The organism is Micromonospora sp. CPCC 205554 (assembly GCF_036902745.1).
GTDB classification, from domain to species: domain Bacteria; phylum Actinomycetota; class Actinomycetes; order Mycobacteriales; family Micromonosporaceae; genus Micromonospora; species Micromonospora tulbaghiae.
The window spans coordinates 226,854-271,987 of sequence record NZ_JBAKHP010000008.1 but is presented as its reverse complement, the minus strand read 5'-3'; the positions used below and the strand labels follow the sequence as shown (position 1 = coordinate 271,987).

Annotated in this window: 42 protein-coding genes and 1 riboswitch (1 of these 43 only partly in view); of the genes, 19 read left to right on the top strand and 23 right to left on the bottom strand. The window is 74.3% G+C overall.

Annotated elements, in window-relative coordinates; translation table 11 throughout:
- Positions 1-42 precede the first annotated feature (42 nt).
- Positions 43-1,296: an FUSC family protein gene (locus V6U82_RS14455; protein ID WP_334461380.1), complete on the bottom strand. Its 1,254-nt coding sequence runs from the start codon at positions 1,294-1,296 to the stop codon at positions 43-45.
- Between the two features lie 69 nt (positions 1,297-1,365).
- On the opposite strand from V6U82_RS14455, the gene V6U82_RS14450 reads away from it, so the two are divergent.
- Complete coding sequence (locus V6U82_RS14450; RefSeq protein ID WP_128138175.1) at positions 1,366-2,001, top strand: HD domain-containing protein; 636 nt, start codon at positions 1,366-1,368, stop codon at positions 1,999-2,001.
- Here the strand turns inward: V6U82_RS14450 and V6U82_RS14445 are convergent.
- Positions 1,927-2,259: a DUF4031 domain-containing protein gene (locus V6U82_RS14445; RefSeq protein WP_145753703.1), complete on the bottom strand. Its 333-nt coding sequence runs from the start codon at positions 2,257-2,259 to the stop codon at positions 1,927-1,929. The two genes, V6U82_RS14450 and V6U82_RS14445, sit on opposite strands and share 75 nt — an antisense overlap.
- A 33-nt stretch (positions 2,260-2,292) precedes the next feature.
- On the opposite strand from V6U82_RS14445, the gene V6U82_RS14440 reads away from it, so the two are divergent.
- On the top strand, positions 2,293-3,693 hold the full coding sequence (locus V6U82_RS14440) for an FAD-binding oxidoreductase (protein WP_334461379.1): 1,401 nt from the start codon (positions 2,293-2,295) through the stop codon (positions 3,691-3,693).
- On the opposite strand, the gene V6U82_RS14435 is transcribed toward V6U82_RS14440, so the two are convergent.
- Together V6U82_RS14435 and V6U82_RS14430 are read right to left on the bottom strand one after the other, a co-directional pair.
- Positions 3,690-4,187 carry a hypothetical protein gene (locus V6U82_RS14435; RefSeq protein WP_128138178.1) on the bottom strand — a complete coding sequence of 166 codons (498 nt, stop codon included), beginning with the start codon at positions 4,185-4,187 and terminating at the stop codon, positions 3,690-3,692. The genes V6U82_RS14440 and V6U82_RS14435 overlap by 4 nt on opposite strands.
- Before the next feature lie 66 nt (positions 4,188-4,253).
- Positions 4,254-6,071 (bottom strand): glycerol-3-phosphate dehydrogenase/oxidase, encoded by a 1,818-nt coding sequence (locus V6U82_RS14430; protein ID WP_334461407.1) that lies wholly within the window; start codon positions 6,069-6,071, stop codon positions 4,254-4,256.
- A 68-nt stretch (positions 6,072-6,139) separates the two neighbouring features.
- Here V6U82_RS14430 and V6U82_RS14425 point away from each other — a divergent pair, with 68 nt between their 5' ends.
- From V6U82_RS14425 to V6U82_RS14415, 3 genes are all read left to right on the top strand, one after another.
- The gene (locus tag V6U82_RS14425) at positions 6,140-8,554 is read left to right on the top strand and encodes a S8 family serine peptidase (RefSeq protein WP_334461377.1); all 2,415 of its coding nucleotides are present in this window, start codon (positions 6,140-6,142) and stop codon (positions 8,552-8,554) included.
- Between the two features lie 43 nt (positions 8,555-8,597).
- Entirely contained in the window at positions 8,598-9,524 is a 927-nt protein-coding gene (locus V6U82_RS14420) for a GNAT family N-acetyltransferase (protein ID WP_334461375.1), read from the top strand.
- A 70-nt stretch (positions 9,525-9,594) separates the two neighbouring features.
- Positions 9,595-9,837: a hypothetical protein gene (locus V6U82_RS14415; RefSeq protein ID WP_128138499.1), complete on the top strand. Its 243-nt coding sequence runs from the start codon at positions 9,595-9,597 to the stop codon at positions 9,835-9,837.
- Between the two features lie 71 nt (positions 9,838-9,908).
- Here the strand turns inward: V6U82_RS14415 and groL are convergent, their stop codons facing one another.
- The 3 genes from groL to V6U82_RS14400 form a co-directional block, all read right to left on the bottom strand.
- Positions 9,909-11,531 (bottom strand): chaperonin GroEL, encoded by a 1,623-nt coding sequence (gene groL / locus V6U82_RS14410; protein WP_018787968.1) that lies wholly within the window; start codon positions 11,529-11,531, stop codon positions 9,909-9,911.
- Between the two features lie 274 nt (positions 11,532-11,805).
- On the bottom strand, positions 11,806-12,990 hold the full coding sequence (locus V6U82_RS14405) for a hypothetical protein (protein WP_334461372.1): 1,185 nt from the start codon (positions 12,988-12,990) through the stop codon (positions 11,806-11,808).
- Between the two features lie 289 nt (positions 12,991-13,279).
- Positions 13,280-13,483: a cold-shock protein gene (locus V6U82_RS14400; protein ID WP_013288855.1), complete on the bottom strand. Its 204-nt coding sequence runs from the start codon at positions 13,481-13,483 to the stop codon at positions 13,280-13,282.
- A gap of 218 nt (positions 13,484-13,701) precedes the next feature.
- Here V6U82_RS14400 and V6U82_RS14395 point away from each other — a divergent pair, with 218 nt between their 5' ends.
- On the top strand, positions 13,702-14,217 hold the full coding sequence (locus V6U82_RS14395) for a GNAT family N-acetyltransferase (protein WP_334461367.1): 516 nt from the start codon (positions 13,702-13,704) through the stop codon (positions 14,215-14,217).
- Between the two features lie 59 nt (positions 14,218-14,276).
- Here V6U82_RS14395 and paaN read toward each other — a convergent pair whose 3' ends face one another.
- The 4 genes from paaN to V6U82_RS14375 form a co-directional block, all read right to left on the bottom strand.
- Positions 14,277-15,950, bottom strand: a complete 1,674-nt coding sequence (gene paaN, locus V6U82_RS14390; protein WP_181726750.1) for a phenylacetic acid degradation protein PaaN — start codon at positions 15,948-15,950, stop codon at positions 14,277-14,279.
- Between the two features lie 52 nt (positions 15,951-16,002).
- Complete coding sequence (locus tag V6U82_RS14385; protein WP_334461365.1) at positions 16,003-17,022, bottom strand: GNAT family N-acetyltransferase; 1,020 nt, start codon at positions 17,020-17,022, stop codon at positions 16,003-16,005.
- A 423-nt stretch (positions 17,023-17,445) separates the two neighbouring features.
- Positions 17,446-18,735: a threonine synthase gene (gene thrC / locus V6U82_RS14380; RefSeq protein WP_128137911.1), complete on the bottom strand. Its 1,290-nt coding sequence runs from the start codon at positions 18,733-18,735 to the stop codon at positions 17,446-17,448.
- 12 nt (positions 18,736-18,747) lie between these two features.
- Positions 18,748-18,880: riboswitch (SAM riboswitch) on the bottom strand.
- A 72-nt stretch (positions 18,881-18,952) separates the two neighbouring features.
- Entirely contained in the window at positions 18,953-19,927 is a 975-nt protein-coding gene (locus V6U82_RS14375) for a DMT family transporter (protein ID WP_334461362.1), read from the bottom strand.
- An 89-nt stretch (positions 19,928-20,016) separates the two neighbouring features.
- On the opposite strand from V6U82_RS14375, the gene V6U82_RS14370 reads away from it, so the two are divergent.
- Together V6U82_RS14370 and V6U82_RS14365 are read left to right on the top strand one after the other, a co-directional pair.
- Positions 20,017-20,325 (top strand): ArsR/SmtB family transcription factor, encoded by a 309-nt coding sequence (locus tag V6U82_RS14370; RefSeq protein WP_091425503.1) that lies wholly within the window; start codon positions 20,017-20,019, stop codon positions 20,323-20,325.
- Positions 20,326-20,332: 7 nt separating this feature from the next.
- Positions 20,333-21,013: a DUF4232 domain-containing protein gene (locus V6U82_RS14365; protein WP_334461358.1), complete on the top strand. Its 681-nt coding sequence runs from the start codon at positions 20,333-20,335 to the stop codon at positions 21,011-21,013.
- Positions 21,014-21,068: 55 nt separating this feature from the next.
- On the opposite strand, the gene V6U82_RS14360 is transcribed toward V6U82_RS14365, so the two are convergent.
- The 3 genes from V6U82_RS14360 to V6U82_RS14350 all read right to left on the bottom strand — a co-directional run bounded on the left by V6U82_RS14360 (position 21,069) and on the right by V6U82_RS14350 (position 25,447).
- Positions 21,069-21,515, bottom strand: coding sequence for a DoxX family protein (locus V6U82_RS14360; protein WP_128137913.1), 447 nt, complete (start codon positions 21,513-21,515; stop codon positions 21,069-21,071).
- A gap of 150 nt (positions 21,516-21,665) precedes the next feature.
- Entirely contained in the window at positions 21,666-22,583 is a 918-nt protein-coding gene (locus V6U82_RS14355) for an ABC transporter permease subunit (protein ID WP_334461355.1), read from the bottom strand.
- Entirely contained in the window at positions 22,583-25,447 is a 2,865-nt protein-coding gene (locus V6U82_RS14350) for an alpha/beta fold hydrolase (RefSeq protein ID WP_334461353.1), read from the bottom strand. The genes V6U82_RS14355 and V6U82_RS14350 overlap by 1 nt, the downstream gene beginning before the upstream one ends.
- 374 nt (positions 25,448-25,821) lie before the next feature.
- Between V6U82_RS14350 and V6U82_RS14345 the strand changes: the two genes are divergently transcribed.
- From V6U82_RS14345 to V6U82_RS14315, 7 genes are read left to right on the top strand one after another with little or no spacing between them, the layout of a single operon-like run.
- Positions 25,822-27,000, top strand: coding sequence for a hypothetical protein (locus tag V6U82_RS14345; RefSeq protein ID WP_128138691.1), 1,179 nt, complete (start codon positions 25,822-25,824; stop codon positions 26,998-27,000).
- Positions 26,987-29,869, top strand: a complete 2,883-nt coding sequence (locus V6U82_RS14340) for a sensor histidine kinase (RefSeq protein WP_334461352.1) — start codon at positions 26,987-26,989, stop codon at positions 29,867-29,869. Before V6U82_RS14345 ends, V6U82_RS14340 begins: the two co-directional genes overlap by 14 nt.
- Positions 29,866-30,330, top strand: coding sequence for a roadblock/LC7 domain-containing protein (locus V6U82_RS14335; protein WP_013288866.1), 465 nt, complete (start codon positions 29,866-29,868; stop codon positions 30,328-30,330). Before V6U82_RS14340 ends, V6U82_RS14335 begins: the two co-directional genes overlap by 4 nt.
- Positions 30,327-30,776, top strand: coding sequence for a DUF742 domain-containing protein (locus V6U82_RS14330; RefSeq protein WP_120572877.1), 450 nt, complete (start codon positions 30,327-30,329; stop codon positions 30,774-30,776). The genes V6U82_RS14335 and V6U82_RS14330 overlap by 4 nt, the downstream gene beginning before the upstream one ends.
- Positions 30,754-31,515: a GTP-binding protein gene (locus V6U82_RS14325; protein ID WP_199733027.1), complete on the top strand. Its 762-nt coding sequence runs from the start codon at positions 30,754-30,756 to the stop codon at positions 31,513-31,515. Before V6U82_RS14330 ends, V6U82_RS14325 begins: the two co-directional genes overlap by 23 nt.
- A gap of 45 nt (positions 31,516-31,560) precedes the next feature.
- A complete protein-coding gene (locus V6U82_RS14320; RefSeq protein WP_334461346.1) occupies positions 31,561-32,055 on the top strand; it encodes a hypothetical protein in 495 nt (164 codons plus the stop codon).
- A gap of 37 nt (positions 32,056-32,092) precedes the next feature.
- Positions 32,093-34,333: an AAA family ATPase gene (locus V6U82_RS14315; RefSeq protein WP_334461344.1), complete on the top strand. Its 2,241-nt coding sequence runs from the start codon at positions 32,093-32,095 to the stop codon at positions 34,331-34,333.
- A gap of 76 nt (positions 34,334-34,409) precedes the next feature.
- Here the strand turns inward: V6U82_RS14315 and V6U82_RS14310 are convergent, their stop codons facing one another.
- The 4 genes from V6U82_RS14310 to V6U82_RS14295 all read right to left on the bottom strand — a co-directional run bounded on the left by V6U82_RS14310 (position 34,410) and on the right by V6U82_RS14295 (position 37,781).
- The gene (locus V6U82_RS14310) at positions 34,410-35,453 is read right to left on the bottom strand and encodes an SRPBCC family protein (RefSeq protein ID WP_334461342.1); all 1,044 of its coding nucleotides are present in this window, start codon (positions 35,451-35,453) and stop codon (positions 34,410-34,412) included.
- Positions 35,454-35,455: 2 nt separating this feature from the next.
- Entirely contained in the window at positions 35,456-35,959 is a 504-nt protein-coding gene (locus V6U82_RS14305) for a hypothetical protein (RefSeq protein WP_334461340.1), read from the bottom strand.
- A 258-nt stretch (positions 35,960-36,217) separates the two neighbouring features.
- Positions 36,218-36,727 carry a GNAT family N-acetyltransferase gene (locus V6U82_RS14300; protein WP_334461338.1) on the bottom strand — a complete coding sequence of 170 codons (510 nt, stop codon included), beginning with the start codon at positions 36,725-36,727 and terminating at the stop codon, positions 36,218-36,220.
- Between the two features lie 151 nt (positions 36,728-36,878).
- Positions 36,879-37,781: a hypothetical protein gene (locus tag V6U82_RS14295; RefSeq protein ID WP_334461336.1), complete on the bottom strand. Its 903-nt coding sequence runs from the start codon at positions 37,779-37,781 to the stop codon at positions 36,879-36,881.
- A gap of 152 nt (positions 37,782-37,933) precedes the next feature.
- Here V6U82_RS14295 and V6U82_RS14290 point away from each other — a divergent pair, with 152 nt between their 5' ends.
- Positions 37,934-38,146, top strand: a complete 213-nt coding sequence (locus tag V6U82_RS14290) for a hypothetical protein (protein ID WP_026268495.1) — start codon at positions 37,934-37,936, stop codon at positions 38,144-38,146.
- Positions 38,147-38,152: 6 nt separating this feature from the next.
- Here the strand turns inward: V6U82_RS14290 and V6U82_RS14285 are convergent, their stop codons facing one another.
- The 4 genes from V6U82_RS14285 to V6U82_RS14270 all read right to left on the bottom strand — a co-directional run bounded on the left by V6U82_RS14285 (position 38,153) and on the right by V6U82_RS14270 (position 41,636).
- Complete coding sequence (locus V6U82_RS14285; RefSeq protein ID WP_128138992.1) at positions 38,153-38,608, bottom strand: DUF3263 domain-containing protein; 456 nt, start codon at positions 38,606-38,608, stop codon at positions 38,153-38,155.
- A gap of 137 nt (positions 38,609-38,745) precedes the next feature.
- Complete coding sequence (locus V6U82_RS14280) at positions 38,746-39,759, bottom strand: ABC transporter permease subunit (protein WP_334461331.1); 1,014 nt, start codon at positions 39,757-39,759, stop codon at positions 38,746-38,748.
- Complete coding sequence (locus tag V6U82_RS14275; RefSeq protein ID WP_334461328.1) at positions 39,756-40,754, bottom strand: ATP-binding cassette domain-containing protein; 999 nt, start codon at positions 40,752-40,754, stop codon at positions 39,756-39,758. The genes V6U82_RS14280 and V6U82_RS14275 overlap by 4 nt, the downstream gene beginning before the upstream one ends.
- A gap of 96 nt (positions 40,755-40,850) precedes the next feature.
- Positions 40,851-41,636 carry a DeoR/GlpR family DNA-binding transcription regulator gene (locus V6U82_RS14270; protein WP_120572866.1) on the bottom strand — a complete coding sequence of 262 codons (786 nt, stop codon included), beginning with the start codon at positions 41,634-41,636 and terminating at the stop codon, positions 40,851-40,853.
- A gap of 200 nt (positions 41,637-41,836) precedes the next feature.
- On the opposite strand from V6U82_RS14270, the gene V6U82_RS14265 reads away from it, so the two are divergent.
- The 3 genes from V6U82_RS14265 to nagA are packed head-to-tail and all read left to right on the top strand — an operon-like array spanning position 41,837 to position 44,860.
- Complete coding sequence (locus V6U82_RS14265) at positions 41,837-42,766, top strand: SIS domain-containing protein (protein ID WP_334461324.1); 930 nt, start codon at positions 41,837-41,839, stop codon at positions 42,764-42,766.
- A gap of 55 nt (positions 42,767-42,821) precedes the next feature.
- Entirely contained in the window at positions 42,822-43,754 is a 933-nt protein-coding gene (locus V6U82_RS14260; RefSeq protein WP_334461322.1) for an ROK family protein, read from the top strand.
- Positions 43,751-44,860, top strand: coding sequence for an N-acetylglucosamine-6-phosphate deacetylase (gene nagA / locus V6U82_RS14255; protein ID WP_145753667.1), 1,110 nt, complete (start codon positions 43,751-43,753; stop codon positions 44,858-44,860). The genes V6U82_RS14260 and nagA overlap by 4 nt, the downstream gene beginning before the upstream one ends.
- 12 nt (positions 44,861-44,872) lie before the next feature.
- Here the strand turns inward: nagA and V6U82_RS14250 are convergent, their stop codons facing one another.
- Positions 44,873-45,134: the 3' portion of a DUF4032 domain-containing protein gene (locus V6U82_RS14250; protein ID WP_334461316.1), read on the bottom strand. It continues 947 nt past the right edge of the window; only the last 262 of its 1,209 coding nucleotides appear in the window; its start codon lies off the right edge, out of view; it ends in the stop codon at positions 44,873-44,875.

The window sequence follows — 45,134 nt, the reverse complement described above, 5'->3', positions numbered from 1 at the left end:
GGGGTGGGGGGGCGGGGGGGCGGGGGGGGCGGGTGGGGTGGGTCAGCCGACGGGTGGGGCTGTGGGTGGGTGGGCGGCGGGGTTCCGGGCTGCGGGTTCGCCCTGGCGGTTCTCGCCGAACGCCTCCCGCACCAGCCGGTTCGCCTCCTCCTGCTCGATCCCGGAGGCCACCATCAGGTCACTCGCCGTGGTACGCACCTGGGCGATCACCACGCTGCCGGAGAAGCCGACCCCCTCGGCGTACGCCCGGCCGGCCTCGCTCACCGCGCGCAGCGACCGTTCGCGGGCCTCCTCGGGTTCCTGCCCGGAGGCGAACTCCTGCCGGAGCAGGCGTACCGACTCGGCCAGGTGACCGATCGCGTCCGGCATCGGCTCGGGGACCGGTTCGGCGTCCTCGATCATGGTGACCGCGCGGCGGATCAACGTGCCGCTGTTGCGCATGGCCCGGTCGATCGGTTCGGCCGCCTCGGCGTAGTGGGTCAGCTCGCTGCGCCGGTGCCAGCGGGCCGGCGAGAGCGTGCTCGTCTCCTTGGCGCCCTCGATCGCCTCGGAGAGCGCGGCCAGTTCCTCCTTGTTCTCCCGCAGCCGGAACAGCGCCTGCTGGGCGGCGTCCCGGTCCTGGCTGCGCACCGCGTCGGCGCAGGCGTCGAGCTGGTCGGCGAGCAGGTCCAGCGCCGGCCGGGCCGCCCGGTTGATCACCCGTAGCGGATTGAGCGGCAGCAGGATGGCGGTGACCAGCAACGCGATGCCGCCACCGAGGAACGCGTCGATGAAGCGGGGGAACTCCAGATTCTCCGTGGACGGGCTGAGCGTCACGATCAGTACGGCGGTGGCCGCGGCCTGGATGACGATGGCGACGCTCGCCCCGGCGAAGATGCTCAGCAGGATCGCCGAGGTCACCACGAGCGCGAGCTGCCACGCGCCGGTGCCGACGAAGTAGATGAGCGCGTCGCCGACGAGCACGCCGACCGCCACGCCGACGATCAGTTCGACGGTACGCCGGAACCGCTGCCCCACCGAGGCGGCGAGCGTGCCGACAGCCGAGATCGGGGCGAAGACCGGCTGGGGGTTCTTCAGCAGCCGGTGCGAGATCAGGTACGCCAGGCCGGCGGCGAGCCCGGCCTGCACCGCCAGGCCGAACGCGGTGCGGACCCGGTGCAGCCGGTCGTGCAGGGTGGCCTTGCCCCGGTGCCGCAGCTCGTCCATCGCGGAGGCGATCCGCTGGCCGTCACGGTCGCCCGGGCCTGCACGCTGATCGCGGCGACGAAGGAACGGCAGTCGTCGGTCCCGGGCCATGGCGGGTACTACCCGCGACGATCCCGCTGAATCCCCGGTCCGGTCGCGGAGTGGGGCAGACTGCACCCGGTGGACGATCTGACGGCACGGTGGCGGGAGACGGCACGGGCGGCGGGCGCGACCGATCCGGCGGGAGTCGACCGGGCCGGCGCCCGGCTGCTGGCGGGCTGGCGGGAGCCGCACCGGCGCTACCACGACGAGGCGCACCTGCGGGCGGTGCTCGACGTGGTCGACGCGTACGCCGGTCTGGCCCGCGACCCCGGCCTGGTCCGGCTGGCGGCGTGGTGCCACGACGCGGTCTACGACCCGCGCGCGGCGGGCGACGCCAACGAGCGGGCCAGCGCCGACCTGGCCGGTGAGCTGCTGGCCGCCGCCGGGCTCCCGGCCGCGACGGTGACCGGGGTACGCCGTCTGGTGCTGCTCACCGCCGGTCACGTGATCGGGCCGGACGACCCGGACGGCGCGCTGCTCTGCGACGCGGACCTGGCCGTGCTGGCGGCCCCGCCGGAACGCTACGACAGGTACGCCGCCGCGATCCGTGCCGAGTACGCGCACGTGCCCGAACCGGAGTTCCGTGCCGGCCGGGCCGCGGTGCTGCGGCACCTGCTCGCCCTGCCGGCGCTGTACCGCCTACCCGAGCCGTACGCCCGCTGGGAGGCCCGGGCGCGGGCCAACCTGTCCCGGGAGCTGGCCGCGCTCGCCTGAGACGCGGTGCTTCGGGCGGCGCAGACCGGCGTCGCGCAGCAGCCGGACGATCTCCCGCGAGGGCACGACCGTGGCGCCGAGCCACACCGCCGCCCGGAACCGCTCGGCGGGCACGTCGTAGTGGTCCCGGTCGAAGCCGCGCCGGGGCGCGCCGAGCATCTCGGCGAACGCGTGCAGCTCGGCGTACGAGACGTCGCTGATCAGGTGCGACCAGAGCCGGCCGCGCCAGGGCACGGCGGGCGGGTCCAGGTAGAGCACGGCAACAGACGGTACGCCGGTAGCCTTCCCGGCATGGCCGCCCATCCCCTAATCGACGACCTGCGGGCCGCGCTCGGCGACGCCGCCGTGCTGACCGACCCGGACCTGCTGGCCGGGCACGAGCGCGACGAGGCCGACCTGTGCGACTCGGGCACCCCGCTGGCGGTGGTCCGTCCCCGCGACACCGGCGAGGTGGTGGCGGTGGTCCGGGCGGCCGCGCGGCACGGCGTACCCGTGGTGCCGCAGGGTGCGCGGACCGGGCTGGCCGGCGCGGCGAACGCGGTCGCCGGCGCGGTGGTGGTGAGCACCGTGGCGATGGACGCGGTGCGGGAGATCGACCCGGTCGGCCGGATCGCGGTGGTGCAGCCCGGCGTGGTGAACGCGGCGCTGGCCCGCGCGGTACGGGAGCACGGCCTCTGGTATCCGCCGGACCCCGGCTCCTGGGAGTCGTCCACCATCGGCGGCAACGTGGCCACCAACGCCGGCGGCATGTGCTGCGTGAAGTACGGCGTCACCAGCGAGTACGTGCTGGGCCTGGAGGTGGTGCTCGCCTCCGGCGAGGTGCTGCGCACCGGGCGGCGTACCGCCAAGGGGGTCGCCGGGTACGACCTGACCCGCCTGTTCGTGGGTTCGGAGGGCACGCTCGGCGTGATCACCGAGGTGACTGTGGCGTTGCGCCCGGCCCCGGAGGAGTCACTGACCCTGGTCGCGGTCTTCCCCACGGTGGCGACTGCCGGTGGCGCGGTCGCCGGGATCGCCGAGCGCGGGCTCACCCCGAGCCTGCTGGAACTGCTGGACCGGACGCATCTGCGGGCGATCGAGGCGTACCGGCCGATGGGTCTGCGCACGGACGCCGAGGCGCTGCTGCTCGCCGCGGTGGACACCGGCGTGCGGGCCGCCGACGACCTGGCCCGGCTGGCCGAGGTGTGCACGGCGGCGGGCGCCGACGAGGTCTACGCGGCCACCGACGCGACCGAGGCCGCGGCCCTGCTCCAGGCGCGGCGGCTGGCCCATCCGGCGATGGAGCGGTTCGCGGCCGAGACGTTCCCGGGCGGCAACGGCGGCCTGGTCATCGACGACGTGGCGGTGCCGCGCGGGCGGCTGGCGGAACTGCTGGACGGGGTGGCCCGGATCGCCGAGGCGTGCCAGGTGCCGATCGGGGTGGTCGGCCACGCGGGCGACGGCAACATGCACCCCAACATCGTGGTCGACCGGGCCGATCCGGCGAGCCTGGCCCGGGGACGGCGCGCCTTCGACGAGATCATGCGGCTGGGGCTGGAACTGGGCGGCACCTGCACCGGGGAGCACGGCGTCGGGCTGCTCAAGCGGGACTGGCTGGCCCGCGAGATCGGCCCGGTGGGCGTACGCGTGCACCAGGCGATCAAGGCGGCGCTGGACCCGGCCGGGCTGCTCAATCCCGGCAAGGTCTTCTAGCCCTTGTCCTCGGCCGGAGTGGCCTGGGTGACGAGCAGCAGCACGTCGTAGGCCACCTTCGGCTTCGGCTCACCCGGGCAGTCCTGGATGGTGACGGTCAGGTCCGGCGGCACGAGCAGCGTCGAGGTCAGCACGCCGATGCAGCCCTGCTTGTAGCCGCGGGCCTCGTCGGTCTCCTTCGCGATCGCCGGGTCCGCGAGCATCCGCTGGAGCCGCTGGGTCTGCTCCGCGCTCAGTGTGCCGGTGGCGTTCACGCCGTCACCGGCGCAGTCGCGGCACTGCCAGCGGCCCGACGGGTCCACCTCCAGGTTGCGGACCGGGCCGTCGCCGAGCCGCTGCACCAGGGAGACGCGTCTGCCGTCCGGTGCCGGACTGGCCGTGCCGGCCGCTCCGGGTGTGGTGGCGCCCTCCGCCTGGCCGAAGGAGCAGCCGGTCAGAGCCAGCAGGACCACGACGCACAGGGCGGGGACGCGCAACCGGGAGGGGCGAACCACGCCGGGAAACCTACACTTCCGTAGGTAGCGCGCACCAGCGGCCGAGCGGCCCGGGTCGGGGATCCCCTACCTGGGGGAGGCCGGAAGTTCAACGCCCGGGCCGTCGGTGCCCCGGTCGGCGGCGAACCCGCGCACGTCGGGCGCGCCGAGGCGGGCCGCGTCGGCCGCGATGTCGTCCGTCATGAGCTGCGACTCCCGCTCGGCCAGCACCCGCGCCCGGTAGTGGGCGACCTCCCGGTCCCGGGTCGCCGCGTCCCAGCCGAGCACCGCGCCCATCAGCTCCGCGGCGTGCTCCGCCGACTCCAGGCCGCGGTGGCTGGTCTCGATCGAGATCCGGGTACGCCGGGTGAGCACGTCCTCCAGGTGCAGCGCGCCCTCGGCGCGGGCGGCGTACGTCACCTCGGCGGCGAGGTATTCCGGCGCGCCCGCCAGCGGCGAGCCGAGCAGCGGATCGGCGTCGACCAGGGCGAGCAGGTCGAGCGTGAGCGTGCCGTAGCGCTCCAGCAGGTGCTCGACCACCCCGACCGCCACCCCGTGCCGGCGGGCCAGGTCGGCCCGGTCCCGCCACATGGCGGCGTACCCGTCGGCACCGAGCAGCGGCAGATCCGCGGTACGCGACGGGCGGGTCCGGCCGAGCCGGTGCATCGCGCGGTCGACCACGTCCGAGGCCATCACCCGGTAGGTGGTGTACTTCCCACCCGCGACCAGCAGCAGACCGAGCATCGGCTCCACCACCGCGTGCTCCCGGGAGAGCTTGGAGGTGGAGTCCGCCTCGCCGGCCAGCAGCGGGCGCAGCCCGGCGTAGACGCCCTCGATGTCGGCGGTGGTCAGCGGACGGTCCAGCACCTCGTTCACCTGGGACAACAGGTAGTCGATGTCGCTCGCGGTCGCGGCCGGGTGGGACCGGTCGAGTTGCCAGTCCGTGTCGGTGGTGCCGATGATCCAGTGCCCGCCCCAGGGGATCACGAACAGCACGCTCGTCGCGGTACGCAGGATCAGGCCGGTCTCGCCGACGATCGCCGAGCGGGGCACCACGAGGTGCACCCCCTTGGAGGCCCGGACCCGCAGCTTCGGGCGCAGCCCGACGTCGTTGAGCATCCGCGACATGTCGTCGCTCCACACGCCGGTGGCGGCGATCACGGTGCGGGCGCGTACCTCGAACTCGGCGTCCGGCGAGCCGGCGGGCGCCTCCAGGTCGCGGACCCGCACGCCGGTGACCTCCCGGGCCTGGCGGATCAGGCCGACCGCGCGCGCGCTCGTCACCACTGTCGCGCCGAGGCTGGCCGCGGTGCGCGCCAGCGTCACCACGAGGCGGGCGTCGTCGACCTGGCCGTCGTAGTAGCGGATCGCGCCGGCCAGCTTGTCCGGGCGCAGGCTGGGGAAGATCCGGCGGGTGCCCTCGCGGGTGAGGTGCCGGTGCAGCGGCATGCCGCGCCCGCCGCCGAACACCCCGGCGAACGCGTCGTACGCGGCCACGCCGAGGCCGTAGTAGGAGCGGCGGAAGAAGCGTCCGGGCAGGTCACGCGCGCCGCCCTCGGCCGGGAGCGGCACCAGGATCGGCACCGGCCGGACCAGGTGCGGCGCGAGCCGCGTGGCGAGCAGGCCGCGCTCGGTCAGCGCCTCGTGGACCAGGTGGAACTCCAGCTGCTCCAGGTAGCGCAGGCCGCCGTGGATCAGCTTGCTGGACCGGCTGGACGTGCCGGCGGCGTAGTCGCGCGCCTCCACCAGGGCGACCTTCAGCCCTCGGGACGCGGCGTCGAGCGCGGCGCCCGCTCCGGTCACGCCACCGCCGATGACCAGCACGTCGAACCGCTCGGCCCGGAGCCGGCGCAGGTCGTCGGCGCGGCGCTCGGCGGAGAGCCGGCCGGCCGTGGATCGGGACACACTCGGGTCACGCACCAGTCAACGGTAACCGTCCCGGGCGCGCGGCGACACGTCCCGGCCGTACCGTGATGACCATGCTGACCGGCCCGCCGCCCGCCCCCGTACCGCCGCCGCCACCGCGCGAGACCGGTCCGTGGCCGGTCGTCGCGGCGGCGGCGACCGGGGTGTGGATCGTCCTGGTCACCGTGCCGGGCCAGGTCACCGGCTGGCTGGTCGACCAGGTGGCGCTGGTGATCGGCGCGGACCGGCCGGTGGCGGCCTGGCCGGTGGTGGCGGTGGCCACCGTGCTGCTGGCGGGCGCCCCGGCGCTGGCGCTGGCGCTCGCGCCCCGCTCCCCCGCGCTGCGGGCGACCGGCCGGGCCTGGACCGCCGCCGTGGTCGCGCTCGGCGCGACCACGCTGCTGCGGACGGTGCCGCCGGTGCACCACGAGGCGTACCTGGCCGCGCTCGCGGTGACCGCCGCCGCGCTCGCGCTCGTCGCCGTCCGTCTCGGCCGCGTCCGGCCGCCGGTCGTGGTGGACGCGGTCCCGGAGGGCCGGTTCGGGCCGGTGTCGCTGCTGGCAATCGCGGCCGGCCTGGCCGTCCTGCTGCCGTGGGCTTGGGTGGGCGCGCTGGGCGGAGCGCTGGAGACGCTGCTCGCCGGTCTGGCCGCCGCCGCGCTGGGCGCGCTCGCCGGGGCGCTTCTCGGTGCCGGTTTCTGGGCCGCGTTCGGGCCGGGTCCGGCCCGGCTGGTGCTGGTCGGCGGTCTGGTCGCGGGGGTGGCGCTGACGCCGCTCGCGGCCGGCGCCGGACAGTCGGGCGTGCAGTTGCCGGCGCTGGTCCTGCTGCCGCCGCTCGGTTTCGTGCTGGCCGCGCTGGAGGCGGCGGCCCGCCACGCGGGACGCCCGGCCGGGCCCGCCCCGGCCCGCCGGCTGGTCGGGCTCGCCCTGCTGGGGCCGCTGGCGTTCACCGACCCGGAGGAGGTCAGCCTCCTGCTGTCCGCCACCCGCGACACGCCGTTCTGGGTCGCGGTGGGCACCGGCGTGGCGTTCGCCGTCGCGGTCCTGCTCGCAGTCGGGTACGGCGTGCTGCTCGCCCGGTCCCGCGCCCGCGCGCCCCGGCGCGGTCCGGCCGCGCTGGCCGCCGCCGCGCTGCTCGCCGCCGTCGCCGTGGTGTACGTGGTCCCCGGCCAGCCCGGACTGTACGGCGAGCGGCTGCTCGTGGTGCTGCGCGAACAGGCCGACCTGACCGGCCTGCCGGCCGGGACGCCGGGCCGGGCCGGACGGGACGCCCGGGCCAACGAGGTCTACCGGCGGCTGGTGGCCACAGCCGACCGCACACAGGGCGACTTGCGTCGCACGCTGACCGGGATGCGGCTGAACCCGACGCCGTACTACCTCGTGAACGCGATCGAGACGGACGGCGGGCCGGCGGTGCGGGCCTGGCTGTCCAGCCGTCCCGAGGTGGCCCGGGTGCTGGTCAGCCAGCGGCTGCGCCCACTGCCCGCGCTCGCCCCGCAGGCGCGCGGCGACGCGCCGGCACCGGCCGGTCCGGCCTGGAACGTCTCGCTGATCGGCGCGGACCGGGTCTGGTCGGAGCTGGGCGTCACCGGGTCCGGTGTGGTGGTCGGCAGCTCCGACTCCGGGGTGGACGGCCGGCACCCGGCGCTCGCGGGCGGGTTCCGTGGCGGCGACGACTCGTGGTACGACCCGTGGGAGGGCCGCCGCGCCCCGGCGGACCGGGGTGGCCACGGCACCCACACGCTCGGCAGCGCGGTGGGCCGGGAGGGGGTCGGCGTGGCGCCGGGCGCGAGCTGGGTCGGCTGCGTCAACCTCGACCGCAACATGGGCAGCCCGGCCCGCTACCTCGACTGCCTCCAGTTCATGCTGGCCCCGTTCCCCGAAGGCGGGAACCCGCTCACCGACGGCCGTCCCTCCCGCGCCCCGGACGTGCTCACCAACTCGTGGGGCTGTCCGCCGGTGGAGGGGTGCGACCCGGGTGCGCTGCGACCGGCGACCGCCGCGCTGACCGCGGCCGGCATCCTCGTGGTGGCCGCGGCCGGGAACACCGGCCCGTCGTGCGGCTCGATCGCGGACGCGCCCGCGCCGTACCCGGACGTGCTGACCGTCGGGGCGGTGGACCGGCAGCGGCGCGTCACCGAGTTCTCCAGCCGCGGCCCGGCGCCGGACGGCCGGGCCAAGCCGGACCTGGTCGCCCCCGGCGCCGCCGTGCTCTCCGCGATGCCGGGCGGCGGGTACGCCACCCTGGACGGCACCTCGATGGCCACGCCGCAGGTCGCGGGCGTGGTGGCGCTGATGTGGTCGGCGAATCCGGCGCTGGTCGGCGACCTGGAACGGACGCGGGCGATCCTGCGCGACACCGCGCAGCCGGTCGCCCGGCCTGCCGGGGCGGCTGCCTGCGGCGGACCGCAGGACGTCTCCGGCGCCGGGCTGGTGGACGCCTACGCGGCGGTGCGCGCGGCCCGGTCCGCGACGACCGGTTAACAACCCTGTCCATTGGTCTGCCGATGTTCTAGGGTCGGCGTCCATGGACGTGGAGATCATCGAGCTGGGCCGGGACCGGCTGCCCGAGGTGGTCGAGCTGTGCCGGCTGTCGCTCGACCTGCCGGAGGACGCGGCCGAGGCGTCAGCGGTGGTGGTCACCGTGGCGGAGCGGGCCGAGGCGGACCGTCCGGTGCTGCGCCTCGGCGCGGTACGCGACGGCGCGCTGGTGGGCGTACTCGTCGGGTCGCTGTCGGCGGCCGATCCGCGCCTCGGCCACGTCGACCTGGTCGCTGTCGCGCCCAGGGAGCGCCGCCAGGGGGTGGGCGGGGCGCTGCTGACCGAGGCGGAGAGCCGGCTCGGCGCGCTCGGGGCGGGCGAGGTGCTGCTCGCCGGGAACCCGCCGCACTACGCCTGGCCGGGCATCGACGTGCGCTACACCCCGGCGGTCTGCGCCGCGCAGCGGCTCGGCTACCGGCAGGACCGTACCGCCTGGAACATGACCGCAGAGCTGACCGAGCAGTCGGCGGCGCTGCGCTCCACCGAGGCCGCCGAGCAGCGGCTGGCCGGGCGGGGCGTGACGGTACGCCGGGCCGGCGCCGACGACCTGCCGGCGCTCGCCGCGTTCGCCCGGTCCACGTTCGGCGGCACCTGGGACGGTGAGCTGGCCGGTTCGGTGGGGCGGCCGGACGCGGGTGTGCACCTGGCCGAGCGGGACGGCGAGATCCTCGGGTTCGCCGCGTACGGGTCGGCGCGGCCGAGCTGGTTCGGGCCGATGGGCACCGCACCGGCGGCGGAGGGCTCCGGGATCGGTGGCGTGCTGCTGCGCCGCTGCCTGCGCGACCAGGCGGCCGCCGGGATCACCGCGGCGCAGATCGGCTGGGTGGGGCCGGTGCCGTTCTACTCGAACGCGGCCGGGGCCCGGATCGAGCGGGTGTTCTTCCTCTACCGGAAAGCCCTCAAAGGGGCATAGACGTCAATAGCGCCATTCGGCCTCCTTCGCCATCGACCGGGCTCTACGGTCGGAGCAGAGGAGGCGGTGCATGACCACGAATGACGAACGGGCCGAGGATCCGACGGCGGGCCGGCGCCCGGCCGACGAGCTTCCCGGCCAGCTCCCGTTCGACCGGCTCGACGTCGGCGACGCCGAGCAGCTCGCCGAGCTGACCGGCGCCGACGGGCCACCGGTGGAGGAGCCACGGCAGCCGGTGGACGAGCCGAGGCGGCCGCCACCGCCGTACGACCGGGCGCACAAGCGGCGCAACCAGCGCCCGCTGCCCACCTGAGCCGGGTACGCGGAAAGGGGGCGGACCGCTGACGCGGCCCGCCCCCTTCGGCGTACTGGATGGAGCTGGACTCAGAAGTCCATCTCCCCGCCACCCGGACCAGCCGGGGCGGCCGGGGTCTTCTCCGGCTTGTCCGCCACGACGGCCTCGGTGGTGAGGAACAGCGCGGCGATCGAGGCGGCGTTCTGCAGCGCGGAACGCGTCACCTTGGCCGGGTCGATGATGCCCGCGGCCAGCAGGTCCACGTACTCGCCGGTCGCGGCGTTGAGGCCGTGACCCGGGTCGAGGTTGCGGACGCGCTCGACGACGACGCCACCCTCCATGCCGGCGTTGACGGCGATCTGCCGCAGCGGGGCGTCCAGCGCGATCTTGACGATCTGCGCGCCGGTGGCCTCGTCGCCGGCCAGGTCCAGCTTGTCGAAGGCGGTCTTGCCGGCCTGCACCAGCGCGACGCCACCACCCGGGACGATGCCCTCCTCGACGGCGGCCTTCGCGTTGCGGACGGCGTCCTCGATGCGGTGCTTGCGCTCCTTCAGCTCGACCTCGGTGGCCGCGCCGACCTTGATCACCGCAACACCGCCGGCCAGCTTGGCCAGACGCTCCTGCAGCTTCTCCCGGTCGTAGTCGGAGTCGCTCTTGTCGATCTCGGCCCGGATCTGGTTCACCCGGCCCTGGATCTGCTCGGCGTCGCCGGCACCGTCGACGATGGTGGTCTCGTCCTTGGTCACCACGACCTTGCGGGCGCGGCCCAGCATCTCGAGGCCGGTCGCGTCCAGCTTGAGGCCGACCTCCTCGCTGATGACCTGGCCACCGGTGAGGATGGCGATGTCGGTCAGCATGGCCTTGCGGCGGTCACCGAAGCCCGGCGCCTTGACGGCGACCGACTTGAAGGTGCCACGGACCTTGTTGACGACCAGGGTGGCGAGGGCCTCGCCCTCCAGGTCCTCGGCGATGATCAGCAGCGGCTTGCCCGACTGCATGACCTTCTCCAGGATCGGGAGCAGGTCCTTCACCGACGAGATCTTGCTGTTGACGATCAGGATGTACGGGTCGTCGAAGACGGCCTCCATACGCTCCGGGTCGGTCATGAAGTAGGCGGAGATGTAGCCCTTGTCGAAGCGCATGCCCTCGGTGAGCTCGAGCTCCAGGCCGAAGGTGTTGCTCTCCTCGACGGTGATGACACCTTCCTTGCCCACCTTGTCCATCGCCTCGGCGATGATCTCGCCGACGCTGGGGTCGGCGGCGGAGATGGAGGCGGTGGAGGCGATCTGCTCCTTGGTCTCCACGTCCTTGGCGAGCTTGAGCAGCTCCTCCGAGACGTTGGCCACGGCCGCCTCGATGCCCCGCTTCAGGGCCATCGGGTTGGCGCCGGCGGCCACGTTGCGCAGACCCTCACGGACCAGGGCCTGGGCCAGGACGGTCGCCGTCGTCGTGCCGTCACCGGCGACGTCGTCGGTCTTCTTCGCGACCTCCTTGACCAGCTCGGCGCCGATCTTCTCGTACGGGTCCTCGAGCTCGATCTCCTTGGCGATGCTCACACCATCGTTGGTGATGGTGGGGGCACCCCACTTCTTCTCGAGCACGACGTTGCGGCCCTTGGGGCCGAGGGTCACCTTCACGGCGTCGGCGAGCTGGTTCATGCCCCGCTCGAGGCCGCGGCGCGCCTCTTCGTCGAACGCGATCATCTTGGCCATACGGCGTTGTCCTCCTGGACACTCACGGGCCACCCGGATGCCCGGATGGGCCGTCTGGTGTACGCACCTTGGGGACGTCGCCACCTGGCGACGACGACGTCTCCTCGGTCGGGCCGGACAGCCCGCGACGACCGGCCTCGTACCGCTCCGGCACCCCTTCGGACACCGGCGCGGCCGTGGCCCTACCGCCCCGACCTTCTGGCACTCACCGTACGCGAGTGCCAATGACTTGTTTAGCACTCTCCCTAGCCGAGTGCAAGCACGACAGCCCCGCTCAGCCGAGTTCCGCCGCCAGCCGGGCCGCGTTCACCGGGCCTTCCTGAGCCCGCTGTTCGGCGTACGTGACCACCAGCCCGACCTGCTGCGCCAGGTACGCCGGGGCGGCCAGCAGGGCGCCGAACACGGCGAGCGCCACGGCGCCGATCGCGGTGCCGACGGCCGTCATCGGCTCGACGCCGAACACCGCCCCGCTGATCCCGCCCACGACCGCGTCCAGCACCGTCGACGCGACGAGCACCGCCATCACCAGCGCGACCCGGCCCAGCACCATGCCGAACCGGCTGTGGAACATCCGCCACGCCCGCCCGATCGGCTCCCGCCGCTCGAACAGGTAGACCGGACCGAACAGGGCCAGGGCGAACGCGGCGTAGAGGCCGGGCAGCAGACAGAAGCAACTGCCGATCATGACCAGCAGCGAGACCAGGAGCGTCCAGCCCCACAGGCCGAGGGCACGGCGCAGCCCGTACCGGAAGGCGGCGCCGAGCCCGGTCGGCTCGCCGGCCGCCTGGCGGGCGACCACCCAGGTGCCGGCGGCCCACCCCGCCGCCTGGAGCAGGCCGAAGACCAGCCCGGCGGACAGCAGCACGCCGTAGAAGGCGAACATCTGCCCCCAGAAGCCGGCCGGCAGCACCGGCGCGCCGTCCGGGGCGGTCGCCAGCTCGCCCTCGGGGCTGAAGACGAGCGTGAGGACGCCGATCACCGCCGCCGGGACCACCTGGGTGAGCAGCACGATCGGCAGCAGTTGCCGCCAGCCGCGCCGCAGCGCCGCGAGGCAGCGGGCGAACCAGGGGCCGATGCCCGCGTGCGGCGGGTTGACGAGCGGATCCTGCGGGTCGATGCCGGGAAACCAGCCGGCGTACGTCCCGGGACCGGCCGGCACCGGGTACGCCGCACCCGGGACCGGGTAGGCCGCGCCGGGCATCGGATAGCCCGGGTACGCGGGGCCGCCCCAGCCCGGCGGCGGAGTGCCCGGAGCGTTCCAGCCCTGCGGCGGGGTGCCCGGAGCGTTCCAGCCGTGCGGCGGAGTGCCCGGAGCGTTCCAGCCCTGCGGGGTGTGGCCGGGTGGGCCGTCGCCCGGCGCGGTCCAGCCGGGCGGGGCGCCCCAGGCGGGTTGGCCGGCCGGGTTCGGGGCGCCGGGATGCGGGCTGTCGTACCCCGGCTGGTCGGGCACGATCGGCACGGGGCCGGTATGACCGGCCCACGGGTCGGCGCCGGACGCGCCCGAGCCGCGCGTGGCCCCTCCGGTGGCCCCCGACGGTCCCGGTGCCGGATCGGCAGCAGGAGGCGGGGACGCGGTCGGGTCGGCCGGAGGGCCGGACGCCGCCGGCTCGGTGGAACCCGACGGGGGCAGATCGGACATGGGCCCTCCTCAGCGACTACGGCTGGAACGGCTCATGATCTTCCATGGTGGTCGGCCGCGACGCAGCCCCGGTCCGGGGTCCGGTCGCGGGAGCACCGCCCGCCGCGGTTCAGGCGATGACGCGGACCCGCTCGGCCTGCGGCCCCTTCTGCCCCTGCGCGATCTCGAACTCGACCCGCTGACCGTCGTCGAGCGCCTTGTAGCCGTCCATCTCGATCGCGGAGAAGTGGACGAAGACGTCCTGCCCGCCGTCGACGGCGATGAAGCCGTAGCCCTTTTCGGCGTTGAACCACTTCACGGTGCCCTGTGCCACGGTGCACTTCCTCACTCTGCGCGGCGTTCCAACACCCGGAGACCGGCGGACCGGCACCGGCGGCGCACCGATTCAGCAATCGGTGATGCTGAATTCAGTGACCGAAATCGCACGCTACACGAGGCGTGACGGCGGCGCACGACCACAAATCGGGCATATTCCGGGGCGTACCCGGGCCTGTCGCACACCCGCGGCGGGCCGTCCGGTATGCATGCGGCATGACCAGCGCGACCGCCACGACCACCGTCCGCCGGGTCCGGCCGACCGACGCCGCCCGGATGCGGGCGCTCCGGCTGGAGATGCTGGCCGACTCACCGCTGGCCTTCCTGGAGACGGTGGCCGAGGCCGCCGCCCGGCCGCACGCGGAGTTCGCGGCCCGGGTCGCGGCCGTCTCCCGGGGCGACCACACCGCGCAGTTCGTGGCCGACCCGGGCGGTCGCCTGGTCGGGCACGCCGGCGGCATCGCCGCGCCGGACGAGCCGGGCCTGACGCTCGTCTACGCGGTCTACGTGACGCCGGCCCGGCGGGGCAGCGGCCTGCTGGCGGCACTCGTCGACGAGGTGGCCGCCTGGTCGCGCGCCTGCGGACGGCCCGAACTGATGATGGAGGTGGTGGTCGGCAACGACCGCGCCTACCGGGCCTACCAGAAGCTGGGCTTCGTGGACACCGGGGCACGGGTGCCGCACCCCCGGATCACCGGCCTGTACGAACTCCAGATGCGCCGCGCGGCCTGAGGACGCATCCGGGTGCGTCGGTCGTCACCGCGACGACCGACGCACCCGGAACCGGTGACTCAGGCGTGCCGGCGGCTCTGCACGATGCGGAACCGGTTGGCGACGTACGCGCCGTCGGTCAGCGCCGAGTTGGCCGCCGCGTTCGCGCCCGAGCCGTGGAAGTCGGAGAACGCCGCCGACTGGTTGACGAACACCCCGCCGGTCAGGTTGCAGGACAGGTGCACCCCGGCGTCGATCGCCGCCGCCTCGGCCGCGTCCAGCACCGCCTCGTCGGTGGAGTAGACGCCCGCGGTCAGCGCGCCCTTCTCCCCCACCGTCTCGCGCAGGATGCGCAGGCTGTGCTCGGTGGAGTCGGTGGCGATGGCGAACGAGATCGGCCCGAACCACTCCCGCGAGTAGGTCGCGGTGTCGGACGCGTCCAGCTTCACCACGGTCGGCGTACGCACCACGGCGCCGGGGAAGGACGGGTGCTCGACGGTGCGCGACTCCAGCACCGGCTCGCCGACCTTGGTGACCTCCTCCAGCCGCTCCAGCACGCCGTCGTTGACGATCGCGCCGGTCAGCTCGACGCCGCGGGCCGGGTCGGCGGTCAGCTTGGCGACCGCGCCGGCGATCCCGGCGGCCACCTCGTCGAAGCTCTTGTGCCCCTGGTCGGTGTCGATGCCGTCGCGCGGGATCAACAGGTTCTGCGAGGTGGTGCACATCTGGCCGCTGTACAGGGTCAGCGTGAAGCCCAGGTTGCGGCAGAGCCCGGCGAAGTCGTCGGTGGAGTCGATCACCACCGTGTTCAGGCCGGCCTTCTCGGTGTAGACGGCGGCCTGCCGGGCGTTCGCCTCCAGCCAGTCGCCGTACTCGGTGGAGCCGGTGAAGTCGACGATCTTCACGGCCGGGTGCAGGGCCAGCGTGGTGGCGAGCTTCTCGCCGTCCGTCTCGGGGGCGAGCTGCACCAGGTCCGGGTCGAAGCCGGCCTCGGCGAGCACCTGCCGGGCGTACCGGACGGTGATCGCCAGCGGCAGCACCGCGCGCGGGTGCGGCTTCACCACCACCGGGTTGCCGGTGGCGAGCGAGGCGAACAGACCGGGGTACGAGTTCCACGTCGGGAACGTGTTGCAGCCGATGACCAGCGCGACCCCGCGCGGCACCACGTGGAACGTCTTGGTCATCCGCAGCGGGTCGCCCTTGCCGGCGGCCTTCTCCCAGCCGGCCGTCCCCGGGTGACGGGTCATCTCCGCGTACGCGTAGGCGACCGCCTCCAGCGCCCGGTCCAGCGCGTGCGCGCCACCGGCCTGGAACGCCATCACGAACGCCTGACCGCTGGTGAACTGCACCGCGTTGGCCAGCTCGAACACGTTGCGGTGCAGCCGGTCCAGGATCTCCAGGCAGACACCGGCCCGGGCCTGCGGGCCCGCGTCGCGCCAGGCGGGCAGCGCGGCGCTCGCGGCGGACACCAGCTGGTCGGCGCCCGCGTGCGGGTAGCGCACGTCCAGCGCAACCCCGAACGGGCTGACCTCGGTGGCCACGGTGGTGCCGTCACCGGCCTGGTCGAGCGGGAAGTCCCCGCCCAGGTACGCCTCGAAGGCGGCCTTGCCGTCGGCGGCGGCGGTCTCGCCGTACACCCGAGGGCTGGGCGACTCGGGGTAGGCCGACCAGTACCCGCGCTCCGCGATGGCGGTCAGCGCCCGGTCGAGGGTCTCGCGGTGCCTGTCGTACAGGGGGTGCGGGGTCTCCGTCATGCCCGCCATCATGCAACAGAAAGGCACCAGATCAGTAGGGGCGTGTCACAACTCAGATCGTCAACTGCCAGTCGACGGATCCGGCGGCAGGGCGGAAGCCGAGCTGTTCGTTGATCGCGATCATGTGGCGGTTCGCCGCCGCGTTCCAGGTGTCGACGGCCCGCAACGCCGGTTCGTGCGTCAGGGCGTACGCCAGGTTCCCGGCCTTGCAGAGCAGGCCGAGCCGGTGGCCGCGGTGGCCGGGGTCGACGATGGTGATCTCCTGCCAGGCGTGACCGGTGCTGCCCGCGTCCAGGCCGAGCTGGGTCCAGCCGACCAGCCGGCCGGATGCCTCGTGCACCACGCCGGTGTTGTACCGGCGTACGCCCCGGGCGTCCAGCGCCCGCTCCGCGTCCCGCACCCGCGCCGCGCCCATCTGCTCCGGCTCCCAGTCCAGCTCACCCATCGGCGCGTCGAGCAGCAGCCGGCCCTGGAGGTAGGCGACGTCCGCGACGTACTCCTCGGGGGTGTGGTCGCGCCACCGCACCGGCCGGTACCCGGTCGCCGCGGCGCGGGCCTCGGCCAGCAGCGCGCGCAGCCGGTCGCGGTCGAGTCCGGCCACGTCGAGGCGGCGGCGGACGTCGGCCAGCGCCGGTTTGGCGCCCGTCGCGGCGGCGAACGCGGCACCGGGGAACACCCGGTCCTCCTCGCCGGGCAGCGCGGCGACCGTCGCGCCGACAAGCCGCTTGCCGCCGTGCTCCCGCAGCAGCCGGACGCCGTGCTCGTGCAGCGTGCGCCCGATCCCCCGCCGCCGGTACGCCGGGTCCACCGTCAGTTCGACGCTCGCGTTCTCGGTGTTGTCGATCGTGTGCAGGTAGAGCCGCAGCCAGCCGACGGGCTGCCCGTCCCACCGGGCCACCAGCCAGCGCGTGTCGATGCCGGGCATCGGATGCCACAGCGGCGCCTCGAACCGCCGCCGGCAGGGGTCGGGCAGGTCGGGCTCGTCGACGGCCTGCGCGGCACACGCGATCCGGTAGACCGCGTCGAGCGTCTGCCGGTCGGTGGGGTCGAGCGGCGTCACGGTCGGCGTCATGCCACTGAGGGTGCGCCGGACACAGCGAAGGGGCCAGCGGTTTTCCGCCGGCCCCTTCGGACGTTGGTCGGGAGGGACGTCCGCACAACGCCTCCGGCGTTGGGTCGCAAGAACTTGAAAAGTCTCCGGCGGATGCCCTCCCGCACGAAGCATCTTGCGCCGTCCGGTTCCTGCCGTCAAGTCCTTGAGGGCGGTTTTCTGGCACTCACCGCACATCACCGGTTACCCACCGGTCTCACCCGATCCCCCACCCGGGCGAGCCCACCTCCCCCACTCGGCCCGCCCGCTCCGCCCGCTCCGCCCGCTCCGCCCACGGCGGTGATCAAGGAGTTCGTGTCCCGAAACGGCACGTCCGGCGACACTTTCTCCTTGATCACCGCACAGGCGGCGGGGTGACGGGCGACGGGCGGCGGGACCGGGCGGTCAGGTCAGGAGACCGGCGTCGCGGGCGGCGCGGAGGCTGGGCTTGATGCGGTGGGTGGGGCCGACCTGGGCGGCGACCGCGTCGAGCGTCTTCAGGCCCTCGCCGGTGTTGAACACCACCGTCTCGGCGGCCGGGTCGAGCCGGCCCGACTCGACCAGCTTGCGCAGCACCGCGACCGTCACGCCGCCGGCCGTCTCGGCGAACACCCCGGTGGTACGGGCGAGCAGCCGGATGCCCGCGCGGATCTCGTCGTCGTCGGCGTAGTCCATCCAGCCGCCGGTACGGCGGACCGCCTCCAGCGCGTACAGCCCGGCGGCCGGGTCGCCGATGTTCAGCGACTTGGCGATGCCGGCCGGCTTGACCGGCGTGATCGTGTCGGTGTCGCCGTGCAGCGCGGTGGCGATCGGGTTGCAGCCGGCCGACTGCGCGCCGAACACCTTCCAGCCGCCGGCCGGCGCCTCGACCAGCCCGATCTCGACCAGCTCGGCGAACGCCTTGTCGATCTTGGTGAGCAGCTCGCCGCTGGCCATCGGAATGACCACCTGGGCCGGGATCCGCCAGCCGAGCTGCTCGGCCACCTCGTAGCCGAGCGTCTTGGAGCCCTCCGCGTAGTAGGGCCGCACGTTCACGTTGACGAACGCGGTGTCCTCGAACTCGTCGGTCTCCACCAGCTCGCCGCAGAGCCGGTTCACGTCGTCGTACGAGCCGTCGATGGCGACCAGGTCGCCGCCGTACACCGCGGTGGTGACGACCTTGCCCTGCTCCAGGTCGCCGGGGATGAAGACGATCGACGGCACGCCGGCCCGGGCCGCGTGCGCGGCGACGGAGTTGGCGAGGTTGCCGGTGGAGGCGCAGGCGTAGCGGGTGAAGCCGAGCGCCCGGGCCGCGGTGAGCGCCACCGAGACGACCCGGTCCTTGAACGAGTGGGTGGGGTTCGCGCTGTCGTCCTTGACCCAGAGCGGCGCGGTGAGCCCCAGCTCGGCCGCGAGGTGCGGGGCGGCGACGAGTGGCGTCAGCCCCGGGTCGAGCGTGACCCGGGTGGCCGGTTCCTGACCGGCCGGCAGCAGCGCCGCGTACCGCCAGATGTTGTCCGGACCGGCCTCGATCTGCTCGCGGGTGACGGTGGCCAGCACGGCGGTGTCGTAGTCGACCTCCAGCGGCCCGAAACACTCGTAACAGGCGTGCTGCGCGGCGAGCGGGTACCGCGCCGAACAGGCGCGGCAGACCAGGGCGCGGGCCGGGCTGAGGGAGGTGTCGATACCGGTGGCGACGGGAAGCGTCGACGTCATGTCGAGGATTTCCTCTCATCTTTCCCCGCATCGCCGGGTGCGGCGGGGACGGAATTGGCACCTGCCCGCCGTCGCTCGTCGTCGAGCGTGCGGGTGGTTGCCGGGGCGTCGTCGGGCCGTATCCCTCAGCCCCTCTGGATGAGGTATTCAGTTGTGCCGCCGAGTCTAGGCGCTGCTCACGGCCGCGCCACCCCGGGATCCCACGCTGTGGGCCGGCTCAGCGTCCGACCACCGCGACCGGGTCCACCACCGCGGGCCGGTCCACCACCGCGACCGGCTCCGGCGCCGTCGTGGTCACCGCTGCCGAGCGGGTACGGGTGACGAGATTCGCGGCCACCAGGGCGGCGATGGTCAGCCCGGCGCCCACCAGTTCCACCGCGACCGGCCGGTAGCCGCGCAGGATCTGCACCGCGAACGTGGCCACCGGCACCAGGTTCATGAACAGCGCGGCGTCGGCCGGGCCGAGCCGCCGTACGCCGGTGTTCCACGCCAGCACCGCGAGGACGGCGGCGACCAGCACCGCGTACGCGAGCTGCGGAGCGATCGCGACGAGGTCGGCGGCGGCCGGGGCGTGCTGGAGTCCGGTGAGGTCGGCGACGGCGCTGGCGGCGATCATGGCGAGCATGCCCGCGACGGCGGTCAGCGTGGTGTAGCGCAGCGCGGACCACTCGGGGAACCGGCTCGCGCCGTGGGTGTAGAACGCCCAGCCGAGCACGGCGCCGATCATGAGCAGCCCGCCCCAGCCGAACTGGCCCAGTCCGTCGAGCCGGCCGCGCGTGATCACCAGGCCGACGCCGGCCAGGGCGACGAGCGAGATGCCGAGCAGGGCCGGACGCGGGCGGACGCCGTCGCGTGCCCAGCGGACGAACTGGGTGACCAGCGGCACGGTGGCCGCGAAGAGCGCGATCTGCTGCGGTGCGGCGTGGCCGAGGGCGAGGTTCATCAGCGTGTTGAACCCGGCGAAGCCGAGCGCGCCGAGGAGCACCACCTCGACGCCGCGCCGCTGGGTGGCCAGGGCGGTGACCCCCTCGCGGGCCAGCAGCAGGGCGAGCAGCACGGCGGTGGCGAGCACGTAGCGGGCGGTGGTCAGGTTGAGCGCGTCGACGCGGGTGAGCGCGCTGGCGAGCACGGGGAACATGACCCCCCAGCTGACCGCGGCGAAGATCGGGAGGGTGGCGTGACGGGAACGCATCGCAGCTCCTATGTTCGAATACCGTCGAACCAACGGCACGACTCTAGGAGCTTGTTCGACGATTGTCGAACATGGGTTATCGTAGTCACATGGAGCTGCACGAACCCGAGCTGCGCGAGGTGCCGGTCACCGCCGTGCTGGCGGCGCTGGCCGACGACGTCCGGCTCCAGATCGTGCGGGCGCTCGCGCCGGGCGGGGAACACGCCTGCGGCTCGTTCGAGTTCGGCGTCTCCAAGGCCACCCGCAGCCACCACCTCAAGGTGCTGCGGGAGGCCGGCCTGACCCGCACCCGGGTCGCCGGGACCACCCGCTACGTGCGGCTGCGCCGCGAGGAACTGGACCGCCTCTACCCGGGTCTGCTCGACGCGGTCCTCGCCGAGCGCGGCGGAGTGGCATGATCGCCGGATGCGGAAACCGGCGCGCCTGATCGGCGTCCTCACCGGCGTGACGCTGACGGCCGCCTGCGCCCCGGCGCAGGGGCCCGCCGACGGGCGGCTGCCCGCCCCGCCGCCCACTGGAGTCGACCCGCTGACCACTGTGCCGCCGCGACCGGGCGCCCCCACGGCCGAGCCGACGCCCGCCGCCACCTGCTCCCCGGAGGGCATCGCGATAACCGAACTCGGGGTGAGCGCCGCGATGGGGCTGCGGGCGATGGGCCTCGAGTTGCTCAACTGCGGCGACCGGCCGTACGAGCTGAGCGGCTACCCGGCGGTCACGCTCCGGGACGCCGACGGCGACCCGGTCAAGGTGCGGATCATCCCGGGCGCCAAGCCGATCACCTCCGGCTTCGACCACCCGCCCACCCGGATCGTGCTGGCCCCCGGCGAGCGGGCCGGTGCGGCGCTGATCTGGCGGAACCTGGTCACCGACCCGACGGTGGTGGCGACCGACGGCACCGAACTCGACGTCGCGCCCGCGGCCGGCCGGCCGGCGTACCCGGTCGCCCTGGACGGGCCGATCGACCTCGGCAACACCGGCCGGCTGGGCGTCAGTGCGTGGGAGCGCCGCAGACCCGGCCCGGCCGACACGCCCACGCCGGCCGCCCCACCCCCGCCATCGACGACTCCGCCGGCCAATCCGCTGTAGAACCAGAGCCCGGCACGGGAGCACCCCGACCGGGATCTGGTTCGGCGGCGAACGCTCAGACCGGGACCGAGGCCGGTGCGACGGCGGGCTCGGCCGCGGTGGACCGGCGCCGGGCCAGCAGCGCGTCGAGCGCCCAGTTTCCCGGGCCGAGCACCGCGACCAGCAGGAACGACCAGCAGAAGAGCGCGGCCAGCTCGCCGCCGTTCTGCATCGGCATCAGGTGGTCCGGCTGGTGCACCACGAAGTACGCGTACGCCATCGAGCCGGAGGCGAGCAGCGCGGCCGGCCGGGTGAACAGGCCGACGAGCACCAGCGCGCCGCACACGAGCTGGATCAGCGCCGCCCACCAGCCGGGCCAGGTGCCGAACGGGACGGCCCCGCCGGTGGCCGGGTTGCCGCCGAAGACGCCGAAGATCGAGGCGGCGCCGTGGCAGAGGAAGAGCAGGCCGGTGACGATGCGGAACAGGGACAGCACAGGGGCTTTCAACTGCGCCGGGATCATGGGAAACCTCCTGGTACGGGTGCCGGACGCCGTCCAGGATGGCGGGACCATTGATTGATGTTAATCGATTTCTTTGCAGGCGGGACAATCTCGTGGGAACGCTCCCATGATATGGGCCGGACCGCTTCCGTGGCGACCCGTCCGGTCACCTCAGCTCGTGACGTCCTTGCGGGTGAAGCGCCAGAAGGCCAGGCCCCAGAACAGCGTGGCGTAGACGACCGCCGAGAACGCGCCCTTGACCACGTCGTCGGTCTGCATCGGCGTGGACAGCAACCCCAGCCAGGCGCTGCTGTAGTGGGTCGGCAGCAGGTTCCGCAGCCCGCCCAGCGCGGTGATCTGGTCCAGGATGCTGGACAGGATCCACAGCAGCACCGCCCCGCCGACCGCGCCGAGCGCGGCATCGGTGGTCACCGACAGCAGGAACGCCAGCCCGGCCACCACCAGCAGCACGACCGCGAGATAGCCGAGCACGCCGAGCAGCCGCAGCAACCCGTCCGCCGGGGCCAGCTCGGCCGAGACCTGGCTGCTCAGCGGCTTCCAGCCGTACCGGAGCGTGCCGGCGAGCAGCGCGGTGCCGGCCAGCAACAGCAGGGCCAGCCCGGAGTACGCGAGCGCGACGACCAGCTTCACCGCGAGCAGCCGGGCCCGGGGCACCGGCACGGCGAGCAGGTAACGCAGACTGCCCCAGCTCGCCTCGCTCGCCACCGTGTCCCCGCAGAACAGCGCCACCACCACGACCAGCAGGAACGACGCGGACACCAGGATCGAGAACAGGGTGAAGTTGAGCCCGCCCGAGGTGGCCAGGTCGGCCAGGCTGGAGAACTCGCCGCGCCCGCCGCCGTCGTCGTCCCCGGCGTCGAACTGGAACGCCACCAGGATGATCAGCGGCAGCAGCACCATGAACCCCAGGGCGAGCTGGGTACGGCGGCGCGACGCCTGCCGCCGGAACTCCGCCGCGAACGGGAGCGTGGCCGAGGGCCGGTAACCGGCCGCCGCCCCGCCCGCGCCCGGCGCCGCCGTGCCGGACGCGTCGCCACCAGGCGACGATGCCACCGACGAACCCGCCATCACCGGTCCCCGCTTCCCCGAGAGTTCTCGCCCACCAGGGCGAGGAACGCGTCCTCCAGGCGGCGCCGGGGCACCACCCGGTCCACTCCGATGCCGGCGCGGACCAGTTCGGCCACCACCTCGCTGCGGGCGGTGCCGTTGGTGTCGACCACCAGCCCGCCGTCGACGTCGGGCAGCACCCGTACGCCGCCGAGCCGGCCGAGCACCGTACGCGCCGCGTCCGGGTCGCTCACCTCGAACAGCACGCTCGGCGACTCACCGACGATCTCCTCCACCGGGCCGGACGCCACGATCCGCCCCTTGTTCACCACCACCGCGTGCGTGCAGGTCTGCTCCACCTCGGCGAGCAGGTGGCTGGAGACCAGCACCGCCCGGCCGTCGGTGGCGTAGCGCTGGAGCACCCGGCGCATCTCGGCGATCTGCGGCGGGTCCAGCCCGTCCGTCGGCTCGTCCAGCACCAGCAGCTCGGGCAGGCCGAGCATGGCCTGGGCGATGGCCAGCCGCTGCCGCATGCCGTGGCTGTACTTCTTCGTCCGCCGGTGCACCGAGGCGCCCAGGCCGGCGATCTCCAGCGCCTCGTCGAAGTGCGCGTCCTCCCACGGCCGGCCGGTGGCTCGCCAGTACGCCTTGAGGTTGTCCAGTCCGGACAGGTGCGGCAGGAATCCCGGCCCCTCGACCAGCGCGCCGATCCGGGACAGCACCGGCGAGCCCGGCACCAGCCGGTGACCGAAGACGTAGATCTCACCGGCGGTGGGCTGGGTCAGCCCCATCAGCACCCGCAGCGTGGTGGTCTTGCCCGCGCCGTTCGGCCCGAGCAGGCCGACCACCTGACCGGGGTGCACCTCGAAGTCCACGTCGGAGACGGCGACGAAGCCGTCCGCGTACTCCTTGCGCAGGTTGCGCACGGCGAGCGGGACGCCCGCGTACTCCGGGTGCACGGAGTCGTCCTGACGGCGGTGCCGGCGGCGGGTGAGCAGCACGACCACGACGAGCCCGGCCACGATCGCGGCGAGCAGTCCGGCCAGCGCCCAGCGCCAGATCGTGGCGGTGGTGGGGATCGGCGTGGCGTCGACCGCGGGCAGCGTCAGCGGCCCGTCCGCGAGCGCCACCGTGTGCACGGCCGGTTCCGGGGGCGAGGCGTACGCCTGGTCCGACGTCGCCACGACGAGCCGCAGCCGGTGCCCGGCCTCGACCCGCCGGACGATCCCCGGCAGCGTCACGGTGACCGGCGTGGCCGCGTCGACGGTGGCCGGCAGGCCGGTCAGGCGCACCGGCGCGACCAGGCCGGACGGCAGCGTGGCCGCGCCCTGCGGGTCGACGTCGTAGAGCTTCACGAACAGCACCGCCTCGCCGGTCGGTGAGGCGGCCCTGATCCGCACGGTGGGCGCGCCCACCACGTCGACCGGCTCGTCCAGCGGCGCCGACTCGAAGCGGGCGTGCTGGCCGGGGATGTCACCGGCGACGCCGTCCAGCAGCGAGCCGAGCGCGCCCGCGAACGGCACCGAGGAGATCGCCGCCGGGTTGCCGTTCGGCGGTACGGCGACCGGCTGGGGCGGACCGGCGAGCGTCACCTCGCGGCGGCCCTGGCCGGTCAGGCCCGGATAGTCGGCGGTACGGAAGCCGGTCGCCACCAGGCCCCGGTCGAGCGCGTCGAACCCGGCGATCCGGGAGAACGTGAACGTGTCGCCGGGGGCGGCCCCGTCCCCCTTGACGTAGTGGTCGAGCCACTGCGCGGTCAGGAACTTCACCCGGTCGGAGTCGGAGGTGGGTCCGGAGCCGCCGTCGTGGCCGCCGGTGAACCAGGCGACCCGTACCGGCGTACCGGCTGCGGCGATGCCCCGGGCGTTGGCGTCCGCCTCGGCCAGCGGGAAGAGCGTGTCCGCCTCGCCCTGCACCAGCAGCGTCGGCGACTTGATCCGGTCCAGTACGCCGGCCGGCGACGACCGGCGCAGCAGCTCGACCGCCGCCGCGTCGGCCCGGCCCGTGGTGGCGATGCGCAGGTACGCGGCGCAGACGTCGGCCGCGAAGCGCCCGCAGGACAGGTCGGCGGCGCCCGCCGGCGCGCGACCGGGACCGGTGCCCGGCCCGGCGCCCGGCTGCGGGCTCGGCGGGCCGGCGGACTGGGGTGCGCCCTCCGGTGCGGCGGCGGTGGCCCCGGAGAGCCCGGCCGGACCGGAGCCGGCGTTCCCGCCGCCGCCGAAGAAGATGCCCGCCCAGCCCTTCTTGAACACGCCGTCGGTGGGCTGCCGGCCGCTGCTCTCCGGCAGGAAGGCCCGGGACAGGTCGTTCCAGGTGATCATCGGGACGATCGCGTCGACCCGCTGGTCCTGCGCGGCCAGCAGCAGGGCCAGACCGCCGCCGTACGAGCCGCCGACCACTCCGACCCGGGGGTCACCGACCGCGTCGAGGCGGATGTCCGGCCGCTGCGCGAGCCGGTCGAGCAGCCGCTGCGCGTCCCGCACCTCGTAGTCGGGGTCGTCCAGGTGGATCTGACCGCCGCTGCGCCCGAACCCGCGGGCGGTCCAGGTGAGCACCGCGTACCCGCGGGCGACCAGGTCCTCGGCGTCGGAGCGGACCGAGTCCTTGGTCCCGCCGAAGCCGTGCGCCAGCAGCACCGCCGGTACCCGGTTGGACGACGAGGCGTCCGCCGGCAGGTAGAGCGTGGTGTCCAGGTCCACCGGCTCGTCGCCGGAGGGACCGGAGCGCACCGTCACCGTCCCCGGCTCGGTCCGGAAGTCCGTGCCGTCCGGCCGGGCCGCCCAGACCAGCGCGGCGGCGACGAGAACGACCACCACAACTGCGGCGACGATGCGGCGCGGACGGCCGGCCAGGGCGCGCCGGAGCCGCGCGGCGGTTGATCTCATGCGCCACACGGTACGGGCCGACGCCTGAGCATTCGCTGAGATCCGCCGTACGTCTGTCCGGTTGCACCGATCGTCGCGTAGCGTCCGTCATCCGCCAAAGGTCCAGAGCATCCCAGCGGGACGTATTCGGATCATGTGAATTCACATCTACGGGCGCAAACCATCGTCGATGTCACTTCTCGGCAACACGATCGCACGCTACGTACCATTCGCCCTGACGCAGGGTCACCCAAAGTGGACTGACGTGAAGCCGACTCATCGGCCGAGGTCCCACCCGCGTCCGGTTCGGCTACTTTTCCGGTCCGGTGCACGGGACTGCGTACGGCGACCTCCCGGGGCACCGATCGCCCCGCCGTCGCCGGAGGAGACACACCATGACAGTCCCCGCGTCGCGGGTTCGTCGGCGGCCCGCCGTACCGGGCCGCACGCTCGCCCTGGTCCTGGTGCTGGCGCTGCTGGCCCCGCTCGGGCTGATCTTCGTCCAGGCCGAACGTGACTTCGCCGACGACCACGACCTGGCGAGCCGGGAACGTCTCGGCGTCCGCTACCTGCGGGCCCTCGGGCCGGTCACCGACACGCTGGTGGAGGCCCAGGCCATCGCCGTCGCCGAGGGGGCCGTGTCCCGCGCCTCGCTCGCCGCCGCCATCGAGGGCGTCGCGGAGGTGGACAACGCCGTCGGCGACGAGCTGCGCACGCACGAACGCTGGGCCGGGCTGCGGGCCAAGCTGGAGGCGCTGCCGGACCGCGGGATCGGTGACCCCGAGGCGGCGTACCGGGCCTACGGCGAGGCGTCCGACCTGCTCCTGGCCCTCTACCGCAAGGTACGGGAGAGCTCCGGGCTGATCCGCGACCCCCGCTCCGACTCGTTCTTCCTCCAGGACGGCATCGGCGGGGACCTGCCCACCGCGACCGTGCTGGCCGGGCGGCTCGTCGACCTGGCCCGGCTGTCCGCCAAGCGCCCCGCCGCCGAGCGCGCGCGGGTGGGCGCGGAGCTGGCCGAGCTGCGCGTCTCCGCGCTCGGTCCCGCCACCGACCTGGTCGCCGACCTGCGCTCGGCGGTCGACAGCTCGGAGAGCACCGACCTGGGCGCCAACGTGCTCACCCCGCTGGACACCTACCAGCGTTCCCTGGAGACGTTCGCGACCTACTCGGCGCCCGGCGCCGGCCGGGCCGCGCCGAGCACCGACCAGCTCACCCGCGCCGGGATCAGCGCCCAGAACGCCGCCAAGGAGCTCCGCACGGTCATCCTCGACCAGCTCGACGCGCTGCTCGTGGAACGACTCGACGCCCTGGAGCGGGACCGGCTGCTGGGCCGGATCGCCGCCGGGGCGGCGGTTCTGCTGATCGCCGGGATCGTCGCGCTGCACGTCGCCGCGCTGCGCCGGGACCGGTCCCGGGCCACCCCGGCACGCCGGGAACCGGCCGAGGCCGCACCGGAGCCCACTGTCCACCCGGACCCGCCGCTCACCGGGCCCGGGGCCGACCGCCAGCCGGTCGCTGTGGGGCACGGTGGCGACGCCGACCGGTGGAGGCCGTTCGATGCTGCTCGGTAGGTTACGCATCCGGGGCAAGCTCGCCCTGCTGGTGATCATTCCGCTGCTCAGCATGGTCGGACTGGCCGTACCGGTCGTCATCGACCGGGTGACCACCGCCCAGCGGGCCGCCGACACCGCCGAGACCGTCCGCGTCGCGAGCCGGGTCGGCAGCCTGGTCCAGGACCTCCAGCAGGAACGTCTGCTCTCGGTCGGGCTGCTGCTCGGGCGGGTGAGCCGCACCGAGCTGATCCAGAAGTCGGCCACCGTCGACGACCGGGTCGCCGACCTGCGCGCCGAGCCGCTGCCGTCGGCGGTCCGCGACAGCCTCGACGGGGTACGGCGGCTGGAGGACGTCCGCAACGCCACGCTCTCCGGCCGGGCCACGCCGCAGCAGATCCTGACCGTGTTCGGCGAGGTCGACACCGCCCTGATCGACGCGTTGCGGCTGCCCTTCCAGGTGGACACCGACACCGCGGCCGGACGGCAGGTGCTCGCCCTGGACGCGCTGCTGCGCGTCGACGAGGCACTGAGCTCGTGCACCACCCAGATCGTGCTGGTCAAGGCGACAGGCGATCCGCTGGTGGCCCAGTCGTTCGTGGCGTGCATGGCGGGGCTCAACGTCGACAACCGGCGGTTCCGCAAGCTGATCACGCCCGAGCAGCTGAAGGTGGCCGAGCTGGACGACGCGGCGGTGGCCGCCCGAACCAGCCCGACGTTCCTGGTGGACAGCCTCCGGGATCCGGTCGGGGCGATCGCGCCGGTGCCGCTGGACGTGCTGTTCCCGTCGGCCCGGTCGATGATCACGCTGGGCCAGTTCGTGGAGAAGAAGGTCGTCGCGGACGTCATCGCGGAGACCCGCGCCCGGGAACGGGAGGCCTTGACGGCGGCCTGGCTGGTCAGCCTCGCGGCGGCGGCGATCCTGCTCGTCGTGGTCCTGCTGAGCATGACTGTGGCGCGTACGGTGGCCCGGCCGCTGAGCCGGCTCACCCGCTCCGCCGAGCGGGTCGCCCGGGTCACCGAGGCCGAACTGACCCGCGTCGCCGACGACGAGTCCGAGACCGTCCCCCCGGTACGCCTCGACCCGGTGGAGGTCAGCGCCCGGGACGAGATCGGGGATCTGGCCCGCGCGTTCGACCGGGTGCAGCACACCGCCGCCCGGCTGGTCGAACGGCAGGTCGCCGGGCGGCGCAACGTGGCGCAGATGTTCGGCCACGTCGGCCGCCGTACGCAGAACCTCGTCGGCCGCCAGATCGCGCTCATCGACCGGCTGGAACGGCAGGAGACCGACCCGGGCCGCCTGGAGCACCTCTACCGGCTGGACCACATCTCCAGCCGGTTGCGCCGCAACGCGGGCAGCCTGGTGGTGCTCTCCGGCGCCACCGGCTCGGACGGTCACGTGGCGCCGGTCCCGCTGGCCGACGTGGTCCGGCTCGCGCTCGGCGAGATCGAGGACTACACCCGCGTCGACGTGGAGGTGCCACCGGGCGTGGCGGCGTCCCCCGCGATCGCCGGCGACCTGGTGCTGACGCTCGCCGAGCTGATGGAGAACGCCACCTCGTTCTCACCGCCGCACACCCGCGTGGTGGTGACCGGTGAGCTGACCGACGGCGGGGCCCGGCTGGTCGTCGTCGACCACGGCATCGGCCTGACCGAGGACCGGATGGCCGAGGAGAACTCCCGGTTCACCAGGCGGGAACGCCTCGACCTCGCCCCGACCGAGGTGCTCGGCCTGTTCGTGGTCGGCCGGCTGGCCCGCCGGCACGGCTGGAGCGTCCGGCTGAGCCACACCCCCGGTGGCGGCGTCACCGCCGCCCTGGAGATCCCGGGCGCCTCGCTCGTGATCCGCCGCCCCGAACCGGTCGGCGTCAGCGCCGGGCGGGCCGCGGTGCCCGGCGCCCGCGAGCCGGAGCCACCGGCCGCCGAGGCGCCGACCGGCTTCGACGCCGAGTTGCTGACCCGGGCCACGCGCAGCATGTCCAGCGGCGACCCGTGGAACGCCTTCGGCAGCCAGGCCGACACCGCGGAGGCGGACGAGGACGCCGATCCGGCCACCGGCGGTCCGCCTCCGGTCTGGCCGCCGGCGGCCCGGCCGTCCGGACCGGGGGCGCGTCCCGGGCACGTCTCCCCGCCGACACCGGTCGTCGGCCCGGCCCCGGCCGCTCCCCCGGCCGCCGGGCCGACGACCGGCCCGACCCTGACGCCGCCGGTCACCCGCCCGACCCTGACGCCGCCCACCGGCCCGGCCCTGGCGCCGCCGCCCGCCGGTCCGGCCCTGGTCCCGCCTCCGGCCGGCCCGGCGCTCGCCCCGCAGCACGGTCCCGGGCTCGCGCCGCAGCACCGCCCGGCGGTCACGCCGCAGCCCGCGCCGGGGCTCGTGCCGCCACCCGGTGGCGCCCGCCCGCAGACGCCGGCCGGGCCATCCCCGGCCGTGCCGGCGCCGACCGGACCGAGCCCGGTCGGGCCGCCCGCCGGCCGGCCCGGTACCCGGTCGCCGATCCGGCAGCGGGTGCCCGGCGCGAACCTGCCGGCCGCACCACCGGCACCACCGGCCGGACCGGCCGGACCGGCCACCGGCGGGCCGCTGATCGGCGTACCGGCGGACCCGTCGAGCGTCCGGGCCCTGGTCGAGGCGTTCCAGGACGGGGTACGGCGGGCCGAGGGCGACGTCCACCACGCGCCCCCGGCCGCGGAACGGCCCCGGCTCAGCCGTCGGGTGCCCGGCGCGAACCTGTCCGTCTCCCCGGCGCAGTCCGCGCCCCCCACCAGCTCCGACCCCGGCGACCCCGTCGAGGTCCGTAACCGGATCAGCGAGTTCGAGGCGGGCGTCGCCCGTGCTCTGCGCGAAGTCAGTACCGACCGCCGCTACGAAGAGGACCCATCACGGTGACCAGCCCCTTCCTCCACGAGAACGTCGAACAGAGCACCACCGGCGACCTCAGTCCCGAGGCACGCACCTTCAACTGGCTGCTCGACTCGTTCACCTCCAGCACCGCCGGGGTGATGGAGGCGATCGCGGTCTCCTCGGACGGGCTGCTGATGGCCATGTCCGCGATCAAGGACCGGTCCAACGCGGAACGGCTCGCCGCCGTGGTCTCCGGCATGACCAGCCTCGCCGGGGGCGCCGCGAGCTGGTACGCGCTCGGCGCGCTCAACCGGGTGATCGTCGACATGGCCGAGGGATACCTGCTGATCAGCGCGATCAGCAGCGGCTCGGTGCTCGGCGTCGTCGCCGACCGCACGGCCAACCTGGGCACCGTGGCGTACGAGATGACGCTCTTCGCCGGCCGCGCCGGCGGTGCCCTGAGTCCGCGCCTGATCGCCGAGCTGAAGAACGCCGTACAGCAATGAGCCCAGGGGCCGCCGGCGCGGACCCGGAGCCGGAACCCGGCTTCCGGATCCGCCCCTTCCTGCACGCGTCCGCTCCGGTGCCGGAGCCGGACGCGGGCGACGGGGAGCCGACCGGCCCACGCCCCTTCGTGCTGACCTCCGGACGGGTGGACGGTGACCCGGCGATCGGCCTGGAGACCCAGGTCACCGCTCGTCCGGGCAGCACCTCGTGGGCGGTGACCGCCCGGTTGGCCCCGGAGCTGGCGGCGATCGTCGCGATCTGCGCCGAGCCCGTCTCGGTGGCCGAGATCTCCGCCCGGACCCGGATGCACTTCGGGGTGACCCGGGTGCTGGTCGGCGACCTGCGGGCCGCCGGCCATCTCGACGTGCACGTCGCGGACGTCGACGACGCCCTCGATCCCGACATCATCCTGCGAGTGATTGATGGACTTCGTGCGATCTCCTGAATGGCCGGCGGCCGCCACGGGCGGGCCGTCCGCCAACAGCGCCCCGAGCCGCTACGGCGGCCCGGCGCCGCTGATCGGCCGGGCCACGCCGCCCCCGCCCACGCCGCCGCTGCCGTACCTGCCGCCGGGTGTGCCGCCGGCCGAACCGGCACCGATCGTCAGCCGGGTGCCGGCGCCCCGGCCGCCGATCCCGGTCAAGATCCTCATCGCCGGCGGGTTCGGTGTCGGCAAGACCACCACCGTCGGCGCGATCTCCGAGATCGCGCCGCTGACCACCGAGGCGGAGATGACCACCGCCGGCATCGGCATCGACGACCCGGGCGGGGTCGCCGGCAAGACCACCACCACGGTCGCCATGGACTTCGGCTGCGTGACCATCGACCGCAGCCTGAAGCTCTACCTCTTCGGTACGCCCGGACAGGCGCGCTTCGGGTTCATGTGGGACGACCTGGCCCGGGGTGCGCTCGGCGCGCTCGTGGTGGTGGACAGCGCCCGGCTCGACGACTGCTACCCGGCGATCGACTTCTTCGAGCGGTCCGGGCTGCCGTTCGCGGTGGGCGTCAACGCCTTCGACGGCCGGCTGGCCCTGGACCTGCCGTCGATCCGCTGGGCGCTGGCGATCGGTGAGCACGTGCCGCTGGTGCAGTTCGACGCCCGGGACCGCCTCTCGGTACGGGACGCCCTGCTCGTCGTCCTGGACCGCGCGCTGGACCGGGCCACCCGATCCCGGGCAGGCTGAACCGGCAGTCGTTTCGATCCGTTGTCTGGCGAAGGGGTGGACGCCATGAGAGGTGATCTGGACGAGACACTGGCCCGGATGGCACGGCGCGAGGAGGCGCTGCGCCGCCGGGCACCGATGCCCGGCGAGCCGGCCGGGACGCCCGAGCGGGACGTACCCGTGGAGGCTGCGGACGAGCCGGGCGACGGGCGTGCGGGGCACGGCGCGTACCGGCTGCGCGGTGGCGAGGCACCGGTGCGGCGTGACCCGGTCGAGGAGGTCGCCGAGGCGGTCCGGCGGGTGGTGGCCGAGCACCCAGGGCTGGCCGTGACGCTGCGCGTGGAGCTGGGCGAGCAGGCGTACCCGCTGCGGGTCTCCTGGTCCGGCACGGCGGTGACGGTGGGCCCGGCGGCGCCGCCCGCGCCGCCGCCGGCGTGGCCCATGTCGGTGAAGACGGTGCCCGCGCCCGGCCACGACCCGCTGGAGTCCGACCCGGCGGCCCGGCTGGCCGAGATGATCCGGCGCGACCCCTCGCTGCTGGACGACCCGGGCCCGCGCTGACCCGGCACCCGATGATCGGGGCGGCTACTGTCGGCGGGTGGCCGAACCCGACCTGACCCTGACCGCGACGCTGCGGTCGGCCGCGCTCGACGCCCGCCGCGGCGTGGTACGTCTGCATCCCGAGGTGCTCACCGCGCTGGCGCTGCGCCCCGGCGACCCGGTGCGCCTGACCGGTCGCCGGGTCACCGCCGGCATCGCGGCCGCCGCCGAGCCGAGCACCAGCGGTGCCCTGCTGCACGCCGACGACCTGCTGCTGGGCAACCTCGGGCTGCGGGCCGGCGGCCAGGTCACGGTGAGCCCGCTGCCCGCGACCCCGGCACGCCGTCTCACCCTGTCCGGCCCGGCCGCGGTGGTCGCCGCGGTCCCGCCGGAGATGCTGCGGCTCGCGCTGCTGGGCAAGGTGGTCACCGCCGGGGACGACGTCTCGCTGCTGCCGCAGGACGTGCTGCCGGACGCCGCCGTGCGCGGCCTGATCGAGGCCGCGCGGCGCAGTCTGGCCAGTTCCGTCGGGTACGCCTGGACGAGCACGCTGCTCACCGTCGTGTCGGCCGAACCGGCGGTCGGCGCGCTCGTCACCATGGACACGGTCGTGGGCTGGGAACACGGCCCCGCCACCCGCGGCTCCGGTCCGGCGTCCTCGTCCCCCACCGCGCGGGTCTCCGCCCCAGCCACGCCGGCCGGGACGGAGCCCGGCGGGGACCTGCTCGGCCCGGAGGACGCACCCGACGTGGACGAGCTGCCCGGCCTGCGCGCACAGGCCGAGGAGCTGACCGAACTGCTGGACCTGGGCTTCCACCACCGCGAGGTGCTGGGCCGGCTCGGCACCACCGTCTCGCTCGGCGTGCTGGTGGAGGGTCCGGCCGGCTCGGGCAAGTCCGCGCTGGTGCGTGCGGTCGCCGCCCGGGTCGGCGCGGGCGTCCGGCCGCTCTGGGCGCCCGAGCTGGCCGCGCTCAGCAACGACGCGGCGGCCCGCCGGCTGCGCGAGGCGGCCTCGGCGGTACGCGCCGGTGGGCCCGCCGTGCTGCTGGTCACCGACGTGGAGTCGATCGCCCCGGCCGACGAGCCGGGCCCGCTGGCCACCGTGTTCCGGCAGGTGGTGGCCGAGACGCTGCGGGCCGGCGCCGCTGTGGTGTGCACCAGCGGACGCCCCGAGGCGGTCGACCCGGCGCTGCGCGGCCCGGACCTGCTCGCGCTGCGGATCACCGTGCCGCTGCCCGACGCGGCGCTGCGCCGGGAGCAGTTGACGGTGCTGACCCGAGAGGTGCCGCTGGCCGGTGACGTCCGGCTGGACGAGGTGGCCGCCCGTACCCCCGGATTCGTCGCGGCGGACCTGGCGGCGCTGGTACGCGAGGCCGGGGTACGCGCGGCGCTGCGGCAGAAGACGGCGGAGACGCCGACCGTGGCGATGGCCGACTTCACCGCCGCGCTGGAGGTGGTCCGGCCGACCACGATGTCCGCGTCCACGCTGGAGCTGGCGTCGGTGACGCTCGACGACGTGGGCGGGCTGCACGAGGTCAAGCAGACGCTCACCGAGTCGGTGCTCTGGCCGCTCACCTATCCGGACACGTTCGCCCGGCTGGGCGTGACACCGCCGCGCGGCGTGCTGCTCTACGGTCCGCCCGGCTGCGGCAAGACCTATCTGGTGACCGCACTGGCCGGTTCCGGGCGGGCGAACGTGCTGTCGGTGAAGGGCGCGGAGCTGCTCTCGAAGTGGGTGGGTGAGAGCGAGCGGTCGGTCCGGGAGCTGTTCCGCCGCGCCCGCCAGGCCGCGCCCACGCTCGTGTTCCTGGACGAGGTGGACGCGCTGGCCCCGGTGCGCGGGCAGGCCACCGACGGCGGTACCACCGACCGGGTGGTGGCCGCGCTGCTGACCGAGCTGGACGGCGTGGAGGCGCTGCGCAACGTGGTGGTGGTCGGTGCGACCAATCGCCCCGAGCTGGTCGACCCGGCGCTGCTGCGTCCCGGCCGCCTGGAACGGCTGGTCTACGTGCCGCCGCCGGACGGTCCGGCCCGCACGGAGATCCTCCGGGCGTCCGCCCGGGACGTCCCGCTCGCGCCGGACGTGGACCTCGACGCGCTCGGCGCCGAGCTGGACGGCTTCTCCGCCGCCGACTGCGCCGCGCTGATCCGGGAGGCGGCGCTGGCCGCCATGCGGGAGTCGCTGGAGGCGAGCACCGTGACCGCCGCGCACGTCGAGGCGGCCCGGACCCGTGTCCGCCCCTCCCTGGACCCGGTGCAGCTCGCGCACCTGGAGTCGTACGCCACCGGCCGGTCCTGACCGCTCGGCTCTCGCCGCACCGGCCGGCGCTCAACCGGCGGCCGGCGAGCGCTCAACCCGCCGGCCGCCGGTCCGGTCAGCTCTCGTCGCGGCGCCGGGCGGCCGGGCGGCGGGGACGCTCCGGCACGCGGCGGCGGCGCTCGGGTTCACGCTGCCCGCGTGCCGGACGTTGGCGAGCGCGCTCCGGCGCGGTCAGGACCGGCTCGTCGGCGTACTCGTCGTCGTCGAAGTCCTCACCCTCGTCGTAGGCGGCGTACTCGTCGTCGGCCGGCCCGGCGTCGCCCCGCTCCTCCCGGAGCGCGGTCTCGTGGTCCTTGACCACCTGGGAGTCCTCGATCTCGCCCCGCCAGCCCTCGACGGAGTCCGGGTCGAGCACGGTCTCGGTCATCACGTGCCGGACGAAGTGCTTCAGCTCCAACCGCACGCGGCGGCCCTGGGCCCGCCACAGGTTGCCGGTGTGCTCGAAGAAGCCCTGCGGGTGGTACTCCAGCACCACCAGGATCTTCGTCAGTTCCGGGCCGACCTCGTGGAAGCTGACCGTGCCGTCGACGGAGCCCTTCTCGCCCTTGGAGCGCCAGTGGATGAGCCGGTCCGGGATCTGCCGGACGATCGTCGACTCCCAGGTCCGGTGCGACCAGAGCACCTGCGCCTTCCAGGTCATCTTCTCGTCGGAGTCGCAGTCGGCCTGCTCGACCTTCTTCATGAAGCTCGGGAAGTCGCCGAACGTCGTCCACTGGTTGTACGCCACCCGGACCGGCACGCCGACCTCGATGGTCTCGACGATGTTGGTGACCTTGAGCTTCTTGCCCCCGCCCTTGCCGCCCTTGCCACCCTTGCCGCCGCCGAACGCCGACATCACCTTCTCCTTACCGCCGGCCAGGCCGGCATGGAACATCGCCTTCAGCGGGGAATCGCCGTCGGCGAGCTTCTGCGCGCCGGTGGCCGCGGCGACCAGGCCGGGCCCGCCGCCCTGCTTGGCGTACTCACTGAGCCGACCGGTGGCGCCGGTGACCCGCTCGGTGACCGCCTCCGCGACCCGCTCCCCGATCGCGGAGGCGAGATTGCGCAGCTCGCCACCGATCTGGTCACGGGCCCTGTCGGTGATGCTGTTGGGGGCCATGGTCACCGCCCCCGTCCACGGCGCACCGGCGCCGGCCGCCCGTACCGGTCATCGCCGTCCCGGTCATCGCCGTCCCGGTCATCGCCGCCCCGGTCATCGCTGCCCCGGTCCTCGTCGTCGCGGGTTGACGGCTGCTCGTCGAGCTCCTGCTCCTCGTCGGGAGCCGAGCGCCGCCCGTCGTCCGGCTGCTCCCCGGACCGGCCCGACGACCTGCGCCGCAGCGCGTCGGCGCCGCCGCGCAGCTTGCCGCTGACCGCGTCGATGCCGCTGCCTGCGGCGGCGGTCGCCGCGGCCTTGCCGGCGGTGACCAGCGGCGCGCCGAGCTTGCCCAGTTGCGGGCTCGTCCCCAGCAGGCCGGTGGCCATCTGCTTCAGGCCGCCCGGGTTCTGGCTGGCGCGGCCGGCCGCGACCGCGGCAGCCAGGGTGAGTGCGGTTCGCAGCTTCCGGCGGCGGCCGATGACATATCCGAAACCGACCGCCAAGGCGATCCGAGCTCCGCTCTTCATCAGTTCTCCCTCGCTCCCCGGCGGAAGGGACACCTCATGGGTGGAGCAGGCCCGGAATCATCTGCCGGGGATCAGCGAAAAAGGGGCCTGCAACCGGTGTCCCACGTCAGCGGACCCGGCGGGCAGTACCCGTCAGAAAATGCGCAAAACATTTCCGCCGGCGAACGCGAAAGGCGTCGCAGGAAGGGAGAAACCTCGCACCGGAGCCCTGATGAGCAGGGACGACGCGGGCTGGTTGCCCTTCGGCAAACGATGGTGTCAGCGGATCGGGAGGGCGGAATCCAGACACATTGTCGCGTGGATCTTCCCGTTCTCCTCGCGCAATTCCGCCCCGCATTTACGAAGAACGGAGAGAGCGCCCGCATTGTCCGGCGTGGTGTCAGCGACGACGGTGCGCATCCCGGCCGCCGCAGCGGCGTGCAGCAACTGCCGCAGCGCTGCGGCACCCAGGCCCCGGCCCCGCGCCGACCGGCCCAGCCACATGCCGGTCTCCACCGTCCCCGGCTCGTCCCGGCGGGTCATCCGCACCATGCCGACCACCTCGCCGCCGGAGACGATCGCGTACATGGCCGTGCCGGTCGGGCCGTTCAGCCCGCCGAGGCTGGCGCGGTGGAACTCGCGGAACGCGTCGCGGCGGGCCAGCGACCAGCCCGCGGGGGCGTCCACCGGAGGCATGACGTCCTCCGGCTCCGCCTCGGCCGCCGCTACGGAGAGCAACGGTTCCAGGTTCCGCTCGTCCACCGGCTCCAGCCGTACAGCACCCGTCACGTCGCGCAGTCTGCCGCGCGTGACCCGGGTCGTCCACCCCTTTGGGGCGGGATTGCCGCTATGGCCGACCGCCTCGTCCGGTCGTACCCCCGGGGTGTTCCCGCCTCACGCTGCGTTGTCATCCGACCGGTCGTTCCCGCCGTGAGCGTGGTCACGGCCGAGAGTAGAACTCGCAGAGCACGGCCGACGCGTCGTCGGTGCGCTTGCGTCGCCGCAGCCGGTCCGGGTGCTCCCGCTCGGCCACCCGGACCCGGTCGATCAGGCCGTCCGGGCCCTCCACTGTCAGCACCTCCAGCAGCCCGACCCAGTCGAACAGGCCGAACTGGTCGACCGCGCAGGAGGCGCCGTCGCTGAGCAGCGCGGCCCGCCGCAGCGCCCCCGGACCGCGCAGCGGAAGCGTCCCGGTCAGCGCGTGGTACGCCGCGTCCGGGTCGCTCGCCGCCGCCCAGTAGCCATGGGTGCGGTTCATCCGGGTCCGCTGCACCGTCGTCGCGCGGCGGAACCGGGTCGCCGGGTCGGTCTCGCCGTCGGGCAGCGCGGCGGCGCTGCGGCGCAGGTCCGCAACCGCGTCCGCGAGCCGGTCGTCGGTGACCACCTCGATCCCGCGGTCGGTGTCGAGCACCAGCGGGCTGTCGCAGAGCACCAGGTAGTCGACCCGGTCGCCGCTGTGCCGCAGCAGGCAGACAGTGGACGACGGGGTGCCGGGATGGTCGAGGTCGCACGTTTCGCCGTGGTCGGCCCGTACCGCGAGGATCGCCGCCGCGAGGCTGCTCATCAGCGTGGCGGCGGGCCGGGCCGCGATCGCCAGGCCGATCCGGGCGGCCAGGTGCCGGACGTACCAGGCGGGACCGTGCACGCAGCCGGTGTCGAAGCCCTCGGGCACCGTGGCCCCGTCGAGGACGCCGGCGAGCGGGCCGAACCGGAAGACCACGTCCTCGTTCTCCGGCCGGCCGGGTGCCGGGTCGGAGGCGGAACGCACCCGCATCACCGGCGTCTCCGCGGCCGGGCGGGCCGGCCTGCTGCCGATCGCGTACCGGCGGTCTGGTGCCCCCATCGTCGACCTCCGTTCGTCGTCGCCGGCCGCCTACCCGGCCCGCGCCCGGTCATCCGCCACCGGCCCGATCGAGGTAACCGCGCGTCATGGCCCCTGGACTTTCGGTAGCGTCGGACGCGACCGGGTCGGTCCCGGCGACAGGGGGATTCGAGATGTTGGAGCGGTTGCACGAGAGCGGCTTCCGGGCGGAGCACGCCTACCTCGCCGGGTTCGTCAGCATCGGCCTCTCGATGACCAGCTGGTTCCTCTCCAAGCACATGGAGCGCGCCGGGGTGGCGCGGGCGGACCGCTGGGGCATCTTCATCGGCGAGTGGGCGCCGACGTTCTTCGCCATCGGCAACGGGCTGCGCACGTACGAGAAGTGACGCTCGTCAGCGGCGCCGGTTACGGGCACGCGACGAGCGCAGCCGGCGCAGCCGGCCGATCAGCACCGGCTCGGCGGCGAGCGCGGCCGGCTGGTCGAGCAGGGCGTTGAGCAGCTGGTAGTAGCGGGTCGCGGAGAGCCCGAACGTGTCCCGGATGGCCTGCTCCTTGGCACCGGCGTGCTTCCACCACTGCGCCTCGAACGCCAGGATCCGCCGCTCCCGCTCGGTGAGGCCGTCGCCCGGCGCATCGGACGGCGCCGGCGTGGACGCCGGACCACCGGACGGCGCGGCGTCGTCGGGGGACGTGCTGTCGTCGACGGGCGCGGACCGGTCCGGCGGCGTGGACTCGACCGGTGGCGCGGTACGTGGCGGCGGGACGGCACCCGCGTGGCGCGTAGCCGCTGTCGGCCCCGGCGGGTCGGGCCGGTCGACGGCGGCCCGCTGCGAGGCGTCGGCGGACATGGCGCTCCTCTCCGACGGCGGGTGGCCGGCACGCGGAACGCGCCGGCCGGGGGGAGCCCCAGCGTAACCAGGGCCGCCCCCGGCCGCATCGGACGCGGGGTCCGCGCCGCCGGGGGGAGCCGGCGGCGCGGACCAGGTCAGGCGATGTCCCGCCGCCGCATCGTCCAGAACGCGGCCACGAGCGCGCCCACCAGGGCCACGCCGAACACCACGGCCGACTGCTGCCAGGTGACCAGGTACGTGGCCGGCTCGCAGGAGCCCTGGGAGAACTGGCAGGTGTCGTAGTCGAACAGCTCCGCCTGCTTGAGGAACCACGACTGGGCGTACGTGGACAGCACGTACCGGTCGCCGAACTGGACGCCGAGCACGGCGACCGCGATCCGGATGCCGATCTCGCTCACCGCGAAGATCCCCACCGCCGCGCCGAGCGCCATCGCCGTGTGCCGGCCGAGCGAGGCCAGCGCGAACCCGATCGCCGCCACGAGCAGCGTCATCGCCAGCGCGCGCAGGCCGTCCAGCCCGATCGACTGCCACACTCCGGCGGTCATCTTCGCGGTGCTGCCGCGCTGGCTGGCGATCAGCCAGAACGCCGCCGTCCAGAGGGCGCCGAGCACCACGGTCAGGCCGAAAACGGTGGTGAGCAGGGCGGCCAGCTTCGTACCCAGCACGGTGAGCCGTTTCGGCCGCCAGAGCAGCAGGTTCATCATCCCGCCGGTGTTCCACTCGGCGCCCACGAAGGAGGCGCCGACGATGAAGCCGAACAGCGCCACGGAGGCGGCGAACACGGCGATGAACAGGGGGAACTCGGCCCGGAAGTCGAACTGGTACGGCAGGTACCACTTCGCCTCGAACATGTCGGGCTGCGGCTGGTAGTCCTTGCCGCAGTTCGGGCCGTACCGTTCCTCGGTCTTCTCGCCGCGCGCCTGGGCCGCCTCACACTCGGCGATGGTGCGCTTCCACTCCGTCATCGCGGTCTGGTAGTCGTTGTTCGCCTTGGCCTCGGCCTCGGCCACCGCGGCGGGCGACAGCTTCTCGCTGGAGAAGCTGAACGCGGTCGCGACTGTGGCCAGGCCGACCACCAGCAGCACGAGCATCAGCCGGGTCACCCGGCGCTTGCCGAGCCGGCGCAGCTCGGTGACGAACAGGCTCATGCGCCCCAACCTCCTGCGGTGCCGGTCTGGTCGACCTTGGCGGACTGATCGACCTGACGGTGCTGGCCGGGGACCGGCGCGGTGGCGGTCAGTTCGAGGAAGACGCTCTCCAGGTCGACCGCGACCGGGGTGAGCTCGCTGACGTAGAGGCCCTGCTCGGCGAGGAGCCGGCTGACGGTGGCCGGCTTGTCCACGCCGGACAGCACCAGGTGGTCGGGCTCGGCGGCGACGCGGACCCCGGCGCGGGTGAGCGCGTCGGCGGCCTGGGGCAGGTCGCTCACCGCCTCCAGGCGGACCCGCACGGAGTTCTGGGAGTGGGCCGCGAGCACCTGCTCGACCGGCCCGAACGCGACCCGGCGGCCGAGCGAGATGATGGTGACCGAGTCGCAGATGAGCTGGATCTCGCCCAGGATGTGGCTGGAGAGCACCACCGTCATGCCGCTCTCGGACAGATCCCGCATCAGCCCGCGCATCTCCCGGATGCCGCCCGGGTCGAGGCCGTTCGCGGGCTCGTCGAGGATCAGCAGCTCGGGGTTCTTGAGCAGCGCGGAGGCCACGGCGAGGCGCTGCTTCATGCCGAGCGAGTAGGTCTTCACCCGCTCGCCGGCCCGGTCGCGCAGCCCGACCAGCTCCAGCACCTCGTCCACGCGCTGCTTGGGCAGCTCACCGGCCTGGGCCAGCAGGCCCAGCGTGTCGCGAGCGGAGAAGTGCGGGAAGAACTGCGGACTCTCCACGATGGCGCCGACCTGCCCGGCGACCGCCGGCAGCGCGTGCGGCAGCTCCTGGCCGAGAATGGCCATCCGGCCGCCGTTCGGCTTGATCAGGCCGAGCAGCGTACGCAGCGTGGTGGTCTTGCCCGAGCCGTTCGGGCCGAGGAAGCCGTGCACCTGGCCGGCCTCGACTCGCATGTCGAAGCCGTCGAGCGCGTGGCGGACCCCGCGTTTCCGGCTCCGGTACGTCTTGCGGAGACCTTCGATCTCCAGGACAGCCGACACAGCTGACCTCCCCCGATAAGTAGGCGTCAGCGACACCATACGCGGTATGCACCGGAAGGCAATACCCGGTATGCAGTGTCGGCGTGTCGGGTGAGGTCAGGCGCAGACGACGTGCACGCCCGCGTCGCGGAACGCCGCCACCACGTCGGGGGACGCACCGGAGTCGGTCACCAGCGTCTCCACCCGGTCCACCGGGCAGATCCGGGCGAACGCGTGCCCACCGAGCTTCGAGGAGTCGGCTATCACGACGACCCGCTTGGCCCGGGCCACCATGAGGCTGTTCATGGCCGCCTCCCCCTCGTGGTGCGCGGCGGCGCCGAGCTGCGGGTCGATCGCGTCCACGCCCAGCAGCGCGACGTCCAGCGTGACCTCGCGCAGCAGCGCCCCGCCGAGCGGGCCGACCAGCTCGAACGACTTCGGCCGGACCACGCCGCCGGCCACCACCACCTTCATCCGCGAACGCACCAGCAGCTCGTTGGCGATGTTCAGCGCGTTGGTGACCACCGTGAGCTGGGCGCCCTCCGCGCTGGTGTTGAGATCGGGACGGACCGCCAGCGCCCGCGCCACCTCGGTGCTCGTGGTGCCGCCGTTGAGGCCGACGACGGTGCCCGGCGACACGAGCGCGGCGGCCGCCGCGCCGATCCGCTGCTTCTCGGCCGAGTGCTTCGCGGTCTTGTAGCGCAGGGGCAGGTCGTAGGAGACGCCGTTGGCGACCGCGCCACCCCGGGTACGGGTGATCATCTGCTGCTGGGCGAGCTGGTCGAAGTCGCGGCGGATGGTGGCCTGGGAGACGTCGAGCCGCTCGGCCGCCTCCTCGACGGTGACCCGCCCGCTGTCGGTCAGCATCTCCAGCAGCGCGTTCCAGCGCGCGTAGCGGTCCACCGCGGGGCCCTCCCCAAGACTATGCGTGAACGGTGATCGGTTGCGTGCACACTAGTGCGCGAAACTGGGTCCGCGCAAAACCCTGCGCTGCGCGAACTGGGAGACGGTTGCCACGGCCACCCCACTTCGCGCAGAATGACGCGCGAAAGGCGGCCATATCGCGCCGTATTGCGCAAGGTCTCCCTCGGCGAGGAGTTGTCATGGCGTACGTGCACGCGGAGATCGCGAGCCAGCCCGACTGCTGGCGGGAGGCGGCGCGACTCGCCCCGACCGTCGCCGCGCACCTGCCGCGCCCCGGCGAGCGGGTCGCCGTGGTCGGTTGCGGCACGTCGTGGTTCATGGCCATGGCGTACGCCGGGCTGCGCGAGGCCGCCGGCCAGGGCGAGACCGACGCCTTCCAGGCCAGCGAGTTCCCGGCCGGCCGCCACTACGACCGGCTCATCGCGATCACCCGATCCGGCACCACCACCGAGGTGCTCGACCTGCTCACCGCGCTGCGCGGGCGGATCCCCACCACGGTCCTGGTCGGCGACCCGGACTCGGCCGCCGTCACGCTCGCCGACGCCACAGTCGCGCTGCCCTTCGCCGACGAGCGGTCGGTGGTGCAGACCCGCTTCGCCACCACCGCGCTCGCGCTGCTGCGTGCCCACCTCGGCGAGGACCTCGGCCGCCTGGCCGCCGACGCCGAGGTGGCCGTCCGCGCCCCGCTGCCGATCGACCCGGCCGGCATCGAGCAGGTCACCTTCCTCGGCCGCGGCTGGACCGTCGGGCTGGCCCAGGAGGCCGCGCTGAAGTGCCGCGAGGCGGCCACGTTCTGGGCCGAGGCGTACCCGGCCATGGACTACCGGCACGGCCCGATCTCGGTCGCCGCACCCGGCCGGCTGGTCTGGGCGCTCGGCGAGATCCCGGACGGCCTGCCCGAGGACGTCGCCGCGACCGGCGCCGCGTTCGTGCACAGCCGCACGCACGGCTGGCGCACGGTGCTGACGAGCTGGTCGGCCGGCCGCAACCCGGTCGACCCGATGGCCGACCTGATCCTGGCCCAGCGCTTCGCGGTCGCGCTCGCCACCAGCCGCGGCCTCGACCCGGACGCGCCCCGTCACCTCACCCGGTCCGTGGTACTGGCATGAGCGAACGCACCGAGCGCAGCGAGGGCCGTGAGCGCATGCGCGGCCGGCAGACGGCGTGAGCGCCGGCGACGAGGTCGTCGTCGCGCTGGACGTGGGTGGCACCGGGATGAAGTGCGCCCTGGTCCGGCCGGACGGCACGACAGTGCACACCGAACGGCACGCCACCGACGCCCGGCGCGGCCCGGAGGCCGTGGTCGGCACGATCCTCGACGTGGCCGAAGGGCTGGCCGGCAAGGCCCGCGCCGACGGCCGTACGCCGGTGGCCTGCGGCATCGCCGTACCCGGTGTGGTCGACGAGGCGCGCGGCGTGGCGGTCTGGTCGGCGAACGTGGGCTTCCGGGACGTACCCCTGCGGGAGCTGGCGGGCACGCGGCTGGGACTGCCCGCGGCGCTCGGCCACGACGTGCGTGCCGGCGGCCTGGCCGAGGCGCGGCTCGGGGCCGGGCGGGACGCCGGTCACGTCCTGTTCGTCGCCATCGGCACCGGCATCGCCGCCGCCCACGTAGTCGAAGGGTTCGCCGCCACCGGCGCGCACGGCGCCGCCGGGGAGATCGGCCACATCCTGGTACGCCCCGGCGGCCCGCGCTGCGGGTGCGGGCGGACCGGCTGCCTGGAGGCGGTGTCGTCGGCCTCGGCGATCGGGCGCCGGTACGCCGAGCTGTCCGGCGCGCCCACCACCGCCGCCGAGGTGGCCGACCGCGCGGCCGCAGGTGAACCGCTCGCCGTGGAGGTGTGGCAGGAGGCGGTCGAGGCGCTCGCCGACGGACTCGCCACCGGGCAGGCGCTCTACGATGTGTCGACAGTGGTGCTCGGCGGCGGGCTGGCCCAGGCCGGTGCCCGGCTGTTCGACCCGCTGCGGCGGGCGTTGCGCGAGCGGCTGACGTTCCACCGCGAGCCGCGCCTGGTCGCGGCCGACCTCGGCGACGAGGCCGGCTGCCTCGGCGCCGCCCTGCTGGCCCTGGACACCCTGGCGAAGGAGAGTCGATGACCCGGCGCGTGACCGGCAAGGTGGTGACCCCGACCGGCGTCATCCGGCAGGGTTGCGTGGAGATCGCGGACGGGCGGATCACCGCTGTCGCCGAGTACCCGTCGGTGCGCGACGGGCACTGGATCGTGCCGGGCTTCGTGGACATGCACACCCACGGCGGCGGCGGGCACACGTTCACCACCGGCGACCCGGAGTCGGCGCGGCAGGCCGCCGCGTTCCACCTCGGGCACGGCACCACCACGCTGCTCGCGAGCCTGGTCAGTTCCCCGTTCGAGCTGATGCGCGACGCCACCGCCGCCTACCGACCGCTGGTCGAGTCCGGCGTGCTCGCCGGCATCCACTTCGAGGGCCCGTACCTGTCCGCCGACCGCTGCGGCGCACAGAACCCGGAGTTCCTGCGCGACCCGTCCACCGGCGAGCTGACCGAGCTGATCGAGCTGGGCGGAGGCGCCGTCCGCATGGTCACCATCGCTCCCGAGCGGGACGGCGCCACCAAGGCGATCGAGCTGCTGGTGTCGCACGGCGTGGTCGCGGCGGTCGGGCACACCGACGCCACCTGGGAGCAGACCCGGGCGGCGGTGGCCGCGGGCGCGAGCGTCGGCACCCACCTGTTCAACGGGATGCGCCCGGTGCACCACCGCGAGCCCGGCCCGGTGGTGGCGCTGCTGGAGGCCCCGAACGTGGTGTGCGAGCTGGTCGCCGACGGCGTGCACCTGCACGACGGCATGCTGGGTTTCGCCACCTCGGTGGCCGGTCCGGAGCGGGCCGCGCTGATCACCGACGCGATGGCCGCCGCCGGGATGCCCGACGGCGAGTACGAGCTGGGCGGCCAGGCGGTCACCGTGTCCGACGGGGTGGCCCGGCTCAGTCACAACGACGCGATCGCCGGCAGCACGCTCACCATGGACGCGGCGCTGCGGCACGCGGTCGGCGCGGGCGTGGCCCTGCCGGACGCCTGCCGGATGGTCGCCACCACCCCGGCCCGCGCGATCGGTCTGGGCGACCGGGTGGGCGCGCTCGTCGCCGGGCTGCGCGCCGACCTGGTGGTGCTGGACGACGACCTGAACGTGGTACGGGTGATGCGCGGCGGCGACTGGGTGGAGTGATCCGCCCGGGCGTCAGACGGTGGGCACCTCGACGCCGAGCACCGCCTGCTCGTCCGGGCGGTGCACCAGCACGTCGGCCAGGTACGACTGGACCGCCTGACGCATCCCGACGTCCCGCCCGGCCTGCTCGGAGAGCAGCCACTTGTGCTCGATGATCTGGGCGAACAGCTCCTGTGGCTCCAGCTTGCGGCGCAGGTGCCCGGGAACCGCCCGGACCACCGGCTCGAAGACCTCGGTCAGCCAGCGGTGCGCCGCCTGCTGCTCGTCGGTCAGG

Bases quoted from the DNA above. Each gene is read 5' to 3' on its own strand.
- V6U82_RS14455 (WP_334461380.1), bottom strand. From the start codon at position 1,296: ATGGCCCGGGACCGACGACTGCCGTTCCTTCGTCGCCGCGATCAGCGT.
- V6U82_RS14440 (WP_334461379.1), top strand. From the start codon at position 2,293: ATGGCCGCCCATCCCCTAATCGACGACCTGCGGGCCGCGCTCGGCGAC.
- V6U82_RS14425 (WP_334461377.1), top strand. From the start codon at position 6,140: ATGACCATGCTGACCGGCCCGCCGCCCGCCCCCGTACCGCCGCCGCCA.
- V6U82_RS14420 (WP_334461375.1), top strand. From the start codon at position 8,598: ATGGACGTGGAGATCATCGAGCTGGGCCGGGACCGGCTGCCCGAGGTG.
- V6U82_RS14415 (WP_128138499.1), top strand. From the start codon at position 9,595: ATGACCACGAATGACGAACGGGCCGAGGATCCGACGGCGGGCCGGCGC.
- groL (WP_018787968.1), bottom strand. From the start codon at position 11,531: ATGGCCAAGATGATCGCGTTCGACGAAGAGGCGCGCCGCGGCCTCGAG.
- V6U82_RS14395 (WP_334461367.1), top strand. From the start codon at position 13,702: ATGACCAGCGCGACCGCCACGACCACCGTCCGCCGGGTCCGGCCGACC.
- paaN (WP_181726750.1), bottom strand. From the start codon at position 15,950: ATGACGGAGACCCCGCACCCCCTGTACGACAGGCACCGCGAGACCCTC.
- V6U82_RS14385 (WP_334461365.1), bottom strand. From the start codon at position 17,022: ATGACGCCGACCGTGACGCCGCTCGACCCCACCGACCGGCAGACGCTC.
- thrC (WP_128137911.1), bottom strand. From the start codon at position 18,735: ATGACGTCGACGCTTCCCGTCGCCACCGGTATCGACACCTCCCTCAGC.
- V6U82_RS14375 (WP_334461362.1), bottom strand. From the start codon at position 19,927: ATGCGTTCCCGTCACGCCACCCTCCCGATCTTCGCCGCGGTCAGCTGG.
- V6U82_RS14370 (WP_091425503.1), top strand. From the start codon at position 20,017: ATGGAGCTGCACGAACCCGAGCTGCGCGAGGTGCCGGTCACCGCCGTG.
- V6U82_RS14365 (WP_334461358.1), top strand. From the start codon at position 20,333: ATGCGGAAACCGGCGCGCCTGATCGGCGTCCTCACCGGCGTGACGCTG.
- V6U82_RS14360 (WP_128137913.1), bottom strand. From the start codon at position 21,515: ATGATCCCGGCGCAGTTGAAAGCCCCTGTGCTGTCCCTGTTCCGCATC.
- V6U82_RS14355 (WP_334461355.1), bottom strand. From the start codon at position 22,583: ATGGCGGGTTCGTCGGTGGCATCGTCGCCTGGTGGCGACGCGTCCGGC.
- V6U82_RS14350 (WP_334461353.1), bottom strand. From the start codon at position 25,447: ATGAGATCAACCGCCGCGCGGCTCCGGCGCGCCCTGGCCGGCCGTCCG.
- V6U82_RS14345 (WP_128138691.1), top strand. From the start codon at position 25,822: ATGACAGTCCCCGCGTCGCGGGTTCGTCGGCGGCCCGCCGTACCGGGC.
- V6U82_RS14340 (WP_334461352.1), top strand. From the start codon at position 26,987: ATGCTGCTCGGTAGGTTACGCATCCGGGGCAAGCTCGCCCTGCTGGTG.
- V6U82_RS14330 (WP_120572877.1), top strand. From the start codon at position 30,327: ATGAGCCCAGGGGCCGCCGGCGCGGACCCGGAGCCGGAACCCGGCTTC.
- V6U82_RS14325 (WP_199733027.1), top strand. From the start codon at position 30,754: ATGGACTTCGTGCGATCTCCTGAATGGCCGGCGGCCGCCACGGGCGGG.
- V6U82_RS14320 (WP_334461346.1), top strand. From the start codon at position 31,561: ATGAGAGGTGATCTGGACGAGACACTGGCCCGGATGGCACGGCGCGAG.
- V6U82_RS14310 (WP_334461342.1), bottom strand. From the start codon at position 35,453: ATGGCCCCCAACAGCATCACCGACAGGGCCCGTGACCAGATCGGTGGC.
- V6U82_RS14305 (WP_334461340.1), bottom strand. From the start codon at position 35,959: ATGAAGAGCGGAGCTCGGATCGCCTTGGCGGTCGGTTTCGGATATGTC.
- V6U82_RS14295 (WP_334461336.1), bottom strand. From the start codon at position 37,781: ATGGGGGCACCAGACCGCCGGTACGCGATCGGCAGCAGGCCGGCCCGC.
- V6U82_RS14290 (WP_026268495.1), top strand. From the start codon at position 37,934: ATGTTGGAGCGGTTGCACGAGAGCGGCTTCCGGGCGGAGCACGCCTAC.
- V6U82_RS14285 (WP_128138992.1), bottom strand. From the start codon at position 38,608: ATGTCCGCCGACGCCTCGCAGCGGGCCGCCGTCGACCGGCCCGACCCG.
- V6U82_RS14280 (WP_334461331.1), bottom strand. From the start codon at position 39,759: ATGAGCCTGTTCGTCACCGAGCTGCGCCGGCTCGGCAAGCGCCGGGTG.
- V6U82_RS14265 (WP_334461324.1), top strand. From the start codon at position 41,837: ATGGCGTACGTGCACGCGGAGATCGCGAGCCAGCCCGACTGCTGGCGG.
- nagA (WP_145753667.1), top strand. From the start codon at position 43,751: ATGACCCGGCGCGTGACCGGCAAGGTGGTGACCCCGACCGGCGTCATC.